Annotated in this window: 57 protein-coding genes and 4 pseudogenes (2 of these 61 cut by a window edge); 38 read left to right on the forward strand and 23 right to left on the reverse strand. The window is 46.5% G+C overall.

The genetic code is table 11. The features are described from left to right. The 22 genes and pseudogenes from hisD to AC0IYG_RS16720 form a co-directional block, all read left to right on the forward strand. Nucleotides 1-229, forward strand: the end of a protein-coding gene (gene hisD, locus AC0IYG_RS16615) for a histidinol dehydrogenase (RefSeq protein ID WP_471712257.1). It extends 1040 nt beyond the left edge of the window; the window shows 229 of its 1269 coding nt (coding positions 1041-1269); its start codon lies off the left edge, out of view; it ends in the stop codon at nt 227-229. A gap of 4 nt (nt 230-233) precedes the next feature. Continuing rightward, a complete protein-coding gene (gene hisC, locus AC0IYG_RS16620; RefSeq protein WP_471712258.1) occupies nt 234-1307 on the forward strand; it encodes a histidinol-phosphate transaminase in 1074 nt (357 codons plus the stop codon). Nucleotides 1308-1362: 55 nt separating this feature from the next. Then, nucleotides 1363-1884: a hypothetical protein gene (locus AC0IYG_RS16625; RefSeq protein ID WP_471712259.1), complete on the forward strand. Its 522-nt coding sequence runs from the start codon at nt 1363-1365 to the stop codon at nt 1882-1884. Between the two features lie 116 nt (nt 1885-2000). Then, a complete protein-coding gene (locus AC0IYG_RS16630) occupies nt 2001-2267 on the forward strand; it encodes a UvrD-helicase domain-containing protein (protein WP_471712260.1) in 267 nt (88 codons plus the stop codon). Between the two features lie 94 nt (nt 2268-2361). Then, complete coding sequence (locus AC0IYG_RS16635; RefSeq protein ID WP_471712261.1) at nt 2362-3255, forward strand: UvrD-helicase domain-containing protein; 894 nt, start codon at nt 2362-2364, stop codon at nt 3253-3255. After that, the gene (locus AC0IYG_RS16640; RefSeq protein ID WP_471712262.1) at nt 3143-5326 is read left to right on the forward strand and encodes a UvrD-helicase domain-containing protein; all 2184 of its coding nucleotides are present in this window, start codon (nt 3143-3145) and stop codon (nt 5324-5326) included. Before AC0IYG_RS16635 ends, AC0IYG_RS16640 begins: the two co-directional genes overlap by 113 nt. 164 nt (nt 5327-5490) lie before the next feature. Continuing rightward, a complete protein-coding gene (locus AC0IYG_RS16645) occupies nt 5491-6345 on the forward strand; it encodes a CHASE3 domain-containing protein (RefSeq protein ID WP_471712263.1) in 855 nt (284 codons plus the stop codon). Further along, nucleotides 6278-6895 carry a hypothetical protein gene (locus AC0IYG_RS16650; protein ID WP_471712264.1) on the forward strand — a complete coding sequence of 206 codons (618 nt, stop codon included), beginning with the start codon at nt 6278-6280 and terminating at the stop codon, nt 6893-6895. Before AC0IYG_RS16645 ends, AC0IYG_RS16650 begins: the two co-directional genes overlap by 68 nt. Next, a complete protein-coding gene (locus tag AC0IYG_RS16655) occupies nt 6849-8918 on the forward strand; it encodes a hybrid sensor histidine kinase/response regulator (protein WP_471712265.1) in 2070 nt (689 codons plus the stop codon). Before AC0IYG_RS16650 ends, AC0IYG_RS16655 begins: the two co-directional genes overlap by 47 nt. Nucleotides 8919-8921: 3 nt before the next feature. Continuing rightward, complete coding sequence (locus AC0IYG_RS16660) at nt 8922-9737, forward strand: CheR family methyltransferase (RefSeq protein WP_471712266.1); 816 nt, start codon at nt 8922-8924, stop codon at nt 9735-9737. Further along, nucleotides 9734-10324 carry a chemotaxis protein CheB gene (locus AC0IYG_RS16665; protein WP_471712267.1) on the forward strand — a complete coding sequence of 197 codons (591 nt, stop codon included), beginning with the start codon at nt 9734-9736 and terminating at the stop codon, nt 10322-10324. Before AC0IYG_RS16660 ends, AC0IYG_RS16665 begins: the two co-directional genes overlap by 4 nt. A 2-nt stretch (nt 10325-10326) precedes the next feature. Next, nucleotides 10327-11523 (forward strand): histidine kinase dimerization/phospho-acceptor domain-containing protein, encoded by a 1197-nt coding sequence (locus tag AC0IYG_RS16670; protein ID WP_471712268.1) that lies wholly within the window; start codon nt 10327-10329, stop codon nt 11521-11523. Nucleotides 11524-11549: 26 nt separating this feature from the next. Next, a complete protein-coding gene (locus tag AC0IYG_RS16675; protein ID WP_471712269.1) occupies nt 11550-12098 on the forward strand; it encodes an ATP-binding protein in 549 nt (182 codons plus the stop codon). After that, entirely contained in the window at nt 12095-12265 is a 171-nt protein-coding gene (locus AC0IYG_RS16680) for a hypothetical protein (protein WP_471712270.1), read from the forward strand. Before AC0IYG_RS16675 ends, AC0IYG_RS16680 begins: the two co-directional genes overlap by 4 nt. A 127-nt stretch (nt 12266-12392) precedes the next feature. Continuing rightward, nucleotides 12393-12587: a hypothetical protein gene (locus AC0IYG_RS16685; RefSeq protein ID WP_471712271.1), complete on the forward strand. Its 195-nt coding sequence runs from the start codon at nt 12393-12395 to the stop codon at nt 12585-12587. Nucleotides 12588-12589: 2 nt separating this feature from the next. Beyond that, entirely contained in the window at nt 12590-12790 is a 201-nt protein-coding gene (locus AC0IYG_RS16690; protein ID WP_471712272.1) for a hypothetical protein, read from the forward strand. After that, entirely contained in the window at nt 12759-13007 is a 249-nt protein-coding gene (locus AC0IYG_RS16695) for a hypothetical protein (protein ID WP_471712273.1), read from the forward strand. Before AC0IYG_RS16690 ends, AC0IYG_RS16695 begins: the two co-directional genes overlap by 32 nt. Nucleotides 13008-13381: 374 nt before the next feature. After that, nucleotides 13382-13720 (forward strand): annotated as a pseudogene (locus AC0IYG_RS16700) (chloride channel protein); the annotation flags it as partial. 106 nt (nt 13721-13826) lie between these two features. Then, nucleotides 13827-14483: pseudogene (locus tag AC0IYG_RS16705) on the forward strand (chloride channel protein); the annotation flags it as partial. A gap of 61 nt (nt 14484-14544) precedes the next feature. Continuing rightward, complete coding sequence (locus AC0IYG_RS16710; protein ID WP_471712274.1) at nt 14545-15066, forward strand: CBS domain-containing protein; 522 nt, start codon at nt 14545-14547, stop codon at nt 15064-15066. Between the two features lie 252 nt (nt 15067-15318). Continuing rightward, nucleotides 15319-15471, forward strand: a complete 153-nt coding sequence (locus AC0IYG_RS16715; RefSeq protein ID WP_471712275.1) for a hypothetical protein — start codon at nt 15319-15321, stop codon at nt 15469-15471. Nucleotides 15472-15491: 20 nt separating this feature from the next. After that, a complete protein-coding gene (locus tag AC0IYG_RS16720) occupies nt 15492-15755 on the forward strand; it encodes a MarR family winged helix-turn-helix transcriptional regulator (protein WP_471712276.1) in 264 nt (87 codons plus the stop codon). 102 nt (nt 15756-15857) lie between these two features. Here the strand turns inward: AC0IYG_RS16720 and AC0IYG_RS16725 are convergent, their stop codons facing one another. From AC0IYG_RS16725 to AC0IYG_RS16770, 10 genes are all read right to left on the reverse strand, one after another. Further along, the gene (locus AC0IYG_RS16725) at nt 15858-16691 is read right to left on the reverse strand and encodes a DUF4097 family beta strand repeat-containing protein (RefSeq protein WP_471712277.1); all 834 of its coding nucleotides are present in this window, start codon (nt 16689-16691) and stop codon (nt 15858-15860) included. A gap of 98 nt (nt 16692-16789) precedes the next feature. After that, the gene (locus tag AC0IYG_RS16730; protein ID WP_471712278.1) at nt 16790-17557 is read right to left on the reverse strand and encodes a DUF4097 family beta strand repeat-containing protein; all 768 of its coding nucleotides are present in this window, start codon (nt 17555-17557) and stop codon (nt 16790-16792) included. 24 nt (nt 17558-17581) lie between these two features. Beyond that, the gene (locus tag AC0IYG_RS16735) at nt 17582-18421 is read right to left on the reverse strand and encodes a zf-HC2 domain-containing protein (RefSeq protein WP_471712279.1); all 840 of its coding nucleotides are present in this window, start codon (nt 18419-18421) and stop codon (nt 17582-17584) included. Further along, nucleotides 18408-18932 carry an RNA polymerase sigma factor gene (locus AC0IYG_RS16740; protein WP_471712325.1) on the reverse strand — a complete coding sequence of 175 codons (525 nt, stop codon included), beginning with the start codon at nt 18930-18932 and terminating at the stop codon, nt 18408-18410. Before AC0IYG_RS16740 ends, AC0IYG_RS16735 begins: the two co-directional genes overlap by 14 nt. Before the next feature lie 183 nt (nt 18933-19115). Further along, entirely contained in the window at nt 19116-19586 is a 471-nt protein-coding gene (locus AC0IYG_RS16745) for a ferritin-like domain-containing protein (RefSeq protein ID WP_471712280.1), read from the reverse strand. A gap of 51 nt (nt 19587-19637) precedes the next feature. Further along, complete coding sequence (locus AC0IYG_RS16750) at nt 19638-20246, reverse strand: hypothetical protein (RefSeq protein WP_471712281.1); 609 nt, start codon at nt 20244-20246, stop codon at nt 19638-19640. Between the two features lie 180 nt (nt 20247-20426). Next, on the reverse strand, nt 20427-20666 hold the full coding sequence (locus AC0IYG_RS16755) for a hypothetical protein (RefSeq protein ID WP_471712282.1): 240 nt from the start codon (nt 20664-20666) through the stop codon (nt 20427-20429). Between the two features lies 1 nt (nt 20667). Next, nucleotides 20668-21897 carry an ABC transporter permease gene (locus AC0IYG_RS16760; RefSeq protein ID WP_471712283.1) on the reverse strand — a complete coding sequence of 410 codons (1230 nt, stop codon included), beginning with the start codon at nt 21895-21897 and terminating at the stop codon, nt 20668-20670. Further along, nucleotides 21840-22376, reverse strand: coding sequence for an ABC transporter permease (locus AC0IYG_RS16765; RefSeq protein WP_471712284.1), 537 nt, complete (start codon nt 22374-22376; stop codon nt 21840-21842). The genes AC0IYG_RS16760 and AC0IYG_RS16765 overlap by 58 nt, the downstream gene beginning before the upstream one ends. A gap of 82 nt (nt 22377-22458) precedes the next feature. Continuing rightward, nucleotides 22459-23103 (reverse strand): ABC transporter permease, encoded by a 645-nt coding sequence (locus AC0IYG_RS16770; protein WP_471712285.1) that lies wholly within the window; start codon nt 23101-23103, stop codon nt 22459-22461. Nucleotides 23104-23332: 229 nt separating this feature from the next. Between AC0IYG_RS16770 and AC0IYG_RS16775 the strand changes: the two genes are divergently transcribed. The 4 genes from AC0IYG_RS16775 (at nt 23333) to AC0IYG_RS16790 (ending at nt 24649) form a co-directional block, all read left to right on the forward strand. Further along, a complete protein-coding gene (locus AC0IYG_RS16775) occupies nt 23333-23626 on the forward strand; it encodes a hypothetical protein (RefSeq protein ID WP_471712286.1) in 294 nt (97 codons plus the stop codon). Beyond that, nucleotides 23580-23903: a Crp/Fnr family transcriptional regulator gene (locus AC0IYG_RS16780; RefSeq protein ID WP_471712287.1), complete on the forward strand. Its 324-nt coding sequence runs from the start codon at nt 23580-23582 to the stop codon at nt 23901-23903. Before AC0IYG_RS16775 ends, AC0IYG_RS16780 begins: the two co-directional genes overlap by 47 nt. Nucleotides 23904-24071: 168 nt before the next feature. Beyond that, nucleotides 24072-24224 carry a hypothetical protein gene (locus AC0IYG_RS16785; RefSeq protein WP_471712288.1) on the forward strand — a complete coding sequence of 51 codons (153 nt, stop codon included), beginning with the start codon at nt 24072-24074 and terminating at the stop codon, nt 24222-24224. After that, nucleotides 24221-24649 carry a hypothetical protein gene (locus AC0IYG_RS16790; protein ID WP_471712289.1) on the forward strand — a complete coding sequence of 143 codons (429 nt, stop codon included), beginning with the start codon at nt 24221-24223 and terminating at the stop codon, nt 24647-24649. The genes AC0IYG_RS16785 and AC0IYG_RS16790 overlap by 4 nt, the downstream gene beginning before the upstream one ends. A gap of 781 nt (nt 24650-25430) precedes the next feature. On the opposite strand, the gene AC0IYG_RS16795 is transcribed toward AC0IYG_RS16790, so the two are convergent. Continuing rightward, nucleotides 25431-27953, reverse strand: a complete 2523-nt coding sequence (locus AC0IYG_RS16795; RefSeq protein WP_471712290.1) for a glycoside hydrolase family 95 protein — start codon at nt 27951-27953, stop codon at nt 25431-25433. 90 nt (nt 27954-28043) lie between these two features. Here AC0IYG_RS16795 and AC0IYG_RS16800 point away from each other — a divergent pair, with 90 nt between their 5' ends. From AC0IYG_RS16800 to AC0IYG_RS16840, 9 genes are all read left to right on the forward strand, one after another. Further along, nucleotides 28044-28439, forward strand: a complete 396-nt coding sequence (locus AC0IYG_RS16800; protein ID WP_471712291.1) for a hypothetical protein — start codon at nt 28044-28046, stop codon at nt 28437-28439. After that, complete coding sequence (locus tag AC0IYG_RS16805; protein ID WP_471712292.1) at nt 28433-28945, forward strand: AraC family transcriptional regulator; 513 nt, start codon at nt 28433-28435, stop codon at nt 28943-28945. The genes AC0IYG_RS16800 and AC0IYG_RS16805 overlap by 7 nt, the downstream gene beginning before the upstream one ends. 87 nt (nt 28946-29032) lie before the next feature. After that, nucleotides 29033-29632: an SDR family oxidoreductase gene (locus AC0IYG_RS16810; RefSeq protein ID WP_471712293.1), complete on the forward strand. Its 600-nt coding sequence runs from the start codon at nt 29033-29035 to the stop codon at nt 29630-29632. A 19-nt stretch (nt 29633-29651) separates the two neighbouring features. After that, nucleotides 29652-29888: a hypothetical protein gene (locus tag AC0IYG_RS16815; RefSeq protein ID WP_471712294.1), complete on the forward strand. Its 237-nt coding sequence runs from the start codon at nt 29652-29654 to the stop codon at nt 29886-29888. A 97-nt stretch (nt 29889-29985) separates the two neighbouring features. Beyond that, nucleotides 29986-30666, forward strand: a complete 681-nt coding sequence (locus tag AC0IYG_RS16820) for a Rossmann-fold NAD(P)-binding domain-containing protein (protein WP_471712295.1) — start codon at nt 29986-29988, stop codon at nt 30664-30666. A gap of 118 nt (nt 30667-30784) precedes the next feature. Further along, nucleotides 30785-32167, forward strand: a complete 1383-nt coding sequence (locus AC0IYG_RS16825) for a sensor histidine kinase (protein WP_471712296.1) — start codon at nt 30785-30787, stop codon at nt 32165-32167. A gap of 7 nt (nt 32168-32174) precedes the next feature. Further along, complete coding sequence (locus AC0IYG_RS16830; protein WP_471712297.1) at nt 32175-32549, forward strand: response regulator; 375 nt, start codon at nt 32175-32177, stop codon at nt 32547-32549. Beyond that, entirely contained in the window at nt 32546-33592 is a 1047-nt protein-coding gene (locus AC0IYG_RS16835; protein WP_471712298.1) for an adenylate/guanylate cyclase domain-containing protein, read from the forward strand. Before AC0IYG_RS16830 ends, AC0IYG_RS16835 begins: the two co-directional genes overlap by 4 nt. Nucleotides 33593-33594: 2 nt before the next feature. Then, a complete protein-coding gene (locus AC0IYG_RS16840) occupies nt 33595-34164 on the forward strand; it encodes an HD domain-containing protein (protein WP_471712299.1) in 570 nt (189 codons plus the stop codon). On the opposite strand, the gene AC0IYG_RS16845 is transcribed toward AC0IYG_RS16840, so the two are convergent. From AC0IYG_RS16845 to AC0IYG_RS16900, 12 genes and pseudogenes are all read right to left on the reverse strand, one after another. Then, nucleotides 34159-37143 carry a cyclic nucleotide-binding domain-containing protein gene (locus AC0IYG_RS16845; protein ID WP_471712300.1) on the reverse strand — a complete coding sequence of 995 codons (2985 nt, stop codon included), beginning with the start codon at nt 37141-37143 and terminating at the stop codon, nt 34159-34161. The genes AC0IYG_RS16840 and AC0IYG_RS16845 overlap by 6 nt on opposite strands. 11 nt (nt 37144-37154) lie before the next feature. After that, nucleotides 37155-37400: a hypothetical protein gene (locus tag AC0IYG_RS16850; RefSeq protein ID WP_471712301.1), complete on the reverse strand. Its 246-nt coding sequence runs from the start codon at nt 37398-37400 to the stop codon at nt 37155-37157. 63 nt (nt 37401-37463) lie between these two features. Beyond that, nucleotides 37464-39737, reverse strand: coding sequence for a cation:proton antiporter domain-containing protein (locus tag AC0IYG_RS16855; protein WP_471712302.1), 2274 nt, complete (start codon nt 39735-39737; stop codon nt 37464-37466). 103 nt (nt 39738-39840) lie between these two features. After that, entirely contained in the window at nt 39841-41325 is a 1485-nt protein-coding gene (locus AC0IYG_RS16860; RefSeq protein WP_471712303.1) for a mandelate racemase/muconate lactonizing enzyme family protein, read from the reverse strand. Nucleotides 41326-41363: 38 nt separating this feature from the next. Beyond that, a pseudogene (locus AC0IYG_RS16865) lies at nt 41364-42295 on the reverse strand (RraA family protein). A gap of 49 nt (nt 42296-42344) precedes the next feature. Further along, complete coding sequence (locus AC0IYG_RS16870) at nt 42345-43877, reverse strand: SusD/RagB family nutrient-binding outer membrane lipoprotein (RefSeq protein WP_471712304.1); 1533 nt, start codon at nt 43875-43877, stop codon at nt 42345-42347. A gap of 44 nt (nt 43878-43921) precedes the next feature. Next, nucleotides 43922-47377, reverse strand: a complete 3456-nt coding sequence (locus AC0IYG_RS16875) for a SusC/RagA family TonB-linked outer membrane protein (protein WP_471712305.1) — start codon at nt 47375-47377, stop codon at nt 43922-43924. A gap of 31 nt (nt 47378-47408) precedes the next feature. Next, entirely contained in the window at nt 47409-48515 is a 1107-nt protein-coding gene (locus tag AC0IYG_RS16880; protein ID WP_471712306.1) for a FecR family protein, read from the reverse strand. 113 nt (nt 48516-48628) lie between these two features. After that, nucleotides 48629-49195, reverse strand: coding sequence for an RNA polymerase sigma factor (locus AC0IYG_RS16885; RefSeq protein ID WP_471712307.1), 567 nt, complete (start codon nt 49193-49195; stop codon nt 48629-48631). A 225-nt stretch (nt 49196-49420) separates the two neighbouring features. Then, a pseudogene (locus tag AC0IYG_RS16890) lies at nt 49421-51418 on the reverse strand (plastocyanin/azurin family copper-binding protein). A gap of 22 nt (nt 51419-51440) precedes the next feature. Then, complete coding sequence (locus tag AC0IYG_RS16895; RefSeq protein ID WP_471712308.1) at nt 51441-52019, reverse strand: hypothetical protein; 579 nt, start codon at nt 52017-52019, stop codon at nt 51441-51443. Then, nucleotides 51952-53169 (reverse strand): 3-keto-alpha-glucoside-1,2-lyase-like domain-containing protein, encoded by a 1218-nt coding sequence (locus AC0IYG_RS16900; protein WP_471712309.1) that lies wholly within the window; start codon nt 53167-53169, stop codon nt 51952-51954. Before AC0IYG_RS16900 ends, AC0IYG_RS16895 begins: the two co-directional genes overlap by 68 nt. Before the next feature lie 524 nt (nt 53170-53693). On the opposite strand from AC0IYG_RS16900, the gene AC0IYG_RS16905 reads away from it, so the two are divergent. The 3 genes in view from AC0IYG_RS16905 to AC0IYG_RS16915 are tightly spaced (at most 35 nt apart) and all read left to right on the forward strand, a layout consistent with a single transcriptional unit that may run on beyond the window. Then, complete coding sequence (locus AC0IYG_RS16905; RefSeq protein ID WP_471712310.1) at nt 53694-54173, forward strand: carboxypeptidase-like regulatory domain-containing protein; 480 nt, start codon at nt 53694-53696, stop codon at nt 54171-54173. Between the two features lie 35 nt (nt 54174-54208). Further along, nucleotides 54209-55147, forward strand: coding sequence for a TonB-dependent receptor plug domain-containing protein (locus AC0IYG_RS16910; protein WP_471712311.1), 939 nt, complete (start codon nt 54209-54211; stop codon nt 55145-55147). Beyond that, on the forward strand, nt 55137-55190 hold the 5' portion of the coding sequence (locus AC0IYG_RS16915) for a hypothetical protein (RefSeq protein ID WP_471712312.1). 183 nt of this gene lie beyond the right edge of the window; only the first 54 of its 237 coding nucleotides appear in the window; it begins with the start codon at nt 55137-55139; its stop codon lies off the right edge, out of view. The genes AC0IYG_RS16910 and AC0IYG_RS16915 overlap by 11 nt, the downstream gene beginning before the upstream one ends.

The raw sequence follows: 55190 nt of genomic DNA on the forward strand, positions 1-55190 counted from the left end.
ATCTTGCGGCGATTATGCTTCTGGCACCAATCATACATTGCCCACAAACGGTTATGCCAAAGCTTACAGCGGTGTTTCAGTTGACAGTTTTGTTAAAAAAATCACCGTGCAGCATATTAGTAAGGAAGGAATTCGGAACATTGGACCCGTGGTAGAAGCGATGGCCGAGGCAGAATCTTTGGAAGCGCACAAGAAAGCTGTAACAATTAGACTCAATAGCCTGTTGTGAAATTATGAACAAGACATTTGACCTGAATAAAATCCTTCGTCCGCATATCATTTCCCTTGCGCCGTATTCGTCGGCACGGGATGAATACACGGGGCATGTCGGGATATTTTTAGATGCCAATGAAAATCCGTATGGGTCTGTAACTGAGCAAGATTACAACCGTTATCCGGATCCATATCAGGCAGAAATCAAGCAAAAACTGGCGCCGCTGAAAAACGTGGCGATTGAACGGATTTATCTGGGCAATGGCAGTGATGAACCCATCGATCTGCTGACACGTGCGACTTGCACACCCGGTATGGATCACGTGATCGTACTGCCCCCGACTTACGGCATGTATGAAGTGAGCGCAAACATTCATGATGTGATCATTGATAAAGTGTCATTAACAGACGATTATCAGATTAATGTGGAGGCAGTTTTGCAAGCGATTACACCGAAAACGAAGATCATCTGGATTTGCTCGCCAAATAATCCGACTGGCAATGTGATGCAGCCGGACGCAATCGCGACCATTTTAGAACATTTCGACGGCCTGGTTGTTGTTGACGAAGCTTACATTGATTTTACCGAAACGGCTTCCTGGACACAGCAATTGGACAAATATCCGAATCTGGTTGTGCTGCAAACGTTCTCAAAAGCATGGGGTCTGGCAGGCTTACGCATCGGGATGTGCTTCGCCAGTCCGGAGCTGATCAAGATTCTGAACAAGATCAAACCACCTTATAATATTAGTCTGCCGGCTCAGAAAGAGCTTTTGAAGGGCTTGAACGAAAATGGTAAGAAAGACAAAATGGTGGCGGATATTCTCAAAGAAAGAGAATCTTTGTGTAACATGTTAGCGGATTTATCGTTGGTGATTAAAGTACACCCGACCGACGCCAATTTTCTATTAGTCGAATTTGAAGATGCAAAGGCTGTAATGAATTATTTGATCAACGAAGCTATCATTGTCAGAGATCGTTCGCGCGTTCACCTTTGTGCAGGCTGCCTGCGCATCACGGTTGGCACACAGGATGAAAACGAAGCGCTGATTGAATCGCTGAAAAAGTTTGCGGCCAGAAGCGTTGTTGCATAGCATGATTTTTTTCATGAAACCCCAGAACTAAAATTTCCCCCGATTAATACTCAATATGAAGAAGTTAGCCTTAACATTTGCATTTATTTTAAGCTTCGGTTTTGCACAGGCCCAATATGATAACTGGGCAGTTGGTTTCAAACTTGGCGAGCCAACCGGTGTCAACATTCGTAAATATTTTAATAACATCCATGCTTTGGACGTGACGATCGGAACATATGGCGGCGTTTTGTCGAACGACCGCAAGTATAGGGGAGATGAAGGAATTTATAAAAATGCGGGCCTTTCTGTTCAGGTGCATTATTTATGGCATACGCCGCTATTTAATTCAGAGGCCGTGCATGTTTATTACGGACTCGGCGGGCAGGTTAACAGCCGCAGATCTTATCCAAAACGACTGCTGGGAAACTATGAAAAAGACATTTCACTCGGCGGTTCGGTTTTAGGTGGAATCGAGTATTACATTCCGGATAACCGCATTTCTGTTTTCTTTGAAGGCGGCACTTATCTTGAACTTCTGCCAAGGCCATTCTATCTTAGTCCGAACATTTCAGCCGGCATTCGCTTCAACTTATAAGCAAAGCAGCATTGATCATTTCAGTTCTCAGGCAGGTGTAAACCTGCTTTTTTTGTGTAATTTGGTGATTGGTAACACCGGTTTTTCGATTTTTTCAAGTCAATTTTTAGTCAAAAGTGTTTAAAGTTTACAGTTCATCCGCAGGTTCAGGTAAGACATACACGCTTACAAAAGAATATCTCAAACTGGCGCTGCATTCCAATGTGGAAACTTATTTCAGGCAGATTCTGGCTGTAACTTTCACCAATGCGGCCGCCAACGAAATGAAAGACCGCATTCTGCTGATGCTGCGGATTTTTTCAGATTCCTTCGAATCGGATCAGGAGCCGCGTCCCATGTTACGGGATGCTGTAACGGAAATGTACTCCAGACACGAGCACTGATCCCGAACTTTTTGCAGGAGCCTGCCAACTGATCGCCGGACGTGCACAACTTGTTTTCCGCCAAATCTTGCACCGCTACTCTGACTTTTCGGTGATGACAATCGACAAGTTTACACAGCGGCTGATCAGCAGTTTTACCGATGAACTAGGCATTCCATTTGTGTTTGAAACGCAATTAGACACCGATTTGCTCGATGATGCTGCCGACCGTTTGCTGGCGAGAATAGGACAGGAAGGCGAGGAAGTGCTGACGGGCATTGTGGAGAAATATTATCGTGAAAATGCGGACGAAGGAAAAAGCTGGGGCACACTTCCGATGCAGATCCGCGATGTGTCGCGAACCATTCTGAGCGAGCAGAGTTATCTGCAGTTGAAACGTGTGGAGCATCTGCAAATGCAGGACTGGATCGCGATCCGTAACCAGATGCGTGCATTCGTACGCGAACGCGAAGCGCACATTGCAAAGCTTTCCCAAAATGCTTTTCAGCTGATCCAATCAACTTTTTTGACAGAAAAAGACTTCCACCAGAGCGGCAGGGGCATTTATGGGTATTTCAAAGATCGGGCAGACGAGAAAAAAACCTGGGCTGAACCGAATTCCTATGTTTATAAAACCATTGGTGAAGGCGTTTGGTATGGGGCGAAAACCGCGATTTTGATCAAGGATGAAATTGAGAAAATCCGGACGGACCTTGAAAATTACTTTCATCAGATTGAGAATATCAGAACATCAGAATCCAAGAAAATCACCCTTTATGCGCAGCTGGACAGGCATATTTACAGTTTATCGCTGCTTGGCGAAATCAGGAAGGAGTTTGATGCATTATTAAAACAGAATAACCAGGTTCACATTTCCGACTTTAACCGGAAGATCATTGAAATTGTGGGCCGTGAACCCGTTCCTTTTATTTTTGAAAGGCTGGGCGAGCGCTACAACCACATTTTGGTGGATGAGTTTCAGGACACTTCCAGAGCTGCAATTTGCTAATCTGCTTCCGCTGATTGAAAACGCACTTTCGGGTGGCTATTTTAACCTCATCGTGGGTGACGCGAAGCAGTCCATTTACCGTTTCCGCGGGGGCGATATGGACTTGATCCTGCATTTGGCGACAAATCAGGTGATGGCGCTGGCTTCGGTGCTTGGCAACAGTTCGTATAATGAAGAGCGGTTACTTAGTCTGGACAATTATCTGGATGTCAATCATCTGAAAGTCAACCGAAGGAGCAGGCGTGAAATCACTGACTTCAATAATAATTTCTTTGCATTCATTGCTAAGACGCTTGGAAACGACAATGTTCTGATCCAGGACGTTTATGACCAGAATTTCGAGCAGGAAATTCCGGACGGCGTTCCCGCCGGCGGTCATGTAGAGATTGAGTTTCTGGAACTGCAGGACGAGGAGGAATCTGAGGAAAGTTTTACCTCCGATGCCATTGTCAGGCGCTCGCTTGAACTGGTTAATGAACTGCGGGCACAAGGTTATCATTGGCGCGACATTGCCATTTTATGCCGGAAAAAACGCGAAGCGACCGCATTAGCGAGTGCATTGAAAGAAGCTGGATTTCCTTTGATTTCTGACGATGCGCTCTCGCTGGGTTATTCGCGATCTGTGCATTTTATTATATCATTCATGAAAGTGCTGCTCAGTTCCGACCACCGGCTGGCGCGCTATGAAGCGGCTTATTTGTTTCATCATGTGGTCCGCAGGCAGAATCCGGAGGCAAGTGAATATGAGCAGATCCGCATTTTGTGCGAAGCGAAAGGACTGGATTCATTTCTGGATTATTTCAGAAAATGGAACATTAATCTGAGCTCTTTCCGGATGCGCCAATTGTCTGTTTTTGAGTTGAGCGAGCAGCTGATGCAACGGTTCGGGTTGTTTGAAAATCACTTTGAAAATGAATATCTGTTCCGTTTTCTCGACGTCGTCATCGACTTTGGAAACCGGAAGAGCAATCACCTTGGCGATTTCCTTACGCATTGGGAATCAGCGCGGCATAAGCTATCAATCACCATTCCCGAAGAAACTGACGCGATCCGCATTACGACCATTCACAAGTCCAAAGGGCTGGAATATCCCGTCGTAATTGTTCCCTATGCGCATTGGAAAGTGACACCCAATGCCAAGCTCGACCGGCTTTGGCTTGATCTAGACGATGTTGATTACGAAGAGCTTACGTTAGAAGACAAGGTTTCAGGGCAGGTTAAAAAGCTGCACAGCTCCATGGTTTCTGTCGTCAAAGATTTGGAAAATACGGCCGTGGCCACACAATATACAGACGAGCGCACGCGCACTTTAGTCGAAAATCTCAACTTACTTTATGTTGCATTTACGCGTCCGGTCCAGCGGTTATACATTCTGGCTAAGCGCGAGCGGAGATGGGAATCGGGGCAGCAGGTTAATAATTGGCTGCAAAACTTCCTGGCGCAGGAGCACGTCGTGCCGACCTGGAATGAAAGCGAGTCCAAATATGTAATTTCAAAAGGCTCTGAAACATTGCAGCACGCGCACCGGAAATCAGACCATCAGCCATTTGTTTTAAACAGCATATTAAGCAATGACCGCACGGAATCGCTGCGGCTGAGACGCATGGCGGACCGGATTTTTGATGTGGAAACTTTTGAACCAAAACGTGACCGGCTGCAAAAGATCCGCTATCTGCTGACAAGGCTGAAAACGGTTTCGGAACTGCCATTAGCATTAGACAGGCTGGTCGGTGAAGGTATTTTTACAAAAGCAGAAACGGCCGAAATTGAAATGCAGACAAGCGGCCTGCTGGACGACCCCGAACTGCAAAGCCTTTATCGGGACGATAACAAAGTCCAGATCAATAAAGAGCTGCTGATCCCAGGCGGAAAACTGCTGCATATAGACCGGGTCGTTCAACATGCAAACGGCGAGTCTACATTTATGTCATTTGTCGGCGGAAGCAATTCAGATGATGCAAGGCGACATTTGAAAAAGTTGATAAATTCCTATGAAGCGGCTGGCAAGCAAAGCAAAGGCGTTCTGATTACGCTTGAAAATGAGCTGGTTGAGTGGGTGAGTGGCACGTAACGCAAATAGGACACATCAAAGTAGAATTAGTTTATATTCGATATGGCAATGGACTCGGTAAAATAGTTCTATGAATCGAAAGGAATAAACGGTGATTTGGTTTTTTTTTCCTGATATTGAATCCAAATTGCATTGCTTTCCATTCTCCGCCTATTTTCACCTTTATGCGCTTATCTTTCCAGCAGCAAGTTCTATTTGGTATTATTTTCTCCATTGTTCTGGTTATTGTAGTGGGCTTGACGTCCTTTAATGCCATCAAACTGCAACAAGAAAATGCCGGTTGGGTAAGTCACACGATGGAGGTGATGCAACGCTCAACTTCCGTGCGCAATCATTTGTTAGCTGCCGAAGCCAATGTGCGCGGATATGCGATCACTTCAAACGTCACTTTTGAAAACAATTATCGTGCTGCCGTTGACAATGTGTGGTCGGAGCTTGAAGGAATGCGGAAGCTGGTGGCCGATAACAAAACCCAATCAAGCCGCCTTGACTCGCTTTCGCCATTGATCCAATCAAGACTGGATTTAATGTCACAGCAATATGAAGTGTTGAAGTCCGCCAATTATCAGACGGAATCGGTCAAGGCGCTCGTTTTGAAAGGTAAAGTTTTATCTTCTCAAATCGACTTTCGGTTCAAACAAATCGAAAATGAAGAAGGCGGACTGCTTGCTCAGCGAGAGCGCGATGCTTCCGAAAGCTCGGCTAACGCTAAACAATACATTGTTTTTGGAACGCTGGCCTTTTTGCTCGTTGTTTTTCTGCTGTATTATCTGATCAGGAAAACCTACAATGCACAAATCGCGTCCGAAGCGCAGACGCTCAAAAGCGAACCGCCAGCTGGAATCACTTGCCGTCGAAGACCAGGAAAAGAATTGGATCCTGAATGCGGCAGTAGAAATGGCAAGCGCAATCCGCGGAGAGCCTACACAACATCAGCTTGGAACCCGATTATTGGGAAAACTCGTAGAAGTGACCGATTCGCTGGTGGGCACAATGTACATTATTCAACGCTCGGGTGATTCTTTGCAGCTGGTTAGCAGCTATGGGATTGACGGAAAAACAAGCATTCCCGCAGAAATTAAGCTGGGTGAAGGCATCATTGGACAAATGGCGGAGGATCAGGTTGCTTTGAAAAAAGTGAATGTTACGCCTGATTATTTCAAAATAAAAAGCACAACAGGGAGCACCGATCCGGCAGTGCTTTATGTAAAAACGATCGCATTTGAAGGAGCCATTACGGCGGTAATTGAGATTGGTTACCTGAATGATCCGGGTGAAAAAGTGGATAAGCTGCTTAATATGATCTCGGATAATGTAGCAGTTGCCATCACGGCCGCGCAAGCACGGCAGACCACCAATGAGTTGTTGGAAAAAACCCAATTGCAGGCCGAGGAACTGGAAAGTCAGCAGGAGGAATTGCGTGTTACTAATGAAGAACTCATGCGGCAGACCTCGCTTTTGCAGGTTTCCGAGGAAGAACTGCGCGTGCAGCAAGAAGAGCTCAAACAGATCAATACGGAGCTTGAAAGAAAAAGCTTTTATGTTGGAAGAGCAGAAAAGCACGATTGAAGAAGCCCGCGATCAGATCCAGATTAAGGCAGATGAACTGGAGAAAAGCGGTCGATTTAAAAGTGAGTTTTTGGCTAATATGAGCCACGAATTGCGAACGCCGCTGAACAGCATTTTGATTTTGTCGAGGATTTTGGGAGAAAATAAAGGAGCCAGGCTCAATGAAGAAGAGCAGCGTTATGCATCGGTTATCTTCAATTCAGGAAATGATCTGCTGACATTGATTAATGATATTCTGGATCTTGCAAAAGTGGAATCCGGAAAAATTGAGCTGATTCATGAGCATGTTAAGACGGACTTGCTGTTGTCGGAGGTTAGGAACACATTCCAAAAAATAGCTGAAAATAAAGGGCTTACCCTCAAAATGGTCCAGGCGCCATCTTGTCCTGAAGCAATGTTTGTGGATCAGGTGCGGTTGTTACAAATCATTCGTAACCTCGTTTCAAATGCTGTCAAATTCACATCAGCCCCTGGAACGGTTTCACTGAAAATCAGCCAGGAAAACGACTTTTTATACTTTGAAGTGTCCGATACGGGCATTGGCATAGCGCCCGAAAAGCAGCAGTCGATCTTCGAGGCTTTCCAGCAGGCCGACGGTTCGACAAGCCGTAAATATGGCGGAACAGGCCTCGGACTTTCAATCAGCCGCGAGCTTGCGAATTTGTTCAAAGGATCCATTTCACTAAAAAGCGAGGCAGGTGTAGGCTCGACATTTACACTGAAAATTCCCGTTCAGGGCGTTGCAGAGCAGATTGAGGAACCATTACAGGAATCTGCGCCGGTTAGGGTTGAGGCAATCAGCAAGCCCGTGTTTGAGCCGGCCGGTAATCGCGAATACAGGCTGCTATTAATTGAAGACGACGAAATTTTTGCGGCGGACATGTCTGCTAAGGCACAAGAAAGTGGTTTTGAAGTGCTCATTGCGGAAACCGCTAAGAAAGCGCTCGAACTCGTGCAGTCATTCCGTCCGACGGCCATTATTCTCGATATGCACCTTCCGGATATGTCCGGCGACGAGCTTTTGAAAACATTGAAGTCAGATCCGCTGGCGAAGAACATTCCGGTCCACACCGTTTCTTCAGGTTCTTATCTGAACATGGATATGGTTAAAGAAGGCGCGATCGGATTTATGCAAAAACCGGTGGACGCCAAGTCTGCGGAGAGTATTTTTGGTCTTTTGAAACTGGAATCCGGCAAAGCAGAACGCCAGAAAATATTGCTGATCGAAGACGACCGTTACCAAAGCAAATATCTGGGCGACTTCCTGACCGACAACAACATTTTCGTCTTATACGCATTTACAGGGGCAGAAGCACTAGCGATCCTGAATGCGCAGACGGTTGACGGGATTATTCTCGACATCAGGCTTTCTGACATGAACGGGCTGGATTTGCTGGATGAGATTAAGAAAAACCCGCAATGGGATGCCCTGCCCGTGGTTGTGAATACGGCCGAAGATCTTAATCAGACTGACCTTACGCGCGTGATGAAATATGCGCACCCGGTTGTGATGAAAACCAGGAAATCCAATGAGCGTTTGTTGGATGAGGTTAAATTGTTTTTGAAAAAAATTCAGCCGAAAGGCGTTAAACCGGTCGAGAAAAAAGAAGCATTCAGCAATCCGGTTGTGCATGCTGAGAATGTTTTCATAGGCCGAAAAATCCTTCTAGCGGACGACGATATGCGCAACATTTTCGCATTAAGTGCTGTGCTGGAAGAGGCGGGTTTTAAAATTGAGATCGCAACAAACGGCCGCGAAGCCATTTCAAAATTAGAAGACACACCTGAAATTGACCTCGTTTTAATGGACGTTATGATGCCCGAAATGGATGGCATTGAAGCCACAAAACGCATCAGGCAAATCAATAAGTGGCAAAATCTGCCGATTATAGCAGTTACGGCAAAGGCAATGCAAGGCGATAGGGAACAATGTCTGGCGGCTGGCGCCAACGACTACATTTCCAAGCCGGTTGACGTTGACAAGCTGCTTTCACTCATTAAAGTATGGTTGCATTCCGCGTAGTTTATGGTAAGCATTGAATATGTCCAGCTAGAAGAACTGATCGTCCGGATCCGCGAGATTTCCGGTTTCGATTTTTCCGGCTATGCGCGGCCTTCGCTGCTCCGACGTGCAAGCCGTTATCTTGCCAAATATGAAATGGACCTCGAAATGCTGCTTACGCACATTGAGCCGGGAGGAAGAATTGTATACGAGCTGATCCAGGAATTGACGGTCAATTATTCCGAAATGTTTCGGGACCCGGATTATTTCAAGCGCGTGCAAACTGAGGTTTTCGGTTATCTGGAATCCTATCCGGCACTGCGTTTCTGGGTTGCCGGCTGTGCTTCGGGAGAAGAGGCGTTTTCCATGGCCATTTTATTAAAAGAAGCTGGCCTGCTCAGCCGTTCACTGATTTACGCAACGGATCTCAGTAATAGGGTCCTGACTTCGGCAAGAGAAGGCGTTTTTACATTAGGAAGCACCCGCACATTTTCAGAAAATTATATGCTGGCAGGAGGAAGGAGCTCATTGTCAGATTATTATCACGTTGCTTATAACAAAGCCGTCATTGCTCCCGAGCTTCGCAAGAACATTGTTTTTTCATTGCATGATCTCACGGGCGACGGCGTTTTCAATGAATTTCAGTTTATCAGCTGCCGCAATGTAATGATCTATTTTACGCTGGAACTAAGGCAACATGTTTTCAAGCTGTTGTATGATAGCCTTAGTATGCTGGGTTTTTTATGTTTGGGAAAAAGGGAAACTTTACGCTATTCCGGCCTGGAATCGCACTTTAAAGTGATAGACAGTTCATTGAATATTTACCAAAAAATCAAATGAACAGCTTCGAAGACAAATCGCTTAGTCTTGTACTGATCGGCGGCTCGTCTGGAAGCTTTGTGATTTTTGAGGATATTTTAAAAATGCTGCATAACCCGATTTCCTTTGCGCTCATCGTCGTGCTGCACCGCGGGAAATCCAGTTCAGCCGTTTTGCCGGACTTGTTTAAATCAAAAACGGACGTTTACATGCGTGAGCCGCATCACCTGGACCCGATCGAAAAAAACCACGTTTACTTCGTCGTCCCGGACTATCATATGCTGATTGGGAGCGATAGAAGGTTTTATTTTGATGTTTCTGAGCCGGATTTTTTCTCACGTCCATCTATAAACGCTACTTTTACCTCCGCAGCGAAATCGGGCATTCCGGTTAAGGCAGCAATGCTGTTCTCAGGATCAAGTCCTGACGGCGCCGAAGGAATGCATTTACTGGCGGAAATGGGCGTACCGACGTATGTCCAGGACCCGGATTTTGCAGAGTTTCCGCGCATGCCGCACGAAGCTTTGCTTAGAAATCGCAAGCATAGTCTGTTATCAAAGACCAATTTTTACAACACGATCAGCGATATACTTTACAGCATTACTTAAAAATGGAAAATACAAAAATTCTGTTGCTGGACGACCGGGAAGAAAATTTGATCTCCCTTAAAGCAATTCTCAGCAGAGATGATATTGAAATTTATGCAACGACTTCCGCAAATGAAGCGCTGCGCATTGTCTGGGAAAATGACATTGCCGTAGCGCTGGTCGACGTGCAGATGCCTGGAATGGATGGGTTTGAGTTTGCGGAAACGCTTTTATCGAATCCGAAAACTAAGGAAATCCTGATTGTTTTTGTAACCGCTATTTCAAAAGAGACTACTTATGCTGTTCGCGGTCTGAAAACTGGGGCGATAGATTATCTCTACAAACCACTGGATCCGTACATTACCAATGCGAAAGTCGATTCGCTGATCAGGCTTGCGCGAAGCCAAAAAGAGATCAGGGATAAGAATAAACTGCTTGAAAATTACGCAACGATTATCCTCAATTCCCCCGACATTATAGCGACTGTCGAACCGGAAACGGGCAATATTATTTCCATTAATCCTTCCGTCCAAACGATTCTGGGTTTGTCGCCCGCTAGTTTGCTCGGGATTACAATGCTTGATTTGCTGGTTGATCCGGTCAATTCATCATTGCGGGAAGTGCTGGTTAACAAAACTTATGTGGGCGGCGAAACGATCGTTGTTGAAGATCGCTTTTTCGGCAGATTAAGGCTGCCGGTGTGGCTGGAACTTCGGATTATGTATAAAAACAGGCTTTTGTTTGTCAATTTGCATGATGTTGAAAAAAGGAAAGCACATGAGCGTGCGCTGATCGATGCGCAAAGCCAGGCTGAAAAAGCGCGTAAAGTGAAAGAGGCCTTTCTGGCCAATATGAGCCATGAGATCCGGACGCCGCTAAACGGCATTATCGGACTTGGAAACCTGTTGTCTGCCACGCAATTAGATGATTCGCAGCGCGAACTGATCCGAATGCTGCGCCAATCCTCAGGTTCGTTACTGAACATTCTGAACGACATTCTCGACATTTCTAAGATTGATGAAGGCAAATTTTCCATCATTCCGTCGTCAACCGATCTGCGCGTTTTGGGCAAAGGCATCATTGATCTGATGAAATTTAAAGCAGATGAGAAAAGCCTTAAATTGAATCTCGTCATCGACGATAACCTGCCTGAATGTGTGATGGCCGACGGCATGCGCCTGAATCAGATTCTGTTGAACCTGGTCGGTAATGCATACTGAAATTTACGCTAACGGGAAAAGTTGATTTGAAGATCCACCTCATTTCAGAAACGCAATTTGGCCATAAGATTAGGTTTTCAGTTGAAGACACGGGAATCGGCTTGTCGGAAGACCAGATCGCCAACATTTTCTCTGAATATGGACAAGCGTCCGAAAACACTTCGCATCAATATGGCGGCACCGGTTTGGGACTGACCATTTCGCAAAAACTCGTTCGTTTAATGGGTAGCGAACTGGAAGTTAACAGCAAGTTTGGTGCGGGAAGCCAGTTCTTTTTTACATTGATTTTGCCTGATGCAAACGAAAAATCAACAGAGGCAACGCCCGCAATTGCATTCCAGGATCTTCCTCCGTTTGAAGGAAAAACTGTTCTGGTCGCTGAGGATAACCCGATTAATGCATTATTACTAAAAAAATATTTGAAAACCTGGCAGCTGGACGCGACCATGGTTTTGAATGGTCAGGAAGCGGTGGACGCATTGCGCGAACAGATTTTCGATCTCATTATCCTCGACACCAGAATGCCCGAAATGGACGGTTTCCAGGCTGCGAGATTTGCCGCAAGCATCTCATGATCAAGACGCCGATCCTTTCACTTTCAGCAACTGTCCTGCCGGAGGAAATCCAGCAGGCGCTCGAATCGGGGATGAATGATACATTGTCAAAACCATTTGAACCGGAAAAGCTAGCACCGGAAAATCAAGTCACTTTTGTCTTTATCCACCAACGCTTAAATCAATAATGGTCGTCTGATAGGCGGAAAATTGAACAGCTTGGTGCTTTTTGCCACGATTTATTTTTGTTTGCAGTAATGATTAATTGAAGGATTTCGTTAATATAATTAGTCATAATCGTTACTTACAGACAAAATGAAAACTATAAAAAACAGTTGGTCACTGCTGCTGTTAATTGCCCTCGCTGGATGCAGTTCTTCAAAAACCGTGACTTACGAGTCAAAATGGAATGCGCCCTTCTCATATGTGGATGAAATCAAACCGGATCAGCAAGATCAGAAATCGAGGTTAGATATGGCATTATCAATGATGAACATTACGTTTATCTAACCTTGAAAACCAAAGATCCGAACACCATTCAGAACATTCTTTCCAGTGGTTTGAAAATATCTTTCAGCCCGGATGGTCAGAAAAAAGATGCTTATTCGCTGCTTTTTCCAGTGGTAATGAAGGAAGACAGAAAGGCGCTGAAACGTGTCGATACGGATCTTCCCAACAGCCTTGGATTGGACTTGCTGCTCGGATTCTTATAACGAGGAAGCCGTTTGGAAAGACAAGCAAGGCCAACATTTCATTGATCTGGTTCAAAAAGACGGCAGTATTAAATCGCACATTTCAATGGATCAAAATGGCGAGCTTACCGAGCAGATCGCCATTCCTTTCAGCCTGATGGCAGTCAATGCGAAAGAGACTGCGATGCTTGGCGTGAACATTAAAGTAGACGGACAATCGTCTCGAATCCGGGGTTAGTCCGCGGATTGGCATAGGTTTAGGAGGAGGAATTGGTATGGGCGGCGGAATGGGCGTTGGCATTGGAACAGGAGGTTATAATTCGCGTTACAATGGCAATGATCGTAATGTCGACATCAAACTGGAAGTGCAGCTGGCAAGAGCCAACTAGCTTCCTAATTTTGCATGTAATCCGCCGGATTTGTCCGGCGAGACCAAACCGACAGCTTGTGAATAAACGCAGTATTAAGAGATTCTACAATTTTTTAAAGTTCAGGAGAAACTTCACGCGATACAGTCTCAACAAAGCACGGAGCTATGAAATCGTGCTTTTTTGGTTGAAAAACGTCCTCTCGCGGTCTCAGTTTTTGATACTGTCCGGTATTTTGGTTGGTATGACCTGCGGGCTGGCAGGCGTGGTGCTGAAATCGCTCGTGCATTATATTCACTACATTATCACACATAAAGTCCATTTTGAAGAGCAAGTGCTGTTTTACCTGCTTTTTCCGTTTCTGGGGATTGTTATTACCACGCTGGTCGTCATTTTTGTGTTCAAAGGGCAGGACAAAAAAGGCATTCCGGTTATCCTGTATGAGATCGCTCAAAATTCCAGCATTGTTTCTTCTGTCAAAATGTACTCCCAAATCGTTCAAAGCGCCATCACAGTGGGGCTGGGAGGGTCAGCCGGGTTGGAGAGCCCTATCGCCGTCACCGGAGCCGCCATAGGCTCGAATTTCGCGCAAACCTACAAGCTCGATTACCGTGAACGGACGCTGTTGCTCGCTGCAGGTGCCAGCGGCGGGAATTGCGTCCGCCTTCAACGCACCCATTGCCGGGATGATGTTTGCCTTCGAGATTCTGCTGACGGGCGTTGTGTTTTCAGATTTTATCCCGCTGGTTGTGGCGGCGGTTTGTGGCAGTTTAGTCTCGAAAATATTGTTGCAGGGCGACGTGCTTTTTCAGTTCAAGACGCGCAGTCCATTCGATTATCACAACATTCCTTACTACTTAATTCTTGGCATTCTGTGCGGACTTTATGCCCGCTATTTCGTGCTCATCGCGCGATACATTGACGAGTTTTTTCACGGGCTGAAAATGTCGAAAATTCGGAAAGCAATGTTGGGCGGCGCGATCCTTTCGATTCTGTGCGTGCTGTATCCGCCGCTCTTTGGCGAAGGTTATGACACCATCAAAGCCATCACAAACGGGCAGATGGAATCGGTAATTGAGAACAGTCTTTTCCGGTTTATTAGTTACCGCGAGTGGGTTGTTATTGTCTTCGTTGCGGTCATTTGTTTGCTCAAAGCATTCTCCGCTTCGATCACCATTTTCAGTGGTGGTAACGGTGGGAATTTTGCCCCGTCGCTGTTCGCCGGCGGCTCGCTTGGATACTTCCTGGCGCTCGTAAGTGTGCAGGTCGGACTGCCCGAAGTTCCGGTCAATAACCTGGTCATCGTGGGCATGGCAGGCGTGATGAGCGGCGTGCTGTATGCGCCGTTGACCGCAATATTTTTGATCGCCGAATCGACCTCCGGCTACGATCTTTTTCATCCCGTTAATGATCGTTTCTGTGATCTCTTTTTTGATGGCAAAATGGTTTTCACCCATCTCTCCGGACTTGCAAAAACTCGCAGAAGCGGGCAAGATTTTCACCCGCGAACACGACCGCAATTTGTTGTCGTTACTCCACATTTTAGACCTCATCGACAAGGACGTTCAAATGGTCAGTCCGACGGCTTCCCGGGAAGAATTGGCGGAGCTTGTGCGGAGCGGAAGACGCAATATGATCTCGGTTGTGGACGAAAACAAAAGACTGATCGGAACCATTTCACTCGACGATATCCGGCCGCTGCTTTTCAACCCTGATCTGTTTGACATGCTTACGGTCTCCAATCTGATGAAGGTTCCGTCTGTTGTCATCAGCGACTTTGACAGCGTCGTAGGCGTCGTTAAAAAGTTTGACGAAACAGGTGCATGGAACCTGCCGGTTGTGAAGAGCTCGGGCGAGTTTGTGGGCTTCATTTCCAAGTCAGCTATACTCAACAGTTACCGCCAATTGCTCCGCGCACATTCGGGTTAGATCACTCCGAAAATCATCTCGAAACTCACCGCTTTCTCTGCTGAAACTCAGCGGAGAAGGCATCTTTTACGCCCTCGAAAAACAATCCACGTGAAACATCTGTGAAATAATGCCCTCAGCTTTCAGAATCCCAGTTTTTTAGACAGAAAAATGTAAAATGCTGTTTGGCAGTTCCTTAATGTTATTATATATTTGCATAATACTTGATTACTCAACTATATATCAACAATTAAACAAACATAGTTCAACTATATGTCAACGATATCACCATCACTAAAATTGTTCCTGAACCTCACCACAGTTCAGGCCTTGATTACCAAGCGATTCGACGCAAAACTGAGCAGTCACGGCGTCAGCCTGAATGAATTCTTAATCCTGTTTCACCTTAGCGGAGCCACTGACTGAGAGATGCGGCACGCGTAGATTTGGCCGAAAAAATTGGCTTAACAGCCTCCGGAATTACAAGAATGCTGACACCTTTGGAGAAGCTGGGAATGGTGAAACGCGAGGCGAACAGCCGCGATGCGCGGGTGTCATACGTGAAGCTTGCGAACGCGGGCAAGCGCGTGGTGACCGAAGCGCTGGCGAGTGCGGAAATTTTGGCAGAGCAGATTCTCGCGCCGGTTAAGACTAAAAGATTGGATGAACTCTCAAAAATGCTGTTCGAGATGGGCGGCACAATTGAATAGACGCGGACGAATATCCGGCTCGGTTTCTACATCAAAAGAGAACCCACAGGCTTGCTTTTTCGCGCCTGTGGGTTTGTGCTTTTCTACGGTTTTAAGGCGGTTTTATTTGCCTTTTCGGACGTAAATATTGCCGTTCATATTCTTCATCATAATTTCGCTTCCACCGCCATTTACCTTGCCTTTTACCCAGTCGTCGATGGAAACTTTATACATGCCGTCCTTCGATGAACGAGTGGCCTGCGGCGCGCTCTTATCCACGTCTACATCGAAGTCACTGAAAATTTCTCCACGGTCCGATTTCAGTTTTACATCGAACTTTGCGCTCCCTGGAATGGTCACATCCACATTGCCGTTTAGCGTCGAAAATGCCATCGGGGATGAGGTGTCGATCGTCCGGAAATTGACTTTCAAAAGTCCGTTAATGGTGTTGGCAACGGCCGAGCCGGCAATGTTATTGAGCGTGATATCGCCATTCACATTTTGGATTTCCAGCTCGCCGGTTACGTTGTCGATGACAATGTCGCCGTTGTTGATCGTGCTCACATTTAGCGCAAATTTCTGCGGCACTTTAATGTTCAAAGTCATCGGCGTGTTCATCATTTTGGAAGTCGGTTTTACCGAATTATTTTCCTCTGTTGCCGTCAGGTCCAGCCCGCCGTTTCTGGTAATTCGCTTCATTCCGCCGGCCGCTTCGTCCTTCGTTTTTTCGGGTCGATCAGCATTCTTTACGACCGCGTCAATTACGACCTGGTTTCCGCTGTAACCGGTCACATGGATGGTCCCGCTGATGAGATTTACTTTCAACGAGCCTGGCTTGGCAGGATCTGTTAATGGCACAACAAGCTGCTCTTTCATGTCCGTCTGGGCAAGCGATGGTGTTGAAAATGTCGCGAGCAAAGCAGCGATAGCGAGGGCAAATAGTGGGGTGGTTTTCATTTTTTGTTACGATTGTTTTTTAATATAAATGTTTCCGTTGAATGTTTCAAACCTGTCAGTCGGGCCGCCGTTCCCAATCCGGATGCGCGTCTCCGTGCTTAGTTTGTAAACCGTCTTGTTGGGTTTGTTCTCTTCGTTTTTGACAACCTTCGCGGGCAAAGATTCCGTGTTCGGGAAATCTGTAAAAAACTCACCGTTGAAACTTTTAAACTGGCAGTCGACGGAAAGGGCGGGTAAGTGATCTTGATGTCGCCATTCAATGTTTTGAAATCGGACTCGCCAGGAGGCAGTGTTACAAAATTAGCGACCACATCGCCGTTAATCGTATGGACGTTTGCCGCTCCTTTTGCATTAGCAATTTTAACGGCACCATTGACATTGTTGACGTGCAGCTTGCCAGTGACATCGCTCACCTGAATGTCCCCACCATTAACCGTCGAAACGTGGAGGTTCATCGCGAATGGGACTTTCAAAACAAAATCAAGTTTGAAGTCATACTCAATCCGGGGCCCATCCGAGTTTCTCCGACCGTGATTAGGCCGTGAGTCGAACGGATGGGCAATGTAAGCGATAATGCTGTCGGGCTTCAGATCATATTCCAGTTTGAACTCCTGCTTGCCTTCTTCCAGGATCGCATTCGTTTTACCCGTGATCGTCTTGTCAATTTCAAGCACGACCTTATCGCCGTTATAACCTTCAACCCGAATAGAGCCGTTAATGTTATAGACCGCCAATGTCACGTTCGATGCGCTTTGCGTCAGCGTGAATTCTTTCTTGATGTGTTCCTTCGATTCGAGCTTTTGTGCGGGGGCCTGGGTACAACAAAGCACCGCTCCCGCCAGCAGGGGGATTGCAAATAATTTCATAGCTAATAGTTGGGATATGGTTGTTTAAGATAAATCCTTAATCGTCTGCTCGATCTTATTTTTTACCAGATCATTCAGTCCTTCCTTTTGAAGCAGCGCACGAAGCTCCTTAACAGAGCCTTTTTCCTGTAATTTGACCATAACATCAGCCAGCGCGACCTGCACCATCGGAGAGTCCTGCACAGCCAGCGATTTCACCAGCCGTTCGCGCACCAGCGCATCGTCCGCAAACTTGATAAGCGCTTCCAGGGCCACAAGTCGCACATTCACATTCAGGTCATTATTCAAAGTTGAAAAAAGCGCATCGATAACCTGTTCATCGGCATGCGCGATGTCACTTGTATAACTCACAGCCCGAAGTCGTTCAGTGGCCGAAGGATTGTCGATAAGTGACAGCATCATGGTGCTTTTCATATCCTGAACCTGCGCCGCCAATGTTTCAATCTGCTGCTGATAAGCCGTCGAGGCCGTGCTACTTTTGCTCGTCTTATTGCCGATAATCCAGCCTAATCCCACAAGCAAAAGGCTAAATGCAAGTTGCACGGTCCATTGCGGCACAACAAGATTTCTTATTTTTTCAATAATTGAGTCAAATGAAAATGGCTTTTTAACTGATTCTGTCGCTTTGAATGTGTCCAGCATTGCATAGAAATTCACGCGCATTTCCTCGCTTGGCTCAGGAACTTTCATCTTTCCGAGGCTGTCCCAAAGTTGCTTATCTCCGGCAAATGCCTCCTGGCAGCTCACACATTCGGCAAGATGTTTGTCAATTCGCATCCGGTCCGCCTTGTCGAGGTCGTTATGCAGCCAATCCTCCAATTTTTCCTTGATATGTTCGCAGCTCATTTCCTTATCTTCTTTCATTTGTAAAAAACTTCTTTTTCAACTCTCCCAATGCCCTGTGCACCCGCACTTTCACCGTTCCTTCGTTGATATTCAAAACCTTCGCAATTTCCTCGTATTTCATTTCCTGAAACCGGCTCAACACCAGCACTTCACGATAATCGTCACTGAGGCCGGCCATTGCTTTATGCAGGAAATCTGCATCTTGTTGTCGTTCATATCCCTCATCCGCCAAAGTGCCGCCACCCAGTTTGTCAGCCATTTCATTCACATCATAATGGTTGGCCGATTTGTTCTGCTTTACAGCGTCATGCAACACATTTCTGGCCAGGTGGAACATCCAGGTTCTGAATTCACCCTCACCTGTAAACGTATGCTTATATTTGAGCATTCGGTAAAACACGTTCTGAACCAGATCCTCGCTGTTGTCCCTTTTATGCGTCATATGGTAGAAAAACGCGAACAAAGGACGGTTGTAACGCTCAAACAGCAAGCCCATCTTATCCAGATCTCCGGCTTTAACCCTAAGCATGAGTGAATTGTCTGTCAGCGTGTTCAAACGATTTGTCTTTTGTGGTGATCCTGGTGTGAAAACTGGGGGAAGGGGAAAAGGTTACAGGAATTTAAAAAGAAATTTGGAAAATTGGTTATCATGCTCTTTGTTAATGTGTTATGATCATAAAAAAAGCCGGTTAACCGGCTTTTTTCTAAGTTGTCAAAGGATAATTCGAAACATCCCGTTGCCGGTCCCGTCCCGTTTAATGGTGTCATGCGCACTTATTATGGCTGTTTGCTGTGTGATCAGCATCTGCGTTATTTCAGACGGAAGGTCATTCTTTAATGCTTCCTCATATGCTTTCTTGGCTGCATCCTCACCGGTTTCAGCGCTCTCCAATACAGCCTTTCTGTTATCCGAAGTAAACACCGACCGAACGTCCATCCAAACACGGTAAAGCTTGCCCGAAGCCAATGTGCCCGTTTCGGGTTCGCCGCCAAGTCTTACGACTTCACTTTTGAGGTCATCAGCGAATTTGCGGCTTTGCTCAGCCAGATTAGTAAACATGGAACGCAAGTCATTTTCGATTTCCTTCGTTTCAGCATTCGCCTTTTCGTAACCTGCAACGCGATCATTATTGATTAAAATCAGGTCATTAAGGACTTCAATTACTTCTGAATTTTCTGCCATGGTTTCTTTCGTTTTTGATGATGACAGTCTCGAACAATAATTATTCCAAAACTAGCGGACAATGGTGACGTGATCGCTGTAAATTTCAAACATGCAACCCGGCGCTTGGTCCTTAATGACCTGATTTGCTACGAAATTCAGGATCTCTTCGCGTCGTGACAATGGTGTTTTCGTATTTGCTTCCCAATATTTTTCCTCAGGAACCATGAAATACACCACACCTTTTCCACCCGCAAATTCCCAATCAAACTCGATCGTAACCTCATGATCACGATAAAAAATCTTCCCACCACGACCATCTTGCGAGTAAGTGACGGCTGGCAACGATGTATTTGATGTCTCAACGCCGTGAGATGTGTAACTGCGAGGAGCTAAAATGCCTGTTTCAGGATCTCGGGGCAATTTAATGCTGCCTGACTCTGGCTCGGTTCGAGGCCGCAATTGATTTTCTGTGCCGTTAATCGCGAGTCGTACATTTCGTGGAATAAGGGTGCTGCTTGCATTTGGAAAGCCTTCGATGAATTTGATAAACTTAATCTGATGCGTCCATCCGTCTGGCCAGCACGCTTCAATGGTGTAAAATCCGGGCCGGTAAGGAAGCGTGTCGATCAGGATCATTGTCCCTCCGTTTAGCCGGTCTCTCACATTCAAATCTTCCAAGATTTCACCACTAACATTGTCAATAAGCTGATAGGAAAACCCGCGTCGTAGGCGAATTTGGGCATATGAAAAACCATTTGCTGACAGTCAGGATAATGAATAACCTGCACTTTTTCGGGTTTCACTACGCCGTGAAAAGCAATTCCCTCCGCGTCCGTTTTCGTTTCGTTTTTATAGAAATTAGAAACTTGGGTCAAAAGAACATTTACCGAAAAATCCTTCCGACTTTTCCTGGCGATCTGCACAAATATCAACTGCATCCATCGCCATAAACCCAGGTGACCCATTGCCGACATCAGGAATCAAATAGCCTGCTGAAAGCGTTTCGTGTTGATGAATTCTGGCAGCAAGATCCAGGATAAGGCCTTTTTGGAAAATGAATATTTGCCGAAGCACTTTCAGTTTGACAGTTTCAGCCATTTTATTCAGAGCGAAGTGATTTGACCGGGTTCATCAATGCAGCCTTAATCGATTGGAAAGAAACCGTGAAAAGCGCAACGCTTATTGACAGCACACTTGCCAGCGCCAGCATCCACCACGCAATGTCGACTTTATAAGCAAAATCCTGCAACCAGCGACTCATCATCCACCAGGACACGGGGAGTGCAATGATAATGGCAACACCAACCAATTTTAGAAAATCTTTCGAAAGCAAGGCTACAATTCCGACCACTGATGCACCCAGCACTTTTCGCACTCCGATTTCTTTTGTGCGTTGTTCAGCCGTGAAAATCGCAAGTCCAAACAAGCCCATACAGGCAACAAATATGGTCAATCCAGCGAAAAGACCTAAGATTTGTCCCGTTTTTTGTTCCGCTTTGTATGTTTCGTTGAATCGCTCGTCCAGAAATGAATATGTAAAAGCAACGTCCGGTTTGAAACTTTCCCATTGCTGTTTCATTGTCGAAAGCAGCCGTGCTATTTCCTTATTTTTCGTCTTAACGATCATCCATCCATGGCCTTCACTCAATGTCATTACCAAAGGTGAAATTTTTTCGTGGAGCGATTTGAAATGGAAATCCTTCACAACGCCGATGACGTGATAAGTGCTGCCTATGCCTTCATTATTTCTGCGCGTGACCGTTTTTCCAACGGCATCATTACGCCAGCCCAATTCCTTTGCAGCGGTTTCGTTAAGAATAATTGCTGTTGAATCCATTCCATAAGCTTTGGAAAAGTTACGTCCGTCGACAATTTCCATCCCCAATGTTGCCAGATAATCGTAATCGACTTCATAGCGAAGCGTTTTCAGGAGCTGAGACTCATTATTTTCCGGCGTGATCATGTAATTGTTATTGTCAGATGGACCGGCGGGCACATAACCCGATAAACTAATGTTGCTCACACGCGAATCGCGCAAAAGCTCGTCTTTAAAAACAGGCAGATCCTTCCCAAGCGCCCAAGCCGGAACCACCAGAACCTGGTCCTTGTCATAACCTAGCTTTTTGTTTTGAATAAATTTCAATTGCTGATAAACAACCGTTGCTCCGACCATTAATGTGATCGAAATAAAGAATTGGAAAACCACCAGTCCGCTTCTGAGACCAATATTGTTGCCAGAAGAATTGAGTTTAATGGCTGCATTTCCACCCTTTAAAACTGAAATCGGCTTAAAACGACGAGAGGAAAAATGCAGGATAACTGCCGGCAAAGCACACCCACAAATAGCCCGAACAATAACAAAGCGGGCAGCAAAGCCGGGATCGCTTCCAGACTCAAACCCAAATCTTTGCCCGAAAGATTGTTAAGCAATGGCAAACCTGCGAGGCAAATTATGGTCCCCAAAACCAATGCAATGCCGGTCAGCAAGATGGATTCCATGAGAAACTGAGCAACAAGCTCGATCTTTTCAGATCCCATGACCTTCCTCACACCCACTTCGCGGGCACGTTTGGAAGAGCCGGCGGTCGACAAATTCATAAAATTGATGCAGGCAATGAGCAGCATAATGATGGCGATGGCGCCAAAAATATAAACGTATCGCAAATCACCGTTTGCCGCCAGGTCGTATTGAAAGTCGGAATGCAGGTGGATTTCGGTCAATGGTTGCAGATAAAGGCCGATGCTGTTGCCTTTTTTGCGAAATTCAGCAAACGTCAGGCCTAATGCTTGTTTCAGCTGCGGGCCCATGTATTTCGCAACTGTGTTCGGAAGTTTTGCTTCCAGTTTTTTGTAGTCGTATCCTTCCGGTAAAAGCAGATAAGTAAAGAATTCAGGAGATCATCCAGGACGTCGATTTCGCATCTTCCAGCGACGACATGGATGCAAGCATATCAAATTTGATGTGCGAATGTGCCGGCATTTCCTCCATCACGCCCGTGACAGTGTACGGCGTTTTCGTATCTTTAAATGTCAGCAGCTTGCCGATCACATCCTGGCTCCCGTAATATTTTTCAGCGAGTGATTTTGAAATAACAATGGTGTTAGGCTGCGTAAGGGCCGTTTCGACATTTCCTTCGATCAGCGGGAATGTGAAAATCTGCAGGAAATTGGAGTCGACGAATGCGAGCTTGTTGTCAGTGTATAATTTTTGATTGAGCAAAACCGCTGGTGACCCGCCTTGTCTCAGCCGCGTCGCTTCCAAAACCTCCGGATAGTCTGCTTTCAGCGCAGCAGCCGTCGGCGGCATTACATGCGCTTCCCTCATTTCACCGCCTTGCATCACACCTTTGAACACAACGCGCACAATCCGATTGCCTTTTTCATGGAAGCGGTCGAAGCTCAGCTCATCAAGGACATACAAACTGATCAGCATACACGAAGCAAGTCCGATGGCCAGTCCTGTAATGTTAATTGCCGAAAATGCGCGGTTACGGGCAAGATTTCGCCAGGCGATTTTAAAATAATTTTGTAACATGATAGCGGAAAAGTAGTTAATAGGTAATTTTATTTTACGGCTAAAAATAAAGGTACAATGTATAACATAGTTCTTTGTATAAAACACATGCCAATATTCTGAATGTGGCTTGTATTGCCAGCTTAGCCACTTCTCACAACGGTAATGTCCAAAATCGAACACCTCTCGTTACGAAACCGGGCAAGCTATCGCGATTAGCGCGAGCCGCAACAACAAACAAAAAAACTAAATGACTGAACTGGAACATTACCTGCATTCATACTTCGATTTCGACCAAAGTGACCTTTCCACAGTCGCTTCTTTCTTCAAGCCGGAAGTTGTCAAAAAAGGCGATTACTATCTGCAAAGAGGCAAGTCATGCTCCAAACTAAGCTTTGTCCAAACAGGCATGCTGCGGGTGTTCGTCGATTTGGAAGACGAGAGAAGTAACCCAATGGATTTCTTCCAAAGGCTATTTTATCTCAGACGTTTCGGGTTTGATCTTCGGAAAACCGTCGCGGTGGAATATCCAGGCACTGGCTGACACGACATTATATACGATACAAAAATCGGATTACGACAGGATAGGGGACTACATTCCAAGATGGCACCTCACCGAGAAGCTTTTCATTGCACATTGTTTCGAAACGCTGGAAGACAGGGTGTTCTCATTTCTTTCCATGACAGCTGAACAGCGATATAATGTCCTGTTTGAAAGTAACCGCGAGATTTTCAACCAGGTGCCGCTGCAATACATTGCTTCCATGCTGGGAATGACGCCGGAAACGATTAGCAGGATAAGGCGAAAACAGCTGATCTGATTTCTTGATATAGGTCAAGTGGCTTCTGGTTGAGCGATCCTACTTTTACAATGTCATTAATCAATCAGCTGTTTGTATGTTTTTAGGTCACTATGGATTGGCACTTGGAGTAAAGAAGGCGGCTCCTCAAATTTCGCTTGATAACATTGTTCGTGGCAGTGCAGTTGGTTGACATCATTTGGCCGTTTATGCTGCTCTTTTGACATTGAACAAGTCGCAGTTTCGCCGGGCATTACCGTCGTAACACCATTTGATTTCGTCCATTATCCCTACACGCACAGCTTGCTGATGGGTTTGGTTTGGGAGGCATTTCCGGATTGATTTATTGGCTTCTCAAAAAAGATCTTAAAAGTTCTATAATTGTCGCCCTGGCTGTGCTTAGCCACTGGTTTCTGGATTTTGTTGTCCACATTGCCGATTTGCCGCTAACTCCCTTTTCTGATTTTAAAGTTGGGCTAGGGCTTTGGAATTCGCTGGAAGGGACTATAATCGTTGAAAGCCTCATTTTCATTGCCGGTGCCTACTTTTATTATGCCAATACAAAGGCATTGAATAATAAAGGAAAATGGAGTTTCTGGGTGCTGATTGCATTTTTCATCCTGATCGATATCTTCAATATGTTCGGCCCGGCGCCGGAGAATTCAATTCCAATGCTTTTTGTATCGTTTGCTGTTTTGCAAGTGATTGTCTTGTCTCTGGCAAATTTGGTCGATAAAAATCGTGAGCTGGTTCGTTTTCGGATGTAGCGTTTTACACAGTGTTACATCCCTCCGGGATTTCCGCGGCAACAACTGCGATCGTTTTTTTTCTACCAATATTTCATGCCTCTGGCATTTGCGTTTGGTGTGTGAAATGCATTTTTCCTGACCGATATTTCATGCCTCTGGCATTTGCGTTAGGTGCGTGACATTGATATTTCAACCAATATTTCATGCCTCTGGCATTTGCGTTAGGCACGTGAAATGCATTTTCCTACCAACATTTCATGCCTCCGGCATTTGTGTTACGTGCGTGAAATGGATTTCCTACCAATATTTCATGCCTCTGGCATTTGCCTTTGGTGCATAAAATGAATGATTCTACCAATGTTACATGCCTCCGGCATTTGTGTTAGGTGCGTGAAATGAATTCCTACCAATATTTCATGCCTCCGGCATTTGCGTTAGGTGCGTGAAATGCTTTTTCTACCAATATTTCATGCCTCTGGCATTTGTGTTAGGTGGGTGAAATTCATTTTTCCTACCGATATTTCATGCCTCCGGCATTTGCGTTTGGTGCATAAAATGAATGATTCTACCAATGTTACATGCCTCCGGCATTTGTGTTAGGTGCGTGAAATGCGTTTTCCTACCAATATTTCATGCCTCTGGCATTTGCGCTTTCCTCACACGTGAAAAAAACCAATCGCGGAGCGATGCAATCTTGGTAGAAAAACAACATTACGCCACACAATTCAAATGCCGGAGGCATGTAACAACGTGAAACCCGCTATTTCAACCTGCAAACCACTATTTCAACGTAAACCCATTATTTCAATTTAAAAACATACTCCTTCCCAGCTTCCGTAGGGAAATCAAATGCAAGCCTCCCTGACTTTACAACTGCACTGCCAATAGGAGCGCTTTGGATGTTTTTGTAAAACGCATTTGCATTTTCGCCTTTGGCGGCTTTCAAGCTCACCTTACCAGAACCCTTCAATGCATTTGGAACGCCCAGGCGGCAATTTCCGCCTAATTGCGAGCGAATGGTTAATTGCGTGACTTTTCCATTGCTCCACATAATGTCCACTTCGAAACCGCCTCTCGCCTTCATTCCTTTGACTTCTCCTGTTGTCCAATTGTCTGGGATGGCGGGAAGAATGTTGAGCAAGCCGTCGTGGCTTTGCAGCAGCATTTCGGTGATTCCGGAGGTGCCCCCAAAATTTCCGTCAATCTGAAATGGTGGGTGTGCGTCGAGCAAGTTTGGATATGTTCCGCCGCCGTTGGCATAATCCGTTCCTTCCATTCCGGTTAATTTCAGTTGTTCCCTGATGAGCTTGTACGCATGATTTCCGTCGAGTAACCTTGCCCAGATGTTAATTTTCCATCCTTTGCTCCATCCCGTGCCGCCGTCTCCGCGGAGCTCCATTGTTTTTCTGGATGCTGCTGCAAAATTGGGTGTTGCCGATGGTGAAATCTGACGGCCGGGAAACAAGCCAAACAAATGCGAAATATGCCGATGCTCGGGTTCAACGTCCTCCCAGTCTTTGTACCATTCCTGCAAATTGCCTTTTTTGCCAATTTGCATCGGGAAAAGTTTGCTTCGCTTTTCGATGAGCAATTGTCTGAACGCAGCGTCCGTGCCCAGTCTCTCAGAAGCCTCAATGAGATTGGTAAAAAGGTCCCAGATGATGGCCATATCCATCGTCGTTGCAACAGAAACGGAGCCTTTGAATCCGGTTTCTGTAATGAAAATGTTCTCCGGCGATGTGGATGGAGCGGTGACCAGCTTGCCATTTTTATCTTCAATCAACCAATCCAGACAAAATTCCGCTGCGGATTTCATCAATGGATAAGCAGTTTTAGACAAATAAGCTTTGTCGCCCGTAAACTGATAATGTTCCCACAAATGCTGGCAGAGCCACGCACCGCCAACAGGCCAGTTCGCCCAGGACGGACTTCCACTTACCGGATTGGTCGTGGCCCAGATGTCTGAGTTATGATTCAATGTCCAGCCCTTCGCACCGTAAAAATTCTTCGCCGTTTCCTTTCCCGTCGACGCCATTTGGCTAATCAGTTCAAAAAGCGGCGTGTGCAGTTCAGAAAGATTCGCACTTTCGGCCATCCAATAATTCATTTGTGTATTAATGTTGGTCGTGAAGTTACTGCTCCAAGGCGGACGCACTTCACGGTTCCAAATTCCCTGCAAATTGGCCGGAATGCCACCCGGACGAGAGCTTGAAATCAGCAAATAACGGCCAAACTGGAAATAGAGCGACTCCAATGCAGGGTCTTTCGCGCCTTCTGCATAAGCCTTCAAACGCTCGTCCATCGGAAGCTCCGTTTTAGGATTTCCGTTGATTGCGAGACTCACGCGGTTAAAATACTTATGAAAATCCGCTATATGATCGCTTTTAAGCGCGTCATAACTTTTCGATTGCGCCGCAGTCAAATGTTGCTCTGCTATCTTGGCTTCATCTTTTCCTTCTTTGTCGGGACATTTATCAAAACCATTAAAACTCGTGGCTGCTGACAGGACCAGAACAACTTCCGTGGCATCGCTAATGTGCAGGCCACTTGCGTCAGCCGTAGTTTTTCCGTCCGATTCTTTTACTTTCATGCGCAGCTCAAACCGCATGCCTCTGCATCTTGCGGGATCATTGTAAACCACCGGCTGACCCATGGTCTGCATGTAACTGGGATCCGTATGGGCCGGCGCCTGGCCTTTCATAGCGATCTGATCCGTGGCAACGACAACATTATTATAATAAAGCGGGCTTTGGGTGTTTGCAGTGAAGTTCAGCGCCCCTTTTTTACTGGCTTTAAATTTGATGATCATGACCTGATCCAGCGCGGAAATGAATAGTTCGCGACTATATTGTACACCGGCAACCGTAAAGCTGGTCGACGAAATTGCGTTGGAAATGTCCAGGTCGCGGCGATAATCAGTTGGCTGGCCTTCAAATGCTTGCTTAATGATCAGGTCGCCAAGCGGCTCGTATGATTCTGTGAACAAGCCCTGCATTTTTTGCGTCAATGTCTCTGCCAGTTTGTAATCTTCATTCGCTAAGGCAGTCCTGATTTCCGGCAGATATTTCGCAGCTGTTGGGTTCGGATTGGTGTTAACCGGCCCGCCTGACCAAAGCGTTTCTTCATTCAGCTGGATAATTTCTTCGTTTACACGACCGAAAACCATTGCGCCTATGCGGCCGTTACCAATCGGCAAAGCTTCGTTCCAGTTTCTTGCTGGCTGCTTATACCAGAATTTCAGGTCTGCCTGGGCAGATGCCAGATTGCAGCACGAGGCAAGCAGCAATGCAATAATGATAAGTCGGATCTTGGTTAATCTCATAAAGTGTTTTCGTTATGCAATTGGATCAGGTAGACAAGGTTATTGATTGCGGATTTCTACTAATTCTATTTGATTTTTGTAACTTTGCTTATGGCTTTAACAGAATCACTCGAAGAATTTTACCAGCATAAGTTCAATTGGCTGCCGGATAATTTGCAGCAGGATATCGGGCATTTCAATGTGTTCAGGCTGGAAGACTGCATTGGCCCTAATTCAGCGCCGATGCAATATAGCAGGAAGGATTATTACAAAATAACCCTCATTCGCGGAAAAAGCATTTACCATTACGCAGATAAAAGTCTTGAAACGGACGGTTCAACATTGATTTTCTTCAATCCGCAGGTTCCTTACACATGGGAAACGAGCGCAAATGACATCACCGGATTCTTCTGCATTTTTACAGAAGGCTTCTTTTCCGGCCGCATGCGCGGGAGCCTGAGCGAGTTACCCATGTTTGCAACAGGGGCAAGCCAGCTTATATGCTGAATGATGCCCAGGATGCGCACGTGGAAGGAATTTTCAAAAAAATGCTGGAAGAGATCGACTCAGATTACCAGTATAAATATGATCTACTGAGAAATTATATGACCGAAGTGGTTCATTATGCGATGAAAATGCAGCCGTCGGAGTCACTTTATCAGCATCCAAATGCCAATTCGCGCATTACGGCCGTTTTCACCGAATTGCTGGAACGCCAGTTTCCGATTGAATCGCCTTCGCAGCGTTTTACATATCGTTCTGCGAATGATTTTGCCAAACAATTGTCTGTGCACGTCAATCACCTCAACCGCGCCATTCGCGAAACCACTGGAAAAACCACAACCACGCACATTGCCGAGCGCATTGCAGCAGAGGCAAAGGCACTTTTGAAGCACACCAACTGGAATGTTTCGGAGATCAGTTACAGCTTAGGCTTTGAAGAACCGGCGCATTTCAACAACTTTTTCAAAAAGCAAACCAGTCATACGCCGAGTTCTTATCGCGTTGTTTGAATTTTGCAAGCATCTGTTTGAAGCGCGTAACGGTGAGCGTGCATCGGTGTCCTACTTTTGTCTTGTCAATAAAAACAAGCAAAAACAATGGATACTAACAAAATTTGGTTCGTAACAGGTGCTTCAAAGGGTTTGGGGCTTACTTTGGTTCAAAAACTGCTGGCTAACGGAATAAGCGTTGCAGCAACTTCAAGAAATTTAGAAGATCTGAAAAAAGCCGTTGGTCACGACAGCGATCTTTTTCTGCCGCTCGCAGTGGATCTGAAAAGCGAAACAAGCATTCAGGAAGCAATTGAGAAGACCGTCGCACATTTCGGCCGGCTGGACATTATCGTAAATAATGCAGGTTATGGACTGCTGGGAAGCGTTGAGGAGCTGACGGATCAGGAAGTGCGTGAGAATTTCGAGATAAATGTGTTCGGCGTCTTCACCGTCATTCGCAAAGCAATGCCCTATCTGCGTGATCAGCGTTCCGGTCACATTTTTAACATTTCTTCAATAGGCGGTTTTGTCGGCAATTTCCCTGGATTTGGAGCTTATTGTGCTACGAAATTTGCAGTTAACGGGCTGTCCGAAGCATTGGCTGAGGAAGTAAGGTCATTCGGTGTGCATGTAACCGTTGTGGAGCCGGGTTATTTTCAGGACCAATTTCCTTACGGAATCATCTATCGGCCTTCCGAAAAATGAAATCGCGGAATATAAAGAAGTGCGCGATTCGCAAAACGCGCATCAGAATGAGATAAACGGAAAGCAGCAAGGTGATCCCGAGAAAGCGGCCGATGCAATGATCCGCATCGCATCTGAGTCCAACCCGCCGATGCACCTGTTCCTGGGCAGCGACGCATTTGCGCTCGCAAACAGCAAGATCGCCGCATTGCAGGCAGAGCTCGAAAAATGGAAAGCGGTTACGGTTTCCACCGACTTTGAAACCGAAAGTGTTTAGGATACATTTACGGAAGACGACGTCGCGTAAGCAGCGCATTTGTGAGCCTGGGCATTTTGCTCAGGCTCACAATCTCTTTTAACAAAATCAGATAACCATGAACTCAACAAAGATAAGAGCGATCGTCACCGGCGTTACCGGGATGGTCGGTGAAGGCGTTTTGCATGAATGTCTCGAAAGCGATGCGGTGGAGGCGGTTTTGATCATTAACAGGAAGCCGTCCGGCATCTCGCATCCAAAACTCAAAGAGATTATTCACAGTGACTTTTTCAATTTAAGCCCGATAGCAAGCCAATTAACAGGTTACAATGCTTGTTATTTCTGCCTGGGTGTTTCGTCGATCGGCATGAAGGAGCCGGAATATCGGAAGGTTACTTATGATTTGACATTGCAATTTGCAGAGACGCTGGCGCAACACAATCCGGAAATGACATTCTGTTACGTCTCTGGCGCTGGCACGGACAGCACCGAAAAAGGCAGTTCCATGTGGGCTCGTGTGAAGGGTAAGACGGAAAATGATTTGATGAAACTGCCTTTCCGACAAGTCTTTGCATTTCGCCCAGGTTACATTCATCCTACGCCCGGTCTCAAAAACGTGCTGCCTTTTGTAAAGTATGTTTCATGGCTTTTTCCAATTTTCAAAGTGATCTTGCCAAACACCGTGTCAACATTGGCGCAGGTCGGGCAGGCGATGATCAAGGTTACACAATTTGGTTATGACAAGAAAATACTTGAAGTGAAGGACATTAAGATCGTGGCAGACAGGCAATATGTTTGAACGAGTGTAAGCAAATGCGGCCATAGTAAGCGGCTGGCTAGTAAATTGGCAGAAAATAATTACTTTGCTGAGAAATTAACATTCTCTTAAAAAAGGAAAAACTGCATTTCTAACCTGCATGGATTACTTTCTCGTCTCGTTGTTTCTGATCCAGTATGTTCGTTCTTCCATGCAAACAGCCACGGCACTCCCGCATTGGGACAAGCTGCTGGTTTATGCACGGTATGGGGCCGTTGCGCTGATCGCCACTTTTTATGCAACGGACACACCCGAATTTTTCAAATGGATATGGCATTTCTATCTCATCATCCTCGTCTTCGTTCTCTATACTAAGGAGGAATTTGCACCGATCAAGTCAGTTGTGCAATCCGTGATCCCGTTTATAGTGGTGTCCGTTGCGAGTGACATTATTGAACTTGCTGCCCCCAAATTCCATGATTCATACGACGATTGGATCAGCATTGCCAAGCTTTTTACATTCTTGTTGTGCTTCGTGATCTGGTTTTATGCGCAGAAGCAGCGTAAGATTTTACTTAAAGAACGGGAAGAAAGACTGCGTGAAGAACTTGCTAGCAAAGCGCAAAAGGAGTCACTGGAATATCTCGTTGCCGAACGCACACAAGAGCTTACATTGCAAAAAGAGGAGTTACAAAAAGCAATTGAAGAACTTAAATCCACTCAGAACCAGCTCATTCAGAGCGAGAAAATGGCTTCGCTGGGGGAACTGACGGCCGGCATCGCACACGAGATTCAAAATCCGCTCAATTTTGTCAATAACTTTTCGGAAGTGTCCGTTGAGCTTTGCCAAGAATTGGAAGAAGAAGTCGATAAAACTGAAATCCCGGATTCGGATAAGGACTATATCAAAGGCATTATCGCCGATTTAAGCCAAAATCAACAGAAAATAACGCACCACGGCAAGCGTGCAGATTCTATTGTAAAAGGGATGTTGCAGCATTCCCGCGCATCTTCTGGTGAGAAGGAAGCTGTGGAAATTAACTCGCTGGCAGACGAATATATGCGGCTTGCGTATCACGGCCTGCGTGCAAAAGACAAGGAATTCAATGCAGCGTTGGTGACCGATTTCGATCCTACAATTGGCAAAGTGTTGGTCATGCCGCAGGATCTGGGCCGGGTTTTTCTCAACCTTTTTACCAATGCATTTTACGCCGTGGCAGAAAAAAAACGCTTGCTTACTGAATCCGGCAATTTGAATGATTACCGGCCTGAGGTCAAAATCTCCACCAAGAAATTTGCTAATAAATTATATGTCAGGGTTATAGACAATGGGACCGGGATGCCGGACAGTGTGAAGGCAAAGATATTCCAGCCGTTTTTTACAACCAAACCCACCGGTCAGGGAACGGGCCTTGGACTTTCGATGAGCTACGACATTATCACCAATGCGCACGGCGGAACGCTTGATGTGGAGACGATTCCGGAGAGCGGACAGAATTCAAGATTACCATTCCAATTGCCTGACAGACAGCACGCTTTATAATTAAAATATGAAAATACTGGTAGTAGACGACGAGGAAGACGTTAAGTCGCTTTTTGAACAGAAATTCAGAAAGGAGATCCGTAACGCACAGTTCGAGTTTTCTTTTGCATTCTCGGGTGAGCAGGCATTGAATTTCCTGGCCGACCATCCTTCGGAAGTGGTGATGATTTTGTCGGACATTAATATGCCGGGCATGAGCGGCATTGAGTTATTGAAAACGATCCGAAAGGAATTTCCTGCCGCTCCGCCACAAGTGATGATGATAACAGCTTATGGCGACCGCGAAAATCATGATCAGGCCATGGAGCTTGGCGCGGACGACTTTTTGACGAAGCCAGTTAATTTTATTGAATTGAAAGAGAAATTGCTCAAAACTTTATGAAAGCCAAAATACTGGTAGTGGATGATGAGGCTGATTTGCAATTGCTGATCAAGCAGAAGTTCAGAAGGCAGATCCGCGAGCAGGAATATGAATTTATATTTGCTGAAAACGGCTATAAAGCCCTCGAAGCGCTTGTCGAACATCCCGACGTCGACATGGTGCTCAGCGACATTAATATGCCGGAAATGGATGGGCTGACTTTGCTCATTCGGCTTGGCGAGCTGAGCCCGATCCTCAAATCCGTGATTGTGTCGGCTTATGGCGATATGGACAACATTCGCACGGCCATGAACCGTGGAGCGTTTGATTTTTTGACCAAACCCATTGATTTCAAGGATCTTGAAGTGACAATGGAAAAGACATTGGCCTATGTATCACAGCTCCGGGAAACGCTTCGTGCAGTGCGTGAGAATGATATTCTGAGAATGTATGTCGATTCCTCTGTGCTACAATTCATGACGCAGGATGCATTTGAGAAGTCACTGATGACGAGTGAAAATATTGAAGCCACGGTCGTTTTCATGGATATGTGCGGCTTCACTTCGATTTCGGAAAAAGAGCCTGCTGACCTTGTTGTTAAGCTGATCAATAAATATTTTGATGTGATGGTGAAAGAGATCATTGCACAAGGCGGACTGGTCGACAAGTTTATGGGAGACGCCGTTATGGCCGTTTTCCGCGGAGAATATCACCTCGACCGCGCCATTGAATCTTCACTTGCGGTCCGCAATCAGATAGACGGTTTTAAAGACGAGCTTAGCGGACATTCTGCTTATTTCCCTCAGGTTTCAATCGGCATTAATTCGGGAGAAATGGTTTCCGGGAACATTGGGTCAGCGGCTTTGAAGCGGCTCGATTACACGGTCATCGGCGATGCGGTTAATGTGGCGCAACGGCTGCAAAGTGCCGCCAAGCCAGGCCAGGTTTTATTGCCGGAATCGGCTTATTTACAGGTTAAGGAGGCATTTCACTGCAATCTGGTCGGTGAGGTTGTGTTAAAAAATAAGGCGAATCCGGTGAAGATCTACGAAGTTTTGGAATAAGCATGAATCTCGCAGAAGCAAAAGCTTACATTGTTGAGCAGCTACGGTCGCATTTGTCAGAAACCCTTTTTTACCACGGCCTGCATCACACACTTGACGTTGCGAATGCAGCATTGAACCTTGCCAAACTGGAAGGCCTACACGATGACGAGGCGCTCGCATTGCTTGAAACTGCCGCATATTATCACGATTCGGGCTTTTTAAATGCTTATCACGGGCACGAGGAATCCAGCTGTCTGATTGCAAGAACGGCGTTGACCGGATTCGGCTACACGGCTGATCAACTTGACACAATCTGCGGCATCATTATGGCGACCAAAATCCCACAAGCGCCACAAACAATTCTGGAACAAATCATTTGCGATGCTGACCTCGACTATCTTGGCAGGAATGATTTTGAACCGATTGCAGCCACGCTATTTGAGGAATTAAAGGCCCGGGACATGGTTTCGGATGTGGATTCATGGAATGAGGTTCAGGTGAAATTCATCCGTAATCACCAATATTGGACACAATCTGCGCGTAATTTGCGCGACGCCATGAAGCATGAAAACCTTCAAAAACTGTTATAACAAGCGCATTTTCTCATTTTGCGCCCGGATGCGCTGACAAAGAATCCGCAGCACATTCTTCAATATTTCATCGCGCTCTTCCATGAGTTCAAAGAAGTCTTCCTGATCAATTCGGAAAACAAGTGAATCCGTTTCGGCCACCGTGGTCGCGGAACGGGGTTCGGCGTCGAGCAATGCCAGTTCGCCAAAAATCTCACCCTTATCAAACAGCGCCAGTTGTTTCTTGCCATCATAAATCCCGATCTGGCCGGTGTATATAATGTACATCGAATCGCCCGGATCGCCTTTTGCGAAGATCTCCTGCCCGTCGCTGTAAGTGATCTCTTTCATGATCGGCGCAATGGAGCTGAGCACGTTTTCGGGTGTTTGTGAAAAAAGCTGTGTGTTTTTCAAGACAATCACTCTTTCCATTTCTGAGATTTGCTGAGCAGCTTCTGCGTGTTTCATTGGGTCGGCGGTGAGGTTAATGCTTGTTGTTTTTGCGAGCGGGTTCAGTTTATGATGCACTGCTTCGCGGATTAATTTCGCTGAATGTCCGGACAGTTCTTTCAGCAGTTCATGCTCCGTATTTACATCTGCACGCTGGACCGCCAGTGTAACAGTCCACTCGGTGAAGAGCTGTTCTCTCTTCGTTAAAATGTAATCAATGATCGAGCCGACAGGTTCCTGGTTGCCGATATACTGGCGCAGTGCTTCACGCTTTTTCGTGATCGAAATGTCTTCGAACAATGCGTGTAAAAGCGGGTAGAGCGTGCGCGGCAAAAGGCTCTCGATCATCTCCAGTGAATTCGCTCTTTTCTCTTTCGAAGCATGTCTGATTCCTTTCCAGGCATTCTGCACAGCGTCCTTGTCATACTGCATCATAAAAAGGTAAAACAGACGCTGACTGGTCAGTTGCAACTCATAAGCCAGTGTCGCATTCCAGCTGGAATTCTCTTCAACATCGTCCATACCATTCAAAATCATGGAAGCATGGAAAAGCTCTTTCTCGACAAACTCAGATATAACCGGCTTATAATCATCGACTAATGTATAATTTGTCAATGCTTTCAGCGCACTTCTGTGCCCATATGTATCTATCTTATTTAAATGTATATCGCTTTCTGTTTTTATTAAAAGGTTATTCTGGTAAATACTTTTGATTAGTTTAAAAAGTATTTGAAGTATAAATTCGTGTTTCGTTTTTTCTGCAACTTTAATGAGCGTTTTGATGCGGTCATGTGCACGGTCATCGCGTAACCATTCTTCAACAATGCGTATGCCCGGATCACCTGAACGGATCAGAGAAGTGACGGTTGACCGGGAAAGAGAGCCGGTTAACAAGGGTTTTAATTCGCGCAAAAGCTGAGGTGAGCCGACGGTCGCGGCAACTTCCAAAGCGCGGTTGCGGACTTTTTCTGAGCCGTTGCGCAAACACAATTTCACATATTCTTCGCTTGCTTTCATACCCATTATCGCCACACAATCCAACGCAATAAGCTGCGCATCTTCCTGTTCCGATTCGAACAATCGGCGCAATGTTCCGTATATAAGCGGCAATGCTCTGCCCGCTTCGAAACTGCCCAAGATCGATCCTTTTACAATGTCCAGATCTTCGTGCGAAAGGAATCGCGCAAGCTGCTCATCCGTAAGCTGCGACTTCGAGGCTGCGATCCGGACGGCGAGCGTCTGACAAGCGGTGTCCGGTTCCAGCTCAATGTATTTTAGGAACGTGTCCGAAAGTTCAGGCTTTTCAAGTGTCGCTAATGTTTGCAGCGTTTTCAGCCTGACCGCAGTAATCGGATTTTTCAACAGAAAATCTACGTTTTTTCTGAAAATGGATTCTTTGTTTTTAGCCAGCCAATCGATCGCATTAAGGACTTCTTCTTTGCGATCGCTTTTCAGGTTTTCAGTAATGATCGGCAATGCTTCGGAAGGAGAGGCCATTTCCCCGCTCCTGATAAACCTTTTGCTGATCGCACTTTTCAGCTCCTGAATGTAATGTCCGTAAGCTTTCCTGAAAATCAGCAGCGCAATTACGGCGAAGAGCAGCGACAAGTCAAATGTCAGGCTGATGTTGCTTAATTTCTGTGTATAAATGATCCATAGCAGCCCGCCGGCAATGAGCATGCCCAGCGGTTCGAACAGACCCTTCGCTAGCGTGTGGCCTTTCAAACACGTTTTTGTTGACAAAGGCTGAAAAAGCACAAGAAAAACAGGATCGAAAATGGTCCGTCTAACGAGCTCGAAAAGCAGGTAAGCCGCGCAATAATACACCAGTAATGAAGGCTCATCTTTCCGGAAATAGGACGAAATAAGCAGGCCAAGTGAGATAAATATCGTCGTCAGCGGCAAAAGAAACAGCGTCAGTTTTACACCGAAACGCTCCACGGTCCGACCAGAAAATATCAACTTGACGAATGTTGAAATGACATAAGTGATCGTCAGCAATGTTCCGACGAAGACAATCACATCGTGCTGGCTGTGAAATTTGTATTTGACATTGACAAAAAAATGATATTCAATCCACGTCGCCGCGGCTGCAATGGCCACCATTCCAAGGCATAGGGAGGTCAAAAGCTTGTTTCCGCCAAAGTATTTTTGAATGATCTTCGAATCGGAAGCATTCATTTGCCTTGGCCGGGCATGATGCGGATTAGGAATGTCGGTGAAGCGAAAGGTGAGGATCTGCGTGTAAAAAGCAAGCGCAAAAAACACCAGTGAAATCACCAGCAAGATCATCAAAACAGAAGGCGAATGGATCAAAACGGCCAAAACCGCACCCAATGCTTTTGCCGGCATATCGCCCGAACCAATTACACTGAACAATCTTTTGCTTTGCCTGACGTCAAAAACCAGCGCGGAAAGTCCCCAGAATTCAAGGTTAATTAGGAGATAAATGATCCTGTAACCCACCATTATGGCAATCGCTGTCGCGATGCCGTGCCCTGCCCAAAGCAAACCCATAACGACAACGACCATGAACAATGAGGAAAGCATTGTCCCGAGGCTTAGCCGTTTGAGAACGAGATGATGTTCAAAATGTTCATAGATTTCCCCGCAATCATTACCGCAATAGCAGCGGCCACATAGGCGATAGGCAGCGAAGATTCCGGATGGTTTTCAAGCAAAAGCACGTTGGCCGAAACGTAAACAAGCGTTGTGCCGACGTTTATAAAGAAATTATGAAAGAAGAAAAGGATCGTCTGGGGATTGATGGAACTGAAAATTCTGCTATTCTTAATCTGGGATATCATATCGTTGGAATGCTGTCGACGCTTATGTAAAATAAACACTTATTATTCCTTTTAAAAACAAGCCTAACCCCGAACGATCAAAACGGACGGAGAATGTGACAACCACAGGCTGTGCGATTCAACAGCTTTCTTCCAGCTGTCGAGACTGATAATCATCAGATCCTTGCCTTGGAGAAAATCTTTTTCCAGCACATTTTCGTTGAGCAGTCTGATCCGGTCCGGGTCAATAGCATTGATAGCGAGCAAATCGGCATGTATGTCAGGTGCGCCCGCGGCTGTGTTTGCGGGATCCATGATCGAAAGCCTGATGTTTTCCTGCAAAGCGAGCTTCTGGGCAAATTGAATCAGAAATCCATCCGCCGGGGAAAAAATCGGGATCAGAATGTCTTCGACTTTTTTGAGGTTTTTCTCTATCAGAATGCCGACAGGGACTTTTACTGATTTTATAATGTGCGTCGTGCGTTCGTCAAAAACATCGGCGTGGAAGAGTTTTTCTTTTCCGGTAATGGTGTCAAACAGTCGCTCGGGACTGATAATCTTGGAAGTGAAACCAAGGATTTTGCCTAAAAACGTTCCCTCAAAAACGGTGCGTCCGATTCCGATCATCAGCATATCGTATTCGCCTGCATTGGCCGTTTCAATGATGTCATGCTCAATGTCCTGCGAAGGTTTGAACAACGATTCAAATGGCAGTTCAAGCTGCGCCGCTTCTTCGGTGATCGGCCTGAATGTTTCGAGCTGATATTCTTCCGTGCTAACCTGATTGAGATAGCTGCTAGGCGACAAATGCAACGCCGTCACATGGTGCGCATCGATTTGCTTTTGCATAAAATAGCGCGCTAGCCGCAACATTTTTCTTCCGCCCTGCGGGCTGGCAAATGCGATCAGGATTGAAAAACGGGCGTTTTCATGCACCGCGGCAAGTTCCTCCAATTTTTTGGTAGGCATAAACCGGTCGATCAGGTCCAGCGCCGGGCCGGTCATGCACGTCGTCGCGAGCGCCATTATGACCATCATAGCAAATATTTCGGGCGATAGCACGCCAATGTCGTAGCCAATGTTCAGCACGACCAGTTCCATTAATCCGCGCGTGTTCATTAAAGAGCCGATAATGAGGCTGTCGCGCCACGATTGTTTGACAAAACGTGCCGCAACCGCGCTTCCAACAAATTTCCCGGTGACGGCTGCAGCAATGATCAGGCCGGTTATCTGCCATAAATAGGGATCATTCAGCAGGCCGATCTGGGTCCTTAATCCGGTGAAAACGAAGAAAAGAGGAAGCAGTAAGACCAGTGAAACATCTTCCACTTTTTCAATAAAAATATTCCGGAAACTCTGGTTGCTGGGCATGATCACGCCCGCCATAAACGCGCCGAAAAGTGCGTGAATGCCGATCACTTCCGTGCAATAGGCTGAAATAAGCAGGATAATGAAGAACAGCGCAACGACGGGCTTGGTCAGTCCTTCGCGATAAGAATAATGGTCGCCAATCCTTTTCAGGACGGGTTTGAGCACTTTGAGCATGAACAAAACATAAGCCGCCGCCAGAAGAATCGTATAAATAGAGCTCACAAAAGATCCCGCCTTAACAATCGCAATAACCGCCGCCAGAATGCACCAGGCCGTAATGTCGTCCGTAGCAGCACACGTGATAACCATTGTTCCGAGCTTGGTGCGCGAGAGCCCTCGTTCCTGTACAATGCGCGCGAGAACCGGAAATGCCGTGATACTCAATGCGATGCCAATGAAAAGCGAGAACGAAAGGAAGCTTATGCCGTCCGGTGCAAACTGCTGATACATGATCAGCGCGAGCCCGACACCCAGCGCGAAAGGAAGAATAATGCTCGCGTGGCTGATCACGATCGCTTCCTGCGCCTTCGTTTTCAGGACTTTAAGGTCCAGTTCCATGCCTATGATGAACATGAAGAGAATCAAGCCGATCTGACTCAGAAATTGCAGGTTTCCCAGTGATTGTTTTGGAAAAAGAAAACTGGAAAATTCAGGAAAATACATGCCCAGCAACGACGGGCCAAGGAAAATCCCGGCTGCTATTTCACCAATAACCGTCGGCTGCCCGATGGATTTACACAGCCAGCCAAAGATCCGGGCAATGATAATGATCGTGATGATCTGTAACAGCAGTGTAGCAAGCGGATGCGTAAGGTTGTGGCCGAAGGTGTCGATGAACTGTTCCCAGGAAGAGGTTTCCACAATGGGCTTATTAGCCAGTAAATCAGCATTTTCAAGAAATTGGCCTTGCCGGATAAAAAAGTAAAGCAAGGCAGAAAATACACCAATGGTAAGCGTGTAAAAAAGTGCATTTCGAATATTCTTCATCAGCAGTAATGGGTGTGAAGAACGCAAAATAGCAAAATAATGGTTACAAAGGGGTTTCAGCCCTGTTAAGTGTTTGTGACTTTACAGGGCTGAAAGGACGTTTTTAGCTCCATAACCGGTCATGAGAACGCTTGTCGTTCCAGTCGGGCGTAGGGGCGAAGAAGCTCTTGTCTTTTGGTGTAAGATGCTTTTTCACTTCTTCTTCATTGAGCTCAATGCCAAGTCCGGGTGCGTCCAGCGGAACGGGCGCGTAACCTTTGTCGATCAGTTTCCGGCCGTCGGTCGTTTTCACCAGGCTTTCCCACCAGGGCACATCTACGGAATGGTGTTCCAGTGCGAGGAAGTTCTGCGTCGCTGCTGCACAATGCACATTCGCCATGAAACTGACCGGCGTTCCCGCGAAGTGCATGGCCATCGCAATCCCGTTGTCTTCTGCATAATCGCCAATGCGTTTTGTTTCCAATAAACCGCCCGACGATGCGAGATCAGGATGCACAATGTCAACGGCGCGTTTGTCGATCAATGCTTTAAAACCTTCTTTCAAATAAATGTCTTCACCTGTTAATGTCGGCGTTTCCAATGCGTCGGAGATCGTTTTCCACTGATCCGTATATTCCCACGGAACCATGTCTTCAAACCAGGCGAGGCGATATTTGTCTAATGCTTTTCCCATCCGAATGCCGTTATTCAGGTCGAAATGACCGTAATGGTCTGTCGAGAGCGGAATTTCATAACCTACAACGCTGCGCACGTCTTCCACGACTTTTGCCATTTCATCCAATCCTTTTGGTGTGATCTGAATGGCAGTGAATGGGTGTTTTGTGTTGGCATAGGAATGATAATCGCCTGCCCATTGTGAAAAACCGCCGCCCCAGAACTTGTTGTTCACCACGCTGTTCTCATTATTGCGCAACATGCCGATCGAAACGTCCATTTTAAGCCAGGTGTAACCCTGATCCTGCGTCCGGAATTTGATCTTGTCTTTAAATTCATTGATATCATTGGATTCAGGCGTGTCCGCATAAAGCCGCACCTTATCCCGGTAACGACCGCCTAAAAGCTGCCAGCAAGGCACATTATAAGCCTTTCCACAAAGATCCCAGAGCGCCATTTCCACACCGCAAACGCCGCCCGCCTGCCTGCCATGATAACCAAACTGCTTAATGGATTTGAAGATCATTTCCACATTGCAAGGGTTCTGGCCTATCAAATGGCTTTTCAAAAACAATGCATAACGCTCATCCGCGCCGTCCCGGACTTCGCCCAGACCGTAAATGCCCTGGTTCGTGTCAATGCGGAGAATTGGCGTGCGGCCCACATTCTGCACGACGCAATAGCGGAGGTCCGTGATTTTCAATTCAGAGGGTTTTGAAGCGCGGTTTACCTTGGAAGTGGCCTGCGCAATGGTGTCTTCCGCCGACATGGACATAAAACCGCCCAGTGCAATTCCGCCGACCGCCGTTTTTCTCAAAAAGTTTCTGCGGCTGTCTTTTGTTGCAGGGTTATTAATCTCGGCAACTGTTGCTGCCTTTTCAGCTTGTTCAATTTGTTTGTTCGAAGCAATGATGTCTTTTAAAATGCTTTTCATTAGTGTTGGATTTGAAGTTAGCAAATGGTCTTTCGGCCTTAGTAATTTCTTTCTTTCAGATAATCGTCCAGCTCTTTCTTGGTCATGGGCAGTTTACCCGGATAATTGTTTACCCAGTTTAAAAAGTCCTTCTGGATCGCGTCTGACCACTTTGTATCGATCTCACCGGGCGTGTATTTGCCTTCCTTTAAGCGCAAATGACCAAATTCGTCGCGCAATGCCGTTACTTCTGAGGTTAGCACAAGTTCCTCCGCCAGATGCGCCGGAATGAAGATCGTCCCGTATTTTTTAGCAAGCACCAAGTCACCCGGAAGCACGATCGCCCGCCCGATCCGGATCGGTGTGTTAATGTTGGTAAGCATCATTTGCTGGATGTAGGAAGGATCCTGACCTTTGATCCAGGCATTGAAACCTTTGATCTCGCTCAAACCTTCCACGTCACGAACGGATCCGTAGAAGATGACGCCGCGCTTTGATTTAGCATAAATTGAATTTCCCAGATTATCACCGATCAATGTGCCGTCAGCGATTTTTCCATAACCGTCGGCAACGTAAACATCGCCTTCTTTAAGCACGTCGATGGGCCAGGAATTGGTGCCGCCCGTTTGCACACGGCCTTCTTTTTTACCCGTTTCTTTTACCAGATCCTGCAAATCAGGACGGGAAGGCACATACTGCGCAGTTACGACGCGTCCGGTCATGGTGCTGTCCGGATAGATCAGCTGCCAGTCGCCTTCAAACTGGTTGTTGTAGCCTTTGTTTCGCAAAACGCCCCATGCTTCTTCCATGGAAATGTTTTTTAATCTGGACAAAATGGCGTCTGACACCCTGGGACGGCCGTCTGGCGAGCGTTCACCTTTCCAGGCAGCGGTGTAAGCCTTGATCTGATCGGGGGTGGGGAAATGGCTTGTGCCTGCGACACCATTGCAAAAAGCACAAGCGCTCCCGTAAACAAATTTTGTTTAAGCATAGAAAAGAAATTAAGGGTTAGTTAGATTATGGTTGGTTAAATAGAATGCTTATTTGTCCCAGAAAACAGGCGTTCCCAGCTCGTCAGGGCCCATTCTGGAAACTGCTTCTTTGTAATTGGCTTCATTTACTGAGCGCTCACGCACCGGATACACGAGCCTGCGAATAAAGTCTTTCACGGAAGGATCTTTGCCCGGATAATTGTTTACCGGCAATTTGGGAAAACCGCTTCTGCGGAAGTTTGCCCAGGCTTCTGATCCATTCAGGAATGATGCAATCCAATATTGGGTGTTGATCTGTTCCAATGCTTTTGCCGGAGTGTATGGCTGCGCTGCCAGATAGGTGTCCTGAGCCGCAGCGCTGATCGCCGCCGAAACGTCGTAAGTGGTCATTTGTGCCATATGCGCTTTCACGCCTGCCTCGTAAAGTTCCTTTGCATTGCCGGTTGCCCATCCGCGTTGAACCGCCTCTGCAAGCAAAAGAGAAGTTTGCGCGTAAGTGATGAAAAACTCCGGCGCATCGATTTTGCCAAGCGTTTTGCGATTGATCTGCGAATATTTGAATGCAGAGCCGATTTTACCTGGAAAACCAGGCGCATTGGCAATTGTGGATTCGTTATAACCATAAGGCATTCCTTCCTGGCTGGCAGGCGTCGTATCCTCGGCACCAGCCGTGGCGATCGGGTTACCGGGCGTTTCATATTTGACAGCGATCACCCGTAAACGCGGGTCGTTTGTCGCTTTAAGTGCATCTACAAATGCTTTTCCCAAATAGACATTTCCGCGTTCCGTGCCCTGGAAATAATTGGCAAGCGGGTGGTTGAATGTGCTGTTAAATGCAATAAAGGCATTATCCGCATTGGAAGTCATCAGTCCGCCGTTTGCGGGATCAACGGCTTTTGCAACCGTCGCCTTGGCTTTTGCCGGATCGGCTTTCGAGTAGCGCATTCCCGCGCGCAGTAGCAGTGAATTGCCCAGCTTCTTCCATTGTGCAATGTTTCCTTTGTAAAAAAGATCACCGCTTTCGATTGCCTTCGTGGCGTCCAGGCCCTTTGTGCCTTCTTCCAGTTCTTTCAGGATATCATCGTAAATCAGCCTTTGATCATCGTATTTGGGCAGATTAATTCCTTCCAAAAAGCCTTTTCCAGCCTCAAAATAGGGCACGTCGCCATATGTATCCACCAACACCATGAACACGTAAGATTTCCAGATCCTTGACATATTGTACAGGTTCGATCTTGCCGGATTGTCTTTTGTTTCGGTAATGACGGTTGTAAGCAGGTTTACAGGCCCGTTTTGTAAATACAATGAATTGAAATTAGCATTCGAATTCGGGTCTGAAACCGCATTGTGATTGCCGCCTTCTAGCACACCCGTATAAGGCGTGTTGATCTGCTGCACGATCTGCAACTGATAATTCTGCGTCGCTATCGCTGAGCCGAATTGGGCGTTGGAGAAGAGGTAAGCCGGGTCAATGCTCGTTGCCTGAACCGGGTTTTTGTTTACATCTTCAAAACCTTTGTCGCACGAGCTGGCCGTTGCGAGCATACTGATGAGCGTTATATATAGGAATATCCGTTTCATATTAATGTTTGAATGAGTGAATGACGCTTCTTCCGAGGTTTGTTTTACAGCTTAATGTTTACATTGAAACCGTAACTTCTCGTAGTTGGCAATGTGTGGGTTTCTATGCCCTGCAAATTGTCGGATGCGGAAACCTGCGCCTCAGGATCGAGGTTGTCAATGTATTTTTTGATCATGAGCACATTGTTACACATCGCTGAAATGTTCAGTCCTTTTATGAAAGTCTTGTCCCGCAAAAACCGCGACAGGTCATAACCGATCGAAATCGTTCTCCATCTCACAAATGCACCCTTGTAGACAAAAGGCGCGGCAATGTTCGTGCTTCGGTAAGATGTGTAAAACTGCTGCGCTTCAACGCGTTGTGCATTCGGCTCACCTTCCGGCGTTACGCCTTCGAGCAACACCCCGCCTTCACGTCCCACAAGCGAAGGTTTGGAAAGTCCTTCACGCAGGAAGTTGAGATTGGAATTGGAAAGAATTTTGTTGCCGGCTTTGAAATCGATCTGCGTTCCGATTCTTAATCCTTTGACATTGATCGTGTTAACCCAGGCGCCTACCCAGGTTGGAATGGCGCTTCCGAACGTTGTCAGACTTCCTTGCTGCGGTAATCCGCCCGATGTTACAATGCGTCCCTGTGCATCCCGCTTGTAATCGAAGCCGCGCAGAGAGGCGAGGGGCTTGCCGACTTCATGGGAAACAATGCCGAAGAATTCTCCCGTTCCTACGTCAAATCTTTGCTGCCCTGCCGCCAGTTCAAGCACTTTACTAATGTTATAGCTTCCGTTAAAGCTCGTTTCCCAAGTAATTCCATCATTTCTGACCGGCACGAATGTGAGTAAAAATTCAACCCCCTGATTTCTCAGCTTGCCCACATTCACTTTCGTCTGACTGAAACCGGATGTGTTGGAAATATCGACATTAAGGATCTCGTCGACGGTGCTTTTACGATAAAAAGAAACGTCTAAGTTCAGGCGGCTGTCGAACGTTTTCATTTCAAGTCCCACCTCCGTTTCTTTCACTTTTAATGGTCTCAGGTTCGCATTCGGGGCAATGGTCGAAGGAAGATTTCCCAATGCGGTTCCATTGAATGGATTTGCGTTGATCCCGTAATACAAATTGTTGGAATAAGGATCTGTATCGCCTCCAACTTCCGCATAGGCAGCCCTTAACTTGCCGTAATTAAGCCAGTTAGGCGTGTTTGCAAATGCCTGACTGAACACAAAGCTGGCGCTGACGGACGGATATAAATAACTGTTTGAAGCTGGATTCAATGTAGAGAACCAATCATTGCGGCCGGTCACATTTACGAATAAAAAGCCTTTGTAAGAAAACTCGGCGGCTCCGTAAATGGAATTGACCTTCTTCTTGCTGTAACCGTAATTCGGATTTTTAACCTGGCCGTTGGCAATGGTGTAAAGATCACGAACGTAGAAATTGGTGACGGCAGTGGAAACATTGTCGCTGATCTGCTGCATCTGGTTTCCACCCAATGTAATGTCGATCCCGAAGTCACCAAATGTGCGGTTTGCGCCGATCAGCACATCGAGGTTACGCTCGCGAAAGGTGGCCACATCCTGATAATAGTAACCATTAAAACCCGTCGCAACGGCTCCAATCGACCTTGTTCCCGTTGGACGGTTGTAATTATACGGGCGCGTGTAGTAATCTTGTCCAATCCGGCCCTGCACGAAAAACCAGTCCGTAAAATCGTAGCGAACCGATGTATTTCCGAAGATCCGGTCGCGGCGGACATTCTCGAAACGGTCGTAAGCGACCCAGTAAGGATTGTTGCGATTGGTAAAGCGTGAAAGCGGCATTTCGTTGCCATTTGCATCCTTTCGGTTTTTGAGCCATTCAGTATCAATGCTGGTTGCAAGCGTGTAAATGGTCGTGTTCGCATTCATATCCTGGATCCCGATCTGCGGCGGGTTCTTGTTGTATTCGTTCGAATAATTGGCATTCAACTGCGCAGAAAGCTTGGGAGAAAACTTGTAATTCAGGCCCAGATTGAAGATTTTCTTGTGGTAATCTGAATTCGGCATGATCGCATTCGCATCCGTGTTGGCGAACGATAATCTGAAATTTCCCTTCTCGTTTCCACCAGAAAGCGCCACGGAATTGGTGAAGCTTGTTCCGGTGCGGTAAAAGTTTTTGATCCGGTCTTTATTGGGTGAGTAGGGTTTTGTGGAGCCGTCAAATTGTGGCGTCATTGCGCCATCCATGCGCTCGCCAAATGCGAATACGCCCGAACTTTGTGCCTCTGCGGTCGAAGTAGGCCGTTTTCCAAATTCTCCCTGTCCGAACTCATATTGAAAATCGGTGTAATCAAGCGCCTGCTGGGCCTGAATGTTGGAGTTGATCTCGACGCCTATGCCAGTCGTTTTGCTTCCGCTTTTGGTTGTGATAATGATCGCACCGTCTTTGGCCCGAAAACCATACAACGCCGCCGCCGCCGCGCCTTTCAAAACGGTCATCGACTCAATGTCGTCCTGGTTAATGCTTTGCAAACCGTCACCCGCATCCGAAGAACCGCCCGTCGGATTTCCTGTTCCGTTCCCGTTTGATCCGCCGGCCGAAACACTGCTGTTGTTGATCGGAATGCCGTTTACAATGATCAATGGTGAGTTATTCCCGCCAAATGAAGACTGGCCTCTGATACGGATCTTGGTCGAGCCGCCGGGACCGCTTGCGGGTGGAGTCACATTTAACCCGGCGACTTTTCCCTGTAAACTGTTGCCGAGGTTTGTTGTTCTGTTTGTTGTAAGTTCCTCTGTGTTAACCGTTGCCGTGGAGTAACCCAGCTTTTTTGCGTCCCTTTTGATCCCTAGTGCCGTCACCACAACCATTTCAAGATTCCGCACATCAGGCTTCATCGAAAGATCGTAAGTGCTTTGATTGCCAACCGTTATTTCCTCGGGCGAATAACCTACATAAGAAAATATCAAAACGCCACCCGCATCCGGCACACTGAGCTGATACGTTCCTTCCGCGTTCGTAGCCGTTCCCACTTTTGTGCTTTTAACCACAATGCTTACACCCGGCAGCGGCTGGCCCTTTTCATCCGTGACTTTTCCTGAAATCGTGCGGTCAACCGCTTGATTATTGCTAATGGCAGGCATTGCGCTGCCCGATTCAGCATTGCCTTTTAGCAGCACAACTTGCTTGCCTTCAATCTTATAAGTAATGTTAATGGGCCTGAAAAGCTGGTCCAAGACATCCGCCAATGGTTTTTCCACGGCGTTAACAGAAACCTTTGGCTGCATGCGAAGCAGCGATGAGCTGTAAGTAAACCGGACCTGCGTGAGCTTGTTAAGCTTGTTTAGAACCGTCTTAATTTCTTGATTATTGATCTGGAGAGTAACTTTTTGATTCAGAATGTCTTGCGCATCAACAATGTGCGCCTTGGAAACCTGTACGAAGATAAAGGCAAATAATAGTTGGTAAAGTGATATTGTCTTTGCCCTACGAAGTAGCCTGGATAATGGTCGCTGTTTTTTCATACGTATGGTTGGTTTGAACTTAAATACTGCCCTAGTTGCAGCCTTTGCTGCTGATTACAATCCGGCCGTCCACAGTTTCATAGCTGGCGCCAATGGCCTGGCAAATGGCATCCATTCTTTGTTTCAGGTTTTCGTCGCTGAATTGCGTGCTGATGTTGCAATCGGAGAGGATTGCTGCGTCGTAGATGATGCTGATGTCGTAAATTTCCTGCAATGTTTTAAACACCTGAGATACAGGTTTGTCGTCGAAGATCAGCTCTTTTTGCACCGACAATTCCGAGAGCAGTTGCCGGTTTAATACAATCCCTTTTATAAGTTTATTTTCTTTTTTGTTAAAAACGGCTTGCTGATTCGGATCCAGCACAATGACGGAAACCTGCTTTTCCGGACTTTGTTTTAATGTTTCATAAGCTGTTTTTGGATAAACCGAAACACGTCCGGTTTTCACCAGCACCGTCACCGTATTGTCCTGATCCAGGGCCTTAACGCGGAAACTCGTTCCCAGAACCCGGGTAACGGTTTCATGGGTGTAGACTAAGAAAGGCTGCTGCGGATTTTTGGCGACATCAAAAAAGGCTTCACCGGTAAGGATTACTTTGCGCTCTTTTCCTGCAAATTTTTTCGGATAACGAATTGCGCTTCCCGGCGTGAGCGTCGCGACGCTGTTGTCGCTGAGGAGCACGGTCATTTCGCGATCAGAATCATTTGTTCTTACAATTTCCACGTCATTAGCAACGGCTTTTGGGCTTGCCAGCGGAGCGATTTCAGGTGAAGTTTGCAAATTGTACAAGCCATAACCCAGGCCAGTTACCAGCAAGAAAATCGCGGCCACGCGCCAGACAGGTCGGTTAAGCCATTGATAAATGTTTGTTTTTTGTTGACTCTTGCTAAGTTCAGCCAGACGCGTGATCTCATTTATCTCACGATTAAGTGCATTTTCGGACAAGTCGTCGCTGTAAATTTCGTGGACTGAGGTTACGAGTTCGCGTGCCAGATTAATGTCAGCCGACCGCTCTGGATTTTCAGCCATCCACTTGACCCAGAATGCCTTGATCTCCGGTGTAGGCGCAATAACCCACTGCCTGAACATATCATTTGTCGCAAGTTCTTCAACCGTTTGATCGCGGTAATCCTTCATAGCAAAGCTGAGTCTTTGATATGTATGTCAGCTTTTGGTCCGTCGATAACCAAAAAAATTAAAATATTTTTTGAAATAATGATATTATGCCTGTTTTAGCCATTTGAAGCGCATTAGCAGAGCACAGAAAAGAGGAGTAAGGCCCAGATAAATTCGGCGGGTGCCCAAATTTGCCTGATTTCTTTGAGCGTGCGGTGCAGCAGATTGGATACGCTTTGGCGGCCGAGGCCCATGATGTGCGCAATGTCCTCGTTGTCAAGATTTTGATAAAAACGAAGATAAATGATCTCTTGCTGGCGTTTGGAAAGCAATGTGATGATGCTTTTCAGGCGGCTGGATTGAAAATGTGAATGCTCGTCTGCAATGATCTGCGTTTCGATGGGGAAGTCTGCATGCTCGGGATCAAACATTGCCTGACCGGGTTCGTGGAAGCGTTTCAGGCGCACACTTTCCTTTATCAATTTGTGCCTCAATGCTTTGAGCAGATAAGATTTCACAAATGCAGTCTCGGAAAGATGTTCGCGGCGTTCCCAGAGTTCAAGATATAGCTCCTGAATGGCATCGCGGATGAAGTCGGGGTCGGAGGAAAACTTGGTGGCGTAATTATAAAGTGCCGCGGTAATGCAGCTCGAGCGAGCTGTCCCAGTGCTGCGGAATCGCCGGTTTTGAACCGCTGCCAAAGCAGGATGTTGGCCTCAGTAACGTTTGAAATGTTCTCTTCGCTATGCAAACCGTTGCGCTATTAACATTGTTTTATTATTTCAATGAATTGTGCTAATCAAAGCAGGCCGCAGTTTTATTCTCCTTGCATCTGGCTCTTTTATTCAAAAAATAAATAGGGATCGGATATAAAAAACAGGCTGCCGGGCGGTGAAGTTGCGCGGCAGCCTGAATGGGTAGGCGTCTTACTTAGTAACCTTTAATTTTCCCTGCATTAATGTGTAATGTCCTGGGAATGTGCACACATACTGGTAAGTTCCAGCCTGTTTTGGTGCAACGAAATAGATGGATTCGGATTTTTCGGGCTCAACGATGTTGCTATGGAACAGCACATCACTCGTTTTCGGAACGTAATTCATTTCTGAACCTTTCAGTCCAAGATTAAGTCCCGCCTCACCGACTGCATTAGCAGTTCCTGGCTTCGTAATGACGAGGTTATGAAGCATGTCATCATTGTTGTTGAACACAATTTTAACACGGCTTCCTGCTTTCACCTGAATTTCCGAAATGTCGAATTTCAAACCCGGCACAGTTCCGATGGTGATCGTCTGATCAGGGCCATTGGTCCAGCTTGCAGGCATTTCTACAACGCGTTTTGCCGATGGTGCAGCATTGGCAGGTTCCGCAGCACCAGTCGCCGTGTGCGCGCTATGGTCAACGGCAACGGCTTTTACGGTCGTTGTAAATGCCGCAGCATTCACCGGATTACCCGAAGCAATCTCGTTCAATGTGTAGTAACCTGTTGCATGAAGCAATGGATTGCCGTCCGTTCCTTTCACGCCGTCCGCCTTGATCTCGTGAATGTATCCTTTGCGAAGCAATGCAGGATCCAGCACCAAACGAACTTTCAGACCATCTTCCGAAACCACAATTCCTTTCAAAGGCACTTCCTGCGTATTGACGATCGGGCTTCCGTAAGTCTGGTGATATTTGTAGGTAAAACTGTTCAGCTTATACGCGTCCTGCTCAGCAGCGGCCTTTTTGTCAACCGGGCTGGTGAATGTGATTTCAAAGCCATCCGGCATAGAACGAACGGTTTTCATTTCAAACGGCATTTTTCCAGTCCACACCAAACGCTGAATTCCGAATTCCTGCTTTCCTGTCGCAGACCAGCCACGGCTTGTTTGTCCAACGAACATGGAACCGTCTAGGTCCCATTCCATCCGCAAAATTCCCGACATAAATCCTTCACGGAAAGGAAATACCGTTCCTTGCCACACGCCGTTCACTTTTTCAAGATCTACGCGGGTAATAATGCTGTGCCCCTGATCGCCTACGAACATCTGGCCTGCAAATGGTCCGAAAGTGCCATTGGTAACATCTTCTTTGAAATCAGAAGTTGAGATTCCAACAAGCGTGTGCGGGAACCAGACCGCCGGAGCCTTCAATCCTGGCACCTTTTTAGCCACATCGTAAAGTGGTTCGCCTGTGTTTGGAATGTCAGAAGGCGTTAGTTTTACGGGTGATCCTTCTTCTTTGCTCCATCTTAAACCCGCAGGATTTCCGGCAAAATCACCTTTTTCCAAATGCGTCATACGTCCCGAGCCAACCCAGTCGCCCTGGTTTTCAGTGTAAAAAATGTCGCCTTTGTAAGATCCAAAGCCGGAAGGGGAGCGGAGACCCGTTGCGTAAGAGTCAGTTTGCCGTCTTCGCCCAGTTTCAGCATCCAGCCTCTCCATTTAGACTGGCTTGCACCACGTCCAACCCAGTCCAGGTTCAGCGTCACGAGCAATTCACCATTCGGCATCGCAACCGGACCATAAGAATACTGGTGATAATTGCCTGATAATGGCCACTTTGCGAAAGAATCATAAACGTCCGCAACACCGTCGTTGTTAGTGTCTGCCAGTCGAGTCACTTCGCCGCGTTGTGAAATCAGGAAGTCTTTTCCACGATATAAAAGTCCCAATGGTTCGTGCAAACCGGACGCAAACCGGTGAAATGAAGGCTTTCCATCGCCTTTCAGGTAAGGGTTGCCGATGAGCCACACTTCACCGCGGCGGGTGGTTGTGGCCAGTCTGCCGTCGGGAAGCACCTGCATGCCGCCGACTTCCATTTTAATGTCTTCACGGGATTGGAATGGTGATCATTCTATAATAATCATCCTCTTTGCCAGGTTTTGACTGCGCATACGCCGAGACACATCCAAGTGATATCAGGGTCGTTAGAATTATATTTTTCATTGAGTGGAATCTAAGAATATTTTTACCAGAACATCATGTAATTAGCCGAATCGGAAACAGGCAGCACCAGTTCCTGATTTTCGCCTGCCGGCCTCACCATAGCCTGGCCTTTTTGATTTACCTGGATATAATAGCGGTTATCGATTTGGAAAAGCCCGTTTTTAAGGTCAGTGATCTTTTTGCCCGAGCCTAGCAGTGAATAGATCGGAGTAGCGGGTTTGCCCTCAACGGTGAAGGTGCGGGACATTCCTTTTTCATTCGGAATAATTTGGTCGCTAACCGTTGCTGAGCCCATTGCGTAGCGGAAAATCGGATAACCTTCCGGGTTGATCTTGTAACCAAGGAAATTAATGTTCGCCGAATCAGGCCATGCAGTTGCTTTGTCAGCAAGCGATGCCAGGCTGCTTTTGCCAGAAACGTGCACGGTAAGCCCTGCCGGGAAAAGCAATTGCGGCTCGCCGCGTTCGTACCACATTTCGGTAACATTGGCAAACTGGCCACGCCATGCCTGCACCATTGCGCCACGGTTCAGATCAATCGTGTAGCTCCCATCCTTCCGGTGTGCCGACTGAAATGCAATGTGTGCGTTTATATTTTTCACCTTCGACCTGAATGAATGAGCGAACCATTTCGGTCTGCTTGTCCGGCGTTACGCTGATGTAAGGTTTCGGCTCAGGCTCGGGAAGTGAAGAAAGGACGTGCAAGTCGTAAGGCCGAATGCCCGATTTTTCCACGCGAAGGCCCAATGCAGGCTGTCTCCATGGAAAACGTGAATAATGAATTTTGAATTTGTGCGTGCCTTGTGTCAGGTTCACGGTGCCTGTATGCGTTTCCTGCGAAGTGCTTTCACCCGTTTCAACCACACTTTTGCCGTCCACTTCTAGGCTCAGCACAGGGCCTGAGTAAATGGTCGTGAAAATGTATTCACCCGCTTCCTGCACATCCATATCGCCTTCGTACACGAGATGGAATTCACGCATTCCGTTGGTGACCTCCTGTGTAAGCGTGGCAGATTTGCCTTCGTGGTCCAGTTTGCTGTATTCTTTTGCATCCCATTTATCGGAATACACTTTATAAGCAAGGTTGTTTAATGTCAGCGTCTTGCGGCTTGCAAGGAGCTGGTAACCCACATTTTTGAATGCGATTGTGCCTTTATCAACTTGAAAAGACAATGGTCTGCCTTCGCCGGCTGCTTGTGAATTGGGCAAATAAACTGTTTCCAAAACAGTGACACCGTTCAGCGAAAGCAAATTCAGGCGTGCGGAATTCGCTACGCCGGGAACCGCTGCATCGTAAACGAGTTCAAGCGTTTGCCAAAGACCTGGGGCCTTGGAAGCATTTTGTGTTGGGAATTGTCCGACGAACCCGGAAGTGGATGCGTTGGCTTCGCGCTGCTGGCTGCTGTCTGAAATTCTTACTTTCTGACCACCTGGCAGCACAATGTAACCTTCTGCTCCCGGCGAAACCATGAAGTCCAGAGCCAGTCGCATGTCGCCTGCTTTCACTTTTGTAGTAAGCGGTTTGCCGGGGCTGCCGATCAAAACGCCTTCACCGGAAGTTGTTTTAGGTTTTGCAGTCCCGCTCGGCATAATGGCCACGTCACCTTGTACGGACCAGTTGGGGCTGGTGCTTTCAAATGAACTGAGATCTTTTAAGGGGAGCAGGGAATAATTTCCTTTCGCTGTTTGGCCCATGACGATAACCGGGCAAGTCAGAAAAAGTAGGGAAACTTTCTGAATCAAATGACGCATTGGATATAATAAGTGTATTGTTTACAATTAAAAAGCGAAGTTCGCACTTTTTTCTACTAATATATCCGGTTAAATTGTAATTAATTTTCAATTAAATAGTATATTCTTCATAGGGGTAACGGGGCTAGCTGCCTCTGTTCATTTTTTCTCCATACATGCCTGATCATTGGCAAACCGCCAGGTTTTTCAACAATGCCAAGAAAGTTTAATAGCATTTAAATATCAGATTCCACGTATATGCATTAAGGTTTCAATTTTTGCATTGTTCAAGCTATTCTTATTTTAAATAAATTCGACTCTTTAATAACCTCACGTCATTTGTGTACACTTGGTTACATTACTTTACCAAAGCTTCCTGAGATTGGCTCGCAGGCCATTCCATGCCATAAGGAATGCAGATTTGTTTATATAATGTTAATAAATACTTAACACGCCTGAGCCAAATAAGCGGGAATTTTGTGTTTCGATCGATTCAGTTATTCGACGGATCTCTTTATCAATTGTAAGCCAAACGATTCCCGCTCATGATTAAAATTCTTTACGCGACTTTTCGGCTGAAAATGCTCAGACGAAGTTACCCGGCTTGCCTGCTGCTGGCATGCATGCTATTGTCTCAATTCGCTTTTGCGCAGACCACCATTACGGGTCAGGTCATTGCAAAAGAGGATAATGCGCCTATTCCAGGTGTAAGCATCATTGTGAAAGGCTCCAATAATGGAACGATCACAGATGCAGAAGGAAAATATAAACTCGATGTGGCTGAAACAGCGACCGATCTGACATTTTCGTTCTTAGGTTTTAGTTCTCAGGAAGTTAAGATCGCCGGCAGAAGCGTGATCGACATTTCACTTACGGCGGACCTGCGCCAGCTTACCGAGGTCGTTGTGACCGCATTGGGTATCAAAAAAGACGTTCGCAGAATTGGTGTAGCCATTCAAACTGTGGACGGAAATGCAACGGTTAAGGCTCGTGGAACCCAACGCAATCAATGCATTGGCTGGTAAAGTGGCTGGTTTGACGGTCGGTGTTGCAGCAGGAAATGCTTCGCAAGCCTAACCTGCAATTGCGCGGTAATTCCGATGTTCTTTTTGTTGTGGACGGTGTGCCTGTAAACTCCGATACATGGAATGTGAGCCCGGATGACATTGACACTTATTCTGTTTTGAAAGGTGCTTCTGCATCAGCGCTTTATGGTTTTCGTGGAAAAAACGGAGCGATCCTGATTACGACCAAAAGAGGTTCCAAGGACAAGCGTGGCTTTTCTGTTGATTTCAATTCTTCAACAATGGTCGATAACGGCTTTTACGCCATTCCAAAGGTGCAGGACGTTTACGGACCTGGTGACCGCGGTCGCTATGCATTTGGTGACGGAAAAGGCGGCGGTTTGAATGACGGCGATTACGATGGCGGCTGGGGGCCAAAATTCGAAGGGCAATTGATCCCGCAATATGACAGCCCTGTTGACCCGATTACGGGAAAGCGTGAAGGAACGCCCTGGGTTGCGCGTGGAAAAGACAATCTGAGCCGCTTTTTGCAGCCAGGAATTTTGTCAACCAACAACATTTCGGTTTCCGCGACTGGTGAAAAATACAATGTGCGTTTCTCCACTTCGCATATGCACCAAAAAGGAATTGTGCCGAATACAAAACTGAACATTACGAACTTCAACATTGTAGCAGATTACAATTTCTCTAAAAAGCTGACATTCAACTCGTCACTGCAATACAACCGCCAGTATACGCCGAACATTCCTGACGTAAATTATGGCCCTAACTCCATCATTTACAACATTGTGCTTTGGGCTGGTGCGGACTGGAATGTGGACGATATGCGTAATTACTGGCAGCCTGGAAAAGAGGGCATTCAGCAGATTTATGCAGAATATCAGCGTTATAACAACCCTTATTTCATGAGTTATGAGTGGTTAAGAGGTCAGTCAGAAGTCAGATATCATCGGACAGGCTGCTATGACTTATAAATTCACTGATTTCCTGGAAGCGACATTCCGGACGCAGGTGAAC

Source organism: Dyadobacter sp. AC419, assembly GCF_979253085.1.

Bases quoted from the DNA above. Each gene is read 5' to 3' on its own strand.
- hisC (WP_471712258.1), top strand. From the start codon at position 234: ATGAACAAGACATTTGACCTGAATAAAATCCTTCGTCCGCATATCATT.
- AC0IYG_RS16625 (WP_471712259.1), top strand. From the start codon at position 1,363: ATGAAGAAGTTAGCCTTAACATTTGCATTTATTTTAAGCTTCGGTTTT.
- AC0IYG_RS16635 (WP_471712261.1), top strand. From the start codon at position 2,362: ATGACAATCGACAAGTTTACACAGCGGCTGATCAGCAGTTTTACCGAT.
- AC0IYG_RS16645 (WP_471712263.1), top strand. From the start codon at position 5,491: ATGCGCTTATCTTTCCAGCAGCAAGTTCTATTTGGTATTATTTTCTCC.
- AC0IYG_RS16660 (WP_471712266.1), top strand. From the start codon at position 8,922: ATGGTAAGCATTGAATATGTCCAGCTAGAAGAACTGATCGTCCGGATC.
- AC0IYG_RS16665 (WP_471712267.1), top strand. From the start codon at position 9,734: ATGAACAGCTTCGAAGACAAATCGCTTAGTCTTGTACTGATCGGCGGC.
- AC0IYG_RS16670 (WP_471712268.1), top strand. From the start codon at position 10,327: ATGGAAAATACAAAAATTCTGTTGCTGGACGACCGGGAAGAAAATTTG.
- AC0IYG_RS16680 (WP_471712270.1), top strand. From the start codon at position 12,095: ATGATCAAGACGCCGATCCTTTCACTTTCAGCAACTGTCCTGCCGGAG.
- AC0IYG_RS16685 (WP_471712271.1), top strand. From the start codon at position 12,393: ATGAAAACTATAAAAAACAGTTGGTCACTGCTGCTGTTAATTGCCCTC.
- AC0IYG_RS16710 (WP_471712274.1), top strand. From the start codon at position 14,545: ATGATCGTTTCTGTGATCTCTTTTTTGATGGCAAAATGGTTTTCACCC.
- AC0IYG_RS16715 (WP_471712275.1), top strand. From the start codon at position 15,319: ATGTCAACGATATCACCATCACTAAAATTGTTCCTGAACCTCACCACA.
- AC0IYG_RS16725 (WP_471712277.1), bottom strand. From the start codon at position 16,691: ATGAAAACCACCCCACTATTTGCCCTCGCTATCGCTGCTTTGCTCGCG.
- AC0IYG_RS16730 (WP_471712278.1), bottom strand. From the start codon at position 17,557: ATGAAATTATTTGCAATCCCCCTGCTGGCGGGAGCGGTGCTTTGTTGT.
- AC0IYG_RS16735 (WP_471712279.1), bottom strand. From the start codon at position 18,421: ATGAAAGAAGATAAGGAAATGAGCTGCGAACATATCAAGGAAAAATTG.
- AC0IYG_RS16740 (WP_471712325.1), bottom strand. From the start codon at position 18,932: ATGCTTAGGGTTAAAGCCGGAGATCTGGATAAGATGGGCTTGCTGTTT.
- AC0IYG_RS16745 (WP_471712280.1), bottom strand. From the start codon at position 19,586: ATGGCAGAAAATTCAGAAGTAATTGAAGTCCTTAATGACCTGATTTTA.
- AC0IYG_RS16755 (WP_471712282.1), bottom strand. From the start codon at position 20,666: ATGGCTGAAACTGTCAAACTGAAAGTGCTTCGGCAAATATTCATTTTC.
- AC0IYG_RS16765 (WP_471712284.1), bottom strand. From the start codon at position 22,376: ATGGGCCCGCAGCTGAAACAAGCATTAGGCCTGACGTTTGCTGAATTT.
- AC0IYG_RS16770 (WP_471712285.1), bottom strand. From the start codon at position 23,103: ATGTTACAAAATTATTTTAAAATCGCCTGGCGAAATCTTGCCCGTAAC.
- AC0IYG_RS16775 (WP_471712286.1), top strand. From the start codon at position 23,333: ATGACTGAACTGGAACATTACCTGCATTCATACTTCGATTTCGACCAA.
- AC0IYG_RS16795 (WP_471712290.1), bottom strand. From the start codon at position 27,953: ATGAGATTAACCAAGATCCGACTTATCATTATTGCATTGCTGCTTGCC.
- AC0IYG_RS16800 (WP_471712291.1), top strand. From the start codon at position 28,044: ATGGCTTTAACAGAATCACTCGAAGAATTTTACCAGCATAAGTTCAAT.
- AC0IYG_RS16805 (WP_471712292.1), top strand. From the start codon at position 28,433: ATGCTGAATGATGCCCAGGATGCGCACGTGGAAGGAATTTTCAAAAAA.
- AC0IYG_RS16810 (WP_471712293.1), top strand. From the start codon at position 29,033: ATGGATACTAACAAAATTTGGTTCGTAACAGGTGCTTCAAAGGGTTTG.
- AC0IYG_RS16820 (WP_471712295.1), top strand. From the start codon at position 29,986: ATGAACTCAACAAAGATAAGAGCGATCGTCACCGGCGTTACCGGGATG.
- AC0IYG_RS16825 (WP_471712296.1), top strand. From the start codon at position 30,785: ATGGATTACTTTCTCGTCTCGTTGTTTCTGATCCAGTATGTTCGTTCT.
- AC0IYG_RS16830 (WP_471712297.1), top strand. From the start codon at position 32,175: ATGAAAATACTGGTAGTAGACGACGAGGAAGACGTTAAGTCGCTTTTT.
- AC0IYG_RS16835 (WP_471712298.1), top strand. From the start codon at position 32,546: ATGAAAGCCAAAATACTGGTAGTGGATGATGAGGCTGATTTGCAATTG.
- AC0IYG_RS16840 (WP_471712299.1), top strand. From the start codon at position 33,595: ATGAATCTCGCAGAAGCAAAAGCTTACATTGTTGAGCAGCTACGGTCG.
- AC0IYG_RS16845 (WP_471712300.1), bottom strand. From the start codon at position 37,143: ATGCTTTCCTCATTGTTCATGGTCGTTGTCGTTATGGGTTTGCTTTGG.
- AC0IYG_RS16850 (WP_471712301.1), bottom strand. From the start codon at position 37,400: ATGATATCCCAGATTAAGAATAGCAGAATTTTCAGTTCCATCAATCCC.
- AC0IYG_RS16855 (WP_471712302.1), bottom strand. From the start codon at position 39,737: ATGAAGAATATTCGAAATGCACTTTTTTACACGCTTACCATTGGTGTA.
- AC0IYG_RS16860 (WP_471712303.1), bottom strand. From the start codon at position 41,325: ATGAAAAGCATTTTAAAAGACATCATTGCTTCGAACAAACAAATTGAA.
- AC0IYG_RS16870 (WP_471712304.1), bottom strand. From the start codon at position 43,877: ATGAAACGGATATTCCTATATATAACGCTCATCAGTATGCTCGCAACG.
- AC0IYG_RS16875 (WP_471712305.1), bottom strand. From the start codon at position 47,377: ATGAAAAAACAGCGACCATTATCCAGGCTACTTCGTAGGGCAAAGACA.
- AC0IYG_RS16880 (WP_471712306.1), bottom strand. From the start codon at position 48,515: ATGAAGGATTACCGCGATCAAACGGTTGAAGAACTTGCGACAAATGAT.
- AC0IYG_RS16900 (WP_471712309.1), bottom strand. From the start codon at position 53,169: ATGCGTCATTTGATTCAGAAAGTTTCCCTACTTTTTCTGACTTGCCCG.
- AC0IYG_RS16905 (WP_471712310.1), top strand. From the start codon at position 53,694: ATGATTAAAATTCTTTACGCGACTTTTCGGCTGAAAATGCTCAGACGA.
- AC0IYG_RS16910 (WP_471712311.1), top strand. From the start codon at position 54,209: ATGCTTCGCAAGCCTAACCTGCAATTGCGCGGTAATTCCGATGTTCTT.